The sequence below is a fragment of the Mesorhizobium qingshengii genome (assembly GCF_027563465.1).
Classification (GTDB): domain Bacteria; phylum Pseudomonadota; class Alphaproteobacteria; order Rhizobiales; family Rhizobiaceae; genus Mesorhizobium; species Mesorhizobium qingshengii_A.
In genome coordinates, this window is record NZ_JAPFQA010000012.1 from 111,542 (window position 1) to 166,381 (window position 54,840).

58 protein-coding genes (1 of these 58 running past the window's edge) are annotated in these 54,840 nt (G+C 63.8%); 29 read left to right on the top strand and 29 right to left on the bottom strand.

All coding sequences use genetic code 11. The features are described from left to right. Together OOJ09_RS23110 and OOJ09_RS23115 are read left to right on the top strand one after the other, a co-directional pair. Positions 1-286, top strand: the 3' portion of a protein-coding gene (locus tag OOJ09_RS23110) for a transglycosylase domain-containing protein (RefSeq protein WP_269907425.1). The gene continues 1,982 nt to the left of window position 1, outside the view; only the last 286 of its 2,268 coding nucleotides appear in the window; the start codon falls outside the window, past its left edge; its stop codon occupies positions 284-286. Positions 287-343: 57 nt separating this feature from the next. Beyond that, the gene (locus OOJ09_RS23115; protein ID WP_269907426.1) at positions 344-1,096 is read left to right on the top strand and encodes an SDR family NAD(P)-dependent oxidoreductase; all 753 of its coding nucleotides are present in this window, start codon (positions 344-346) and stop codon (positions 1,094-1,096) included. Between the two features lie 47 nt (positions 1,097-1,143). On the opposite strand, the gene OOJ09_RS23120 is transcribed toward OOJ09_RS23115, so the two are convergent. After that, positions 1,144-2,127 (bottom strand): zinc-binding dehydrogenase, encoded by a 984-nt coding sequence (locus OOJ09_RS23120; RefSeq protein ID WP_269907427.1) that lies wholly within the window; start codon positions 2,125-2,127, stop codon positions 1,144-1,146. A gap of 104 nt (positions 2,128-2,231) precedes the next feature. Here OOJ09_RS23120 and OOJ09_RS23125 point away from each other — a divergent pair, with 104 nt between their 5' ends. After that, positions 2,232-3,038 carry an AraC family transcriptional regulator gene (locus OOJ09_RS23125; RefSeq protein WP_269907428.1) on the top strand — a complete coding sequence of 269 codons (807 nt, stop codon included), beginning with the start codon at positions 2,232-2,234 and terminating at the stop codon, positions 3,036-3,038. Here OOJ09_RS23125 and OOJ09_RS23130 read toward each other — a convergent pair whose 3' ends face one another. Next, on the bottom strand, positions 3,039-4,823 hold the full coding sequence (locus OOJ09_RS23130) for a cation:proton antiporter (protein ID WP_269907429.1): 1,785 nt from the start codon (positions 4,821-4,823) through the stop codon (positions 3,039-3,041). Between the two features lie 487 nt (positions 4,824-5,310). Between OOJ09_RS23130 and cysG the strand changes: the two genes are divergently transcribed. The 7 genes from cysG to OOJ09_RS23165 all read left to right on the top strand — a co-directional run bounded on the left by cysG (position 5,311) and on the right by OOJ09_RS23165 (position 12,748). Then, positions 5,311-6,762, top strand: a complete 1,452-nt coding sequence (cysG, locus tag OOJ09_RS23135; protein WP_269907430.1) for a siroheme synthase CysG — start codon at positions 5,311-5,313, stop codon at positions 6,760-6,762. Further along, positions 6,759-7,043, top strand: a complete 285-nt coding sequence (locus OOJ09_RS23140; protein WP_269907431.1) for a DUF2849 domain-containing protein — start codon at positions 6,759-6,761, stop codon at positions 7,041-7,043. Before cysG ends, OOJ09_RS23140 begins: the two co-directional genes overlap by 4 nt. A gap of 51 nt (positions 7,044-7,094) precedes the next feature. Continuing rightward, positions 7,095-8,765, top strand: a complete 1,671-nt coding sequence (locus OOJ09_RS23145) for a nitrite/sulfite reductase (RefSeq protein WP_269907432.1) — start codon at positions 7,095-7,097, stop codon at positions 8,763-8,765. Further along, positions 8,740-9,504 carry a phosphoadenylyl-sulfate reductase gene (locus OOJ09_RS23150; RefSeq protein ID WP_269907433.1) on the top strand — a complete coding sequence of 255 codons (765 nt, stop codon included), beginning with the start codon at positions 8,740-8,742 and terminating at the stop codon, positions 9,502-9,504. The genes OOJ09_RS23145 and OOJ09_RS23150 overlap by 26 nt, the downstream gene beginning before the upstream one ends. Positions 9,505-9,677: 173 nt before the next feature. Continuing rightward, positions 9,678-10,214: a DUF934 domain-containing protein gene (locus OOJ09_RS23155; RefSeq protein WP_269907434.1), complete on the top strand. Its 537-nt coding sequence runs from the start codon at positions 9,678-9,680 to the stop codon at positions 10,212-10,214. 117 nt (positions 10,215-10,331) lie between these two features. Further along, on the top strand, positions 10,332-11,939 hold the full coding sequence (locus OOJ09_RS23160) for a GMC family oxidoreductase (RefSeq protein WP_269907435.1): 1,608 nt from the start codon (positions 10,332-10,334) through the stop codon (positions 11,937-11,939). A gap of 188 nt (positions 11,940-12,127) precedes the next feature. Continuing rightward, positions 12,128-12,748 carry a DJ-1/PfpI family protein gene (locus OOJ09_RS23165; protein ID WP_013892983.1) on the top strand — a complete coding sequence of 207 codons (621 nt, stop codon included), beginning with the start codon at positions 12,128-12,130 and terminating at the stop codon, positions 12,746-12,748. A 104-nt stretch (positions 12,749-12,852) separates the two neighbouring features. On the opposite strand, the gene OOJ09_RS23170 is transcribed toward OOJ09_RS23165, so the two are convergent. Both OOJ09_RS23170 and OOJ09_RS23175 read right to left on the bottom strand, forming a co-directional pair. After that, positions 12,853-13,803 carry a phosphoribosylaminoimidazolesuccinocarboxamide synthase gene (locus tag OOJ09_RS23170; protein ID WP_269907436.1) on the bottom strand — a complete coding sequence of 317 codons (951 nt, stop codon included), beginning with the start codon at positions 13,801-13,803 and terminating at the stop codon, positions 12,853-12,855. Positions 13,804-13,871: 68 nt separating this feature from the next. Then, the gene (locus OOJ09_RS23175) at positions 13,872-14,894 is read right to left on the bottom strand and encodes a fatty acid desaturase (protein ID WP_269907437.1); all 1,023 of its coding nucleotides are present in this window, start codon (positions 14,892-14,894) and stop codon (positions 13,872-13,874) included. Positions 14,895-15,011: 117 nt separating this feature from the next. On the opposite strand from OOJ09_RS23175, the gene OOJ09_RS32075 reads away from it, so the two are divergent. The 3 genes from OOJ09_RS32075 (at position 15,012) to OOJ09_RS23190 (ending at position 16,842) form a co-directional block, all read left to right on the top strand. Next, positions 15,012-15,329, top strand: coding sequence for a hypothetical protein (locus OOJ09_RS32075; RefSeq protein WP_420107537.1), 318 nt, complete (start codon positions 15,012-15,014; stop codon positions 15,327-15,329). 138 nt (positions 15,330-15,467) lie between these two features. Next, positions 15,468-16,103, top strand: a complete 636-nt coding sequence (grpE, locus tag OOJ09_RS23185; protein ID WP_269907439.1) for a nucleotide exchange factor GrpE — start codon at positions 15,468-15,470, stop codon at positions 16,101-16,103. Between the two features lie 106 nt (positions 16,104-16,209). After that, positions 16,210-16,842: a trimeric intracellular cation channel family protein gene (locus OOJ09_RS23190; protein WP_269907440.1), complete on the top strand. Its 633-nt coding sequence runs from the start codon at positions 16,210-16,212 to the stop codon at positions 16,840-16,842. A 72-nt stretch (positions 16,843-16,914) separates the two neighbouring features. Here the strand turns inward: OOJ09_RS23190 and OOJ09_RS23195 are convergent, their stop codons facing one another. The 6 genes from OOJ09_RS23195 to OOJ09_RS23220 all read right to left on the bottom strand — a co-directional run bounded on the left by OOJ09_RS23195 (position 16,915) and on the right by OOJ09_RS23220 (position 23,904). Next, positions 16,915-17,790, bottom strand: coding sequence for a GNAT family N-acetyltransferase (locus OOJ09_RS23195; protein WP_167365238.1), 876 nt, complete (start codon positions 17,788-17,790; stop codon positions 16,915-16,917). A gap of 184 nt (positions 17,791-17,974) precedes the next feature. After that, entirely contained in the window at positions 17,975-20,263 is a 2,289-nt protein-coding gene (locus OOJ09_RS23200) for a hybrid sensor histidine kinase/response regulator (RefSeq protein ID WP_269907441.1), read from the bottom strand. 143 nt (positions 20,264-20,406) lie between these two features. Further along, a complete protein-coding gene (locus tag OOJ09_RS23205; RefSeq protein WP_269907442.1) occupies positions 20,407-21,396 on the bottom strand; it encodes an MDR family oxidoreductase in 990 nt (329 codons plus the stop codon). A 56-nt stretch (positions 21,397-21,452) separates the two neighbouring features. Beyond that, complete coding sequence (gene lspA / locus OOJ09_RS23210; RefSeq protein ID WP_269907443.1) at positions 21,453-21,950, bottom strand: signal peptidase II; 498 nt, start codon at positions 21,948-21,950, stop codon at positions 21,453-21,455. Between the two features lie 13 nt (positions 21,951-21,963). After that, positions 21,964-22,821: a TrmH family RNA methyltransferase gene (locus OOJ09_RS23215; RefSeq protein ID WP_269907444.1), complete on the bottom strand. Its 858-nt coding sequence runs from the start codon at positions 22,819-22,821 to the stop codon at positions 21,964-21,966. Then, positions 22,822-23,904 (bottom strand): class I SAM-dependent rRNA methyltransferase, encoded by a 1,083-nt coding sequence (locus OOJ09_RS23220; protein WP_269907445.1) that lies wholly within the window; start codon positions 23,902-23,904, stop codon positions 22,822-22,824. Positions 23,905-24,040: 136 nt separating this feature from the next. Here OOJ09_RS23220 and OOJ09_RS23225 point away from each other — a divergent pair, with 136 nt between their 5' ends. The 3 genes from OOJ09_RS23225 (at position 24,041) to OOJ09_RS23235 (ending at position 25,635) form a co-directional block, all read left to right on the top strand. Then, a complete protein-coding gene (locus OOJ09_RS23225; protein ID WP_269907446.1) occupies positions 24,041-24,730 on the top strand; it encodes a helix-turn-helix transcriptional regulator in 690 nt (229 codons plus the stop codon). A gap of 75 nt (positions 24,731-24,805) precedes the next feature. Further along, on the top strand, positions 24,806-25,201 hold the full coding sequence (locus OOJ09_RS23230) for a VOC family protein (RefSeq protein WP_269907447.1): 396 nt from the start codon (positions 24,806-24,808) through the stop codon (positions 25,199-25,201). Next, positions 25,198-25,635, top strand: coding sequence for an EVE domain-containing protein (locus tag OOJ09_RS23235; protein ID WP_269907448.1), 438 nt, complete (start codon positions 25,198-25,200; stop codon positions 25,633-25,635). Before OOJ09_RS23230 ends, OOJ09_RS23235 begins: the two co-directional genes overlap by 4 nt. Here the strand turns inward: OOJ09_RS23235 and OOJ09_RS23240 are convergent. The 4 genes from OOJ09_RS23240 to sppA form a co-directional block, all read right to left on the bottom strand. Continuing rightward, a complete protein-coding gene (locus OOJ09_RS23240) occupies positions 25,632-26,597 on the bottom strand; it encodes an ornithine cyclodeaminase family protein (protein ID WP_269907449.1) in 966 nt (321 codons plus the stop codon). The genes OOJ09_RS23235 and OOJ09_RS23240 overlap by 4 nt on opposite strands. A gap of 37 nt (positions 26,598-26,634) precedes the next feature. Beyond that, entirely contained in the window at positions 26,635-27,003 is a 369-nt protein-coding gene (locus OOJ09_RS23245; RefSeq protein WP_269907450.1) for a LapA family protein, read from the bottom strand. Between the two features lie 58 nt (positions 27,004-27,061). Next, positions 27,062-27,346 (bottom strand): integration host factor subunit beta, encoded by a 285-nt coding sequence (locus tag OOJ09_RS23250; RefSeq protein ID WP_006200394.1) that lies wholly within the window; start codon positions 27,344-27,346, stop codon positions 27,062-27,064. 82 nt (positions 27,347-27,428) lie between these two features. Continuing rightward, positions 27,429-28,385, bottom strand: a complete 957-nt coding sequence (sppA, locus tag OOJ09_RS23255) for a signal peptide peptidase SppA (protein WP_269907451.1) — start codon at positions 28,383-28,385, stop codon at positions 27,429-27,431. A gap of 400 nt (positions 28,386-28,785) precedes the next feature. On the opposite strand from sppA, the gene lptC reads away from it, so the two are divergent. The 6 genes from lptC (at position 28,786) to ptsN (ending at position 34,089) form a co-directional block, all read left to right on the top strand. Then, positions 28,786-29,499, top strand: a complete 714-nt coding sequence (lptC, locus tag OOJ09_RS23260) for an LPS export ABC transporter periplasmic protein LptC (protein WP_269907452.1) — start codon at positions 28,786-28,788, stop codon at positions 29,497-29,499. Beyond that, entirely contained in the window at positions 29,486-30,067 is a 582-nt protein-coding gene (locus OOJ09_RS23265; protein ID WP_091583230.1) for an LptA/OstA family protein, read from the top strand. The genes lptC and OOJ09_RS23265 overlap by 14 nt, the downstream gene beginning before the upstream one ends. Continuing rightward, complete coding sequence (gene lptB, locus OOJ09_RS23270; protein ID WP_091583228.1) at positions 30,067-30,885, top strand: LPS export ABC transporter ATP-binding protein; 819 nt, start codon at positions 30,067-30,069, stop codon at positions 30,883-30,885. Before OOJ09_RS23265 ends, lptB begins: the two co-directional genes overlap by 1 nt. Before the next feature lie 299 nt (positions 30,886-31,184). Beyond that, positions 31,185-32,711 carry an RNA polymerase factor sigma-54 gene (gene rpoN, locus OOJ09_RS23275; protein ID WP_269907453.1) on the top strand — a complete coding sequence of 509 codons (1,527 nt, stop codon included), beginning with the start codon at positions 31,185-31,187 and terminating at the stop codon, positions 32,709-32,711. Positions 32,712-32,979: 268 nt separating this feature from the next. Beyond that, entirely contained in the window at positions 32,980-33,564 is a 585-nt protein-coding gene (gene hpf, locus OOJ09_RS23280; RefSeq protein ID WP_269907454.1) for a ribosome hibernation-promoting factor, HPF/YfiA family, read from the top strand. Between the two features lie 60 nt (positions 33,565-33,624). After that, on the top strand, positions 33,625-34,089 hold the full coding sequence (gene ptsN, locus OOJ09_RS23285) for a PTS IIA-like nitrogen regulatory protein PtsN (RefSeq protein WP_091583220.1): 465 nt from the start codon (positions 33,625-33,627) through the stop codon (positions 34,087-34,089). Between the two features lie 65 nt (positions 34,090-34,154). On the opposite strand, the gene OOJ09_RS23290 is transcribed toward ptsN, so the two are convergent. Continuing rightward, the gene (locus OOJ09_RS23290; RefSeq protein ID WP_023760740.1) at positions 34,155-34,409 is read right to left on the bottom strand and encodes a DUF1150 family protein; all 255 of its coding nucleotides are present in this window, start codon (positions 34,407-34,409) and stop codon (positions 34,155-34,157) included. A gap of 63 nt (positions 34,410-34,472) precedes the next feature. After that, positions 34,473-34,898 carry an Hsp20 family protein gene (locus OOJ09_RS23295; RefSeq protein ID WP_269907455.1) on the bottom strand — a complete coding sequence of 142 codons (426 nt, stop codon included), beginning with the start codon at positions 34,896-34,898 and terminating at the stop codon, positions 34,473-34,475. A 314-nt stretch (positions 34,899-35,212) separates the two neighbouring features. Here OOJ09_RS23295 and OOJ09_RS23300 point away from each other — a divergent pair, with 314 nt between their 5' ends. Next, positions 35,213-36,154, top strand: a complete 942-nt coding sequence (locus OOJ09_RS23300) for a nucleoside hydrolase (protein ID WP_269907456.1) — start codon at positions 35,213-35,215, stop codon at positions 36,152-36,154. 9 nt (positions 36,155-36,163) lie between these two features. On the opposite strand, the gene OOJ09_RS23305 is transcribed toward OOJ09_RS23300, so the two are convergent. From OOJ09_RS23305 to OOJ09_RS23330, 6 genes are all read right to left on the bottom strand, one after another. Further along, a complete protein-coding gene (locus OOJ09_RS23305; RefSeq protein WP_269907457.1) occupies positions 36,164-36,550 on the bottom strand; it encodes a hypothetical protein in 387 nt (128 codons plus the stop codon). Positions 36,551-36,609: 59 nt separating this feature from the next. Next, the gene (locus OOJ09_RS23310; protein ID WP_269907458.1) at positions 36,610-36,885 is read right to left on the bottom strand and encodes a hypothetical protein; all 276 of its coding nucleotides are present in this window, start codon (positions 36,883-36,885) and stop codon (positions 36,610-36,612) included. 159 nt (positions 36,886-37,044) lie between these two features. Next, the gene (locus OOJ09_RS23315; RefSeq protein ID WP_269907459.1) at positions 37,045-37,659 is read right to left on the bottom strand and encodes a LysE family translocator; all 615 of its coding nucleotides are present in this window, start codon (positions 37,657-37,659) and stop codon (positions 37,045-37,047) included. Between the two features lie 112 nt (positions 37,660-37,771). Beyond that, complete coding sequence (locus tag OOJ09_RS23320; protein ID WP_269907460.1) at positions 37,772-39,226, bottom strand: amidase; 1,455 nt, start codon at positions 39,224-39,226, stop codon at positions 37,772-37,774. A 1-nt stretch (position 39,227) separates the two neighbouring features. Further along, complete coding sequence (locus OOJ09_RS23325; RefSeq protein WP_269907461.1) at positions 39,228-40,133, bottom strand: ribokinase; 906 nt, start codon at positions 40,131-40,133, stop codon at positions 39,228-39,230. Positions 40,134-40,318: 185 nt separating this feature from the next. Then, positions 40,319-41,197, bottom strand: coding sequence for a bifunctional helix-turn-helix domain-containing protein/methylated-DNA--[protein]-cysteine S-methyltransferase (locus OOJ09_RS23330; RefSeq protein WP_269907462.1), 879 nt, complete (start codon positions 41,195-41,197; stop codon positions 40,319-40,321). Positions 41,198-41,314: 117 nt separating this feature from the next. Here OOJ09_RS23330 and OOJ09_RS23335 point away from each other — a divergent pair, with 117 nt between their 5' ends. Further along, on the top strand, positions 41,315-42,130 hold the full coding sequence (locus tag OOJ09_RS23335) for a class I SAM-dependent methyltransferase (protein WP_269907463.1): 816 nt from the start codon (positions 41,315-41,317) through the stop codon (positions 42,128-42,130). A 59-nt stretch (positions 42,131-42,189) separates the two neighbouring features. Here the strand turns inward: OOJ09_RS23335 and OOJ09_RS23340 are convergent, their stop codons facing one another. Next, positions 42,190-42,684, bottom strand: coding sequence for a DUF2244 domain-containing protein (locus OOJ09_RS23340; protein WP_269907464.1), 495 nt, complete (start codon positions 42,682-42,684; stop codon positions 42,190-42,192). A gap of 22 nt (positions 42,685-42,706) precedes the next feature. On the opposite strand from OOJ09_RS23340, the gene nth reads away from it, so the two are divergent. Next, a complete protein-coding gene (gene nth, locus OOJ09_RS23345) occupies positions 42,707-43,513 on the top strand; it encodes an endonuclease III (protein ID WP_269907465.1) in 807 nt (268 codons plus the stop codon). Here nth and OOJ09_RS23350 read toward each other — a convergent pair. Beyond that, positions 43,507-43,962: a DUF2214 family protein gene (locus tag OOJ09_RS23350; RefSeq protein WP_269907466.1), complete on the bottom strand. Its 456-nt coding sequence runs from the start codon at positions 43,960-43,962 to the stop codon at positions 43,507-43,509. The two genes, nth and OOJ09_RS23350, sit on opposite strands and share 7 nt — an antisense overlap. 405 nt (positions 43,963-44,367) lie before the next feature. On the opposite strand from OOJ09_RS23350, the gene OOJ09_RS23355 reads away from it, so the two are divergent. Beyond that, a complete protein-coding gene (locus tag OOJ09_RS23355; protein ID WP_269907467.1) occupies positions 44,368-44,940 on the top strand; it encodes a GNAT family N-acetyltransferase in 573 nt (190 codons plus the stop codon). Here the strand turns inward: OOJ09_RS23355 and OOJ09_RS23360 are convergent. After that, positions 44,937-47,429 carry an EAL domain-containing protein gene (locus OOJ09_RS23360; RefSeq protein WP_269907468.1) on the bottom strand — a complete coding sequence of 831 codons (2,493 nt, stop codon included), beginning with the start codon at positions 47,427-47,429 and terminating at the stop codon, positions 44,937-44,939. The genes OOJ09_RS23355 and OOJ09_RS23360 overlap by 4 nt on opposite strands. Before the next feature lie 363 nt (positions 47,430-47,792). Beyond that, positions 47,793-48,269, bottom strand: coding sequence for an NUDIX hydrolase (locus tag OOJ09_RS23365; protein ID WP_269907469.1), 477 nt, complete (start codon positions 48,267-48,269; stop codon positions 47,793-47,795). Between the two features lie 112 nt (positions 48,270-48,381). Between OOJ09_RS23365 and OOJ09_RS32000 the strand changes: the two genes are divergently transcribed. Both OOJ09_RS32000 and OOJ09_RS23375 read left to right on the top strand, forming a co-directional pair. Further along, a complete protein-coding gene (locus OOJ09_RS32000) occupies positions 48,382-48,729 on the top strand; it encodes a hypothetical protein (RefSeq protein WP_333474479.1) in 348 nt (115 codons plus the stop codon). Positions 48,730-48,855: 126 nt separating this feature from the next. After that, a complete protein-coding gene (locus OOJ09_RS23375; RefSeq protein WP_269907471.1) occupies positions 48,856-49,617 on the top strand; it encodes an invasion associated locus B family protein in 762 nt (253 codons plus the stop codon). A 72-nt stretch (positions 49,618-49,689) separates the two neighbouring features. On the opposite strand, the gene coaBC is transcribed toward OOJ09_RS23375, so the two are convergent. From coaBC to ubiE, 3 genes are all read right to left on the bottom strand, one after another. Then, the gene (coaBC, locus tag OOJ09_RS23380) at positions 49,690-51,162 is read right to left on the bottom strand and encodes a bifunctional phosphopantothenoylcysteine decarboxylase/phosphopantothenate--cysteine ligase CoaBC (protein WP_269907472.1); all 1,473 of its coding nucleotides are present in this window, start codon (positions 51,160-51,162) and stop codon (positions 49,690-49,692) included. An 88-nt stretch (positions 51,163-51,250) separates the two neighbouring features. Continuing rightward, positions 51,251-52,825 (bottom strand): 2-polyprenylphenol 6-hydroxylase, encoded by a 1,575-nt coding sequence (gene ubiB / locus OOJ09_RS23385; protein ID WP_269907473.1) that lies wholly within the window; start codon positions 52,823-52,825, stop codon positions 51,251-51,253. Between the two features lie 70 nt (positions 52,826-52,895). Further along, complete coding sequence (gene ubiE, locus OOJ09_RS23390) at positions 52,896-53,672, bottom strand: bifunctional demethylmenaquinone methyltransferase/2-methoxy-6-polyprenyl-1,4-benzoquinol methylase UbiE (protein WP_269907474.1); 777 nt, start codon at positions 53,670-53,672, stop codon at positions 52,896-52,898. A 134-nt stretch (positions 53,673-53,806) separates the two neighbouring features. Between ubiE and OOJ09_RS23395 the strand changes: the two genes are divergently transcribed. After that, positions 53,807-54,781, top strand: coding sequence for an adenosine deaminase (locus OOJ09_RS23395; protein ID WP_269907475.1), 975 nt, complete (start codon positions 53,807-53,809; stop codon positions 54,779-54,781). The last annotated feature ends 59 nt before the right edge of the window (positions 54,782-54,840 follow it).

Below are 54,840 nucleotides of genomic sequence, written 5' to 3' on the forward strand. Positions count from 1 at the left end.
GGCCGACACCATCGTGCCAGACGAGATACCGTCGGCAGACAATTCGCAGCCGGCACCGGTGCCGTCCGCGTCCGTCGGCCAGCAGGCGCCCGCGGTTTCCGCGGCGCCGCCACCCGCCCCAGTCCGCGTGGCGCGCCCGGCCCAGACCGTCGATGCCGAGGGCCTCGGCATGCCGGAGGACGGCGGCGCTACCGCATCGATCAAGCACCCGGTGCCACCGGGCAGCGTGGGTGGTCCGCTCAAGAAGCGGCAGACCTCGATCCTGGATATCCTCGGCGGCGGTTGATCCGCCTCTCGCCAGCGCGGCGTCATTCGGCTACACCTCCGGCCCGGAGACCGCGACATGCCTGAACTCGACACCAGAAAGACCATCGTGCTGACCGGCGCCAGCCGGGGCATCGGCCACGCCACCGTCAAGCGCTTTTCGCGTGATGGCTGGCGCGTCATCACCTGTTCGCGCCAGGCCTTCGCCGAGGACTGCCCGTGGCCGGCCGGCCCCGAGGACCACATCAAGGTCGATCTCGCCGACCAGGAAGATGTCGGCATCGCCGTCTCGGAAATCCGCCATCGGCTCGAGGCGCATGGCGGCCAGCTGCATGCGCTGGTCAACAATGCCGGCATCTCGCCGAAGCTCAAGGACGGCAACAGCCGCATGGACTCGATCAACACGCCGATGCATGTCTGGCGCGATGTCTTCCAGGTCAATTTCTTCGCGCCGATCATGCTGGCGCGCGGGCTGTTCAAGGAACTGGCGGCGGCCAAGGGTTCGATCGTCAATGTCACCTCGATCGCCGGCACCCGCGTGCATCCCTTCGCCGGCACCGCCTATGCCACATCGAAGGCCGCACTTGGCTCGCTGACACGCGAAATGGCGCATGACTTTGGTCCGCACGGCATTCGCGTCAATGCCATCGCGCCGGGCGAGATCGACACGGCGATCCTGTCGCCGGGCACGGACAAGATCGTCGAGACAATCCCGCTCAGGCGCCTCGGCACCACGGCGGAGGTCGCCGACATCATCTTCTTCCTGTGCTCGCAGCAGGCATCCTACGTGACGGGCTCGGAAATCCACATCAACGGCGGCCAGCACGTGTGAGCCGGTCGATGTTTGTCAATCGTTGACGCTGCCTCCTGCGAGCCCGTCTAAAGGGACAATACTCGCTCTGAGATCGCACGATCAGATCGCTCTCGCCCGTCCGGCAAGGCCGCCGAGCCCATGGTGAGAACGGCCTTGCCGCTGAAGCTGCGCTCTCGCAGTGCGTGCAGGGCCTGGGCGATGTCTGTCCACGGTGCGGTCAAGGCCACACGGGTTTCCAGCCGGCCAGCGGCGACCAGAGCGAGCAGCGAGGCGATGTCCGCGCCTATGCCTGAGCCGGAAGTGTAGTAGGCGAAAGTCTGAAGCCTCGCGCCTTCGTGGCCCGGAACGAACTGGCGGAACCCGATGGGCGTGAGTTCGCCGCTGCTCGAACCGAACATGACGATGGTGCCGCCCGGTGCGACGCGTTCGATCGCGTGGGCGAGGCTTTGGCCGCCGACCGACTCGGTGATCAGTGAGAACGCCCCCTCGGCCAGCTCGATCGACTCGACAACCTGCCCGGCTCCAAGGCGGCGGAGGTCCTCGGCATGCCGGGTGGCAGCGATCGCGGTCACCGAGGCGCCCTGCTCGCGGGCGATCTGGACCTGGAAACGGCCGACCGCACCGCTTGCGCCGGTGATCAGGACCTGCTGGCCGGCCAGGTCACCGCCATGGCGCAATGTCCTTAGCGCCGTCGTGCCGGCGACCGGAAGCGTAGCGGCGGAGATGAAACTGACGCGGTCCGGCAGGACGGCGAGACGGTCGGTCGGAACGGCGACACGTTCGGCCCAGCCGGCTTCGCCGACCAGGGCCACGACCCTTGTGCCCACGGCCGGCCCGGAACCATCGGCTGCCGCCCGCTCCACGATCCCAACGACGTCCTGGCCAGGCATCCAGCCGTTCGGGCGTATGGTCAGCAGGCGCAGTTCGCCGCGGTTCAACGAGGTTGCGTGGACGGAGATCAGCGCTTCGTTCGCGCAAGGGCGTGGTTCGTCCACCTCGGCGAGTTTCAATCTGGCTGCGTTGTCGGAACAGACGGTGAGCGCGAGCATGGGTACACCTTTGCCAATTGTGGCGAAAACGACCCCGAGCCTACCGATTTGCGCGATCGAATAATCTAGATATAAAATCAATCAATCGCTAAAAGTAGGCAATCATGAGACAACCTCTCCGCTATCCATGGCTAGATTTCGATGTTGATGACGTCCTTGCTCCGGCCATCGCCGTGCGCGTCGACGTCACCGAGACCAGGGCCGAGGTGTCGCAGCATTGGCACCGCAAGGGGCAACTCGTCTTCGCGCTCGGCGGCGGCGTCACCTGCCGCGTTCCCAGTGGCCTCTGGATGGTGCCGCCACATTGCGGCGTGTGGGTGCCAAGCCGCATGCAGCACAGCAACATCGCGACGGCCAATGCGCGGATTTTCTTCGTTTACATCGAGCCGGGCGCGGCCGAACTGCCGGATCGGTGCTGTACGCTTTCGATCTCGCCGCTGCTGCGCGAACTCATCATCGAACTGTCGGACTGCGCACCTGACGACGCGAGGTGCGCTTTCCTGGGAAGCGTCCTGCTCGCCGAACTGCCTGATATGCCGGTCCAGCAATTGCACCTGCCTCTATCTTCCGAGCCGCACTTGCGGCGGATCGCCGAAGCGTTGGCGAACGATCCGGCTGATCGCAGCACGCTGGCGGAGTGGGCCAGCCGCGTCGCACTCAGCCAGAGCAGTCTCGCTCGTCTCGTCGTAAAGGAGACTGGCTTGAGCTTCGGCCGCTGGCGCCAGCAATTGCACTTGATCGTTGCGATAAGGGAGCTGGCTTCCGGGGCAAGCGTTCAGCGGGTTTCGGGCGATCTAGGCTATGAGTCCGTCACCGCCTTCATCACCATGTTCAAAAAGGCGCTCGGCAAGCCTCCCGCACAGTATCTCAGCAGCATCGCACGGAATGGCGGCTCTGCGTTCGTGGCGTGATCAGGCGGCGGACGGTTCAGTCGCAGATGGCTTTTGCCCGAGCACCTCTTCCACAATGCCCCGCGCGATCTCGCGCTCGCCCATGATGACGGTGTCGGCGCCGAGGCCCTTGAGATGCTCGACCTCGGCGTCGGAATGCGCACGGGCGATGACGTTGATGCCGGGATTGGCGGCGCGCGCGCGCATCACGATCTGTCCGGCCTCGAAGGCATTGGGAATGGCAAGGATCAGGCGCTTGGCTCCTTCAGGATTGGCGGCGGCGAACACTTCGGCGTTGGCCGCATTGCCTGACACGGTCTCGATGCCGTCGGCCTTCAGCCTGGCCAATGTCTTGTCGGCGTCCTCGATGACGAGGAAGGGCAGGGTTGCCTCCTTCAGCGATGCACCGACGAGGCTGCCGACACGACCATAGCCGATCAGGATGGCGTGGTTGGTGAGGCTTGTCCTCGGCGGCGGCCCATCCTCCCCGTTGGCTGTTGCCACGACCGAGGCGACCTGGCCCGGCTCGGTCGCCGGACCGACCGGCTTTGCCTCGACCGGCGGCGCCGTCCTGGCGGCGCGGGCTTCAAGCCACGGCTTCATCCAGTCGATGGCCAGGAACATCAACGGGTTGAGGACGATCGACAGGATGGCGCCGGCCAGGATGAGGTCGCGGCCCTGTTCGGGTAGAAGCTTCAGCCCGACGCCGAGTTCGGCCAGGATGAAAGAGAATTCGCCGATCTGGGCAAGGCTCGCCGAAATCATCAGGGCCGTGGCCAGAGGATAGCCGAAGGCAATGACGATGACGAACGCCGCCAACGATTTGCCGATGACGATAATGGCGAGCGTCGCCAGGATCGGCCAGCCATTGCTGATCAGGCTGAACGGATCGAACAGCATGCCGACCGAGACGAAGAACAGCACCGAGAAAGCATCGCGCAGCGGCAGCGATTCTTCCGCCGCGCGATGGCTGAGCTCGGACTCGCTCATGATCATGCCGGCGAAGAAGGCGCCCAGCGCCAGCGAGACCCCGAACAATTTTGCCGCGCCGAAGGCAACGCCGAGCGCGATGGCCAGCACGGCCAGCCGGAACAGTTCGCGCGAGCCGGTATGGGCGACATAGTGCAGGATCCAGGGAATGACCCGGCGGCCGACGACCAGCATGACGGCGACGAAGGCGGCGACCTTGGCCAGCGTGATGCCGACAACGCCCCAGATGCCGTAGCTGGCCGGCAGCGAAAGCAAGCCGCTGGCGTGGGCGTCGGTCTGTTCCTGGCCGCCGAGCACGCCGGCAAGTGCCGGCAAAAGCACCAGCGCCATCACCATGGCCAGATCCTCGACGATCAGCCAGCCGACGGCGATGCGGCCGCGCCCCGTCTCGATCAGGCGGCGCTCCTGCAAGGCGCGCAGCAGCACCACGGTCGAGGCGACCGAAAGTGCCAGGCCAAAGACCAGTCCCGCTCCCATCGACCAGCCGAGCATCCAGGCAAGCCCGGCGCCGAGCGCGGTGGCAAAGCCGATCTGGACGATGGCGCCGGGCACGGCGATGGCGCGCACCGACAGCAGATCCTTCAGCGAGAAATGCAGGCCGACGCCGAACATCAGCAGGATGACGCCAATTTCGGCCAGCTCGTTGGCAAGCCCGGCATCGGCGACGAAGCCCGGCGTGTTCGGTCCGACGAGCACGCCGGCTACGAGATAGCCGACCAGCGGTGGAATGCGGAAGCGGTTGGCAAGGGCGCCGAAGACGAAAGCCAGCCCCAGACCGGCGACGATGGTGGCGATAAGGGGCGTGTCATGCGGCATTGTCTATGGAGCGCCTTTCAAATCTGAGATGTCGGGTGTGCGCCGCCCAAAGCCGCCGCCTGTTCGCAATATGGTGGATGGGGCGATGGCGATGCAACCCGCAAAGGCGCGAAACTGACCACGACGGGTGCAAAAAAACGAAGGGCCGCCAAAATTCGTGCGGACCATTTCATCGCAAGGCCGACAAAGGGCAGCGATTTTGCTGTTCCTTGCCATTTTTGGCAGTGGCGACTTTAATCTACTAAATTGGTAGAATTTAGAAAAAACTGTTTTGCGAGATCGGACGCTGGCGGCTAAAAAGCACCGAAATCAAGGCACGCTCCAGCGACTTGATTCCGTCCAGCGCGTGAATGTGGAATATTTTTCTCCTGCCTTTCGCAGTTGCGAAAAAGCGATTGCCTGCCATCACCGGATGCGCGAGTGCTTTGCTTCTGGTTTTTCGCCCCCAGGCGTAAAACTGCGAAACTGTTCCCGGATTGCTCCCGTCATGCCGCAGGCCAACGCCAAGCTCAATGCCTTTCCCGTCTTCATGCGGGTCGAGGGCGAAGCCGTGGCCATCGTCGGCTGCGGCGAAGAGGCGCTGGCCAAGGCGCGGCTGATCGGACAGTCGAGCGCGGTCCTGCGCATCATCGCCGAAGACGCCGAGCCGGATCTGTTGGCCTTCATCGCTCAGAACAATGTGACGCGCGTCGCCGCATCCTATGATGCCAGCCATCTTGAAGGCGCGGTCCTGGTTTTTGCCGCCAGCGGCGATGAGGCGCTCGACCGTCGCGTGGCCTCGGATGCGCGCCGGCTGGGCATTCCGGTCAATGCCGTCGACCGGCCGGAACTCTGCGATTTCTTCACCCCGGCGCTGGTCAACCGCGCACCGGTCGCCATCGCCATCGGCACCGAAGGGGCAGGCCCCGTGCTTGCCCAGATGCTGCGCAGCCGCATCGACCAGATGCTGTCGCCGTCGCTTGGATCGCTGGCAGCGCTTGCGGCCTCGTTGCGCGGCGCCGCCGAGAAACTGCTGCCGAAGGGCAATGCCCGCCGCCGCTTCTGGAACAGCTTCTTCCAGGGTGCTCCGGCGCACGCTATCGAAGCCGGCGAGCTGTCGCGCGCGCATGACGTCGCCGTCGATCTGTTGCTGTCCAATGCACCCATTTCGGGCCACATCGCCCTGGTGGGCGCCGGTCCGGGCGCCGAGGATCTTTTGACCCTGCGCGCGCACCGTCTGCTGATGGAAGCCGATGTCATCGTGCATGACGCGCTGGTGCCGGAGGCGGTCGTTGCCATGGGCCGCCGCGATGCGGAGCGCCTGCCGGTGGGCAAACGCAAGGGCTGCCACACCAAGAGCCAGGCCGAAATCAATGCGCTGCTGGTCGAACTCGGCCGCGAAGGCAAACGCGTCGTGCGGTTGAAGTCGGGCGACCCGCTGGTGTTCGGCCGGGCCGGCGAGGAGATGGCCGCACTGCGCGATGCCGGCATCGCCTATGAGGTTGTTCCAGGCGTCACGGCGGCCTTTGCCGCCGCCGCCGATTTCGAACTGCCGCTGACGCTGCGCGGCGTGTCCTCGTCGATGGTGTTCACCACCGGCCACGACCTCAAGGGCAATTCGTTGCCGGACTGGGCCAGGCTCGCCATTTCCGGCGCCACCGTCGCCGTCTATATGGGCCGTTCGGTGGCGGCCGAGGTTGCCGGCCGGTTGATCGAAGCGGGCCTGTCGCCGGATACGGCGGTGGCCGTGGTCGAGAATGCCAGCCTTGCCAATCGCCGTCGCTTCCACGGCACGCTTGCCGACCTGCCGTCGCTCGAGGCGCGTGCCGATCTGACCGGCCCGGTCATGACCATCATTGGCGACGCGGTCGCCGGCGCCAATTTTGAACGTTCCGAGCCGCTCGCGGCACACAGGCATGAAAGTGCGGCAACTGCCGTTGCCGAAGGAGTTGAACAATGAAGATACTGACCGCCAACCGCCTGACCGACGGTATCGCCGTCTGGTACGCCGACGGCGGCTGGGCCGAGACGGTGGACCGTGCCGACCTCGCCCATGACAAGGCGGCCGAGGATCGCCTGGAGGTGATCGGCGCCAAGGCCTATGCCGACAATGAAGTGGTCGACGTCAATCTGATCGACGCGGATGTTGTCAACGGCGCTGTCGAGCCGGTGCGGCTGCGCGAGAAGATCCGCGCCGCCGGCCCCACCATCCGCAGCGATCTCGGCAAGCAGGCTGCCTGAGCGGCCTTACAAGACACCGGACACGGGCGGACGCGCCCGGAAAGACGAAGCATGTACCGTTACGATGAGTTCGACCACGATTTTGTCCAAGCCCGCGTCGCCGAGTTCAGCGACCAGGTCCAGCGCCGGCTTGCCGGCGAGATCACCGAGGACCAGTTCCGGCCGCTCCGGCTGATGAACGGCGTCTATCTTCAGCTGCACGCCTACATGCTACGCATCGCGGTGCCCTATGGCACGCTGAACGGCAAGCAGTTGCGTATGCTCGGTCACATCGCCCGCAAATACGACAAGGGCTACGGACACTTCACCACGCGCCAGAACATCCAGTTCAACTGGCCGGCGCTGTCGGACATTCCGGCGATCCTGGCCGATCTGGCAAGCGTCGAGATGCACGCCATCCAGACCAGCGGCAATTGCATCCGCAACGTCACCGCCGATCATTTCGCCGGTGCGGCCGCCGACGAAGTCGCCGATCCACGCCCCTATGCGGAGATCCTGCGCCAATGGTCGTCGGTGCATCCGGAATTCTCGTTCCTGCCGCGCAAGTTCAAGATCGCGGTGACCGGTGCCGAGCGCGACCGTGCCGCCATCCAGACGCACGACATCGGCCTGCACCTGAAGAAGAACGCCGCCGGCGAGTTGGGCTTTGCCGTCTATATCGGCGGCGGCCAGGGCCGCACGCCGATGGTGGCCAGGAAGATCCGCGACTTCCTGCCGGAAGCCGACCTTCTGTCCTACTGCACGGCGATCCTGCGCGTTTACAACCTCTATGGCCGCCGCGACAACAAGTACAAGGCGCGCATCAAGATCCTGGTCCACGAAACCGGCGTCGACGAAATCACCCGCCAGGTCGAGGCCGAGTGGCAGGAGTTGAAGGACGCCGAGCTGAAGCTGCCGGAGGCCGATATCCGCGCCATCGAGGCCTATTTCGCGCCACCGGCGCTGACCGACCGGCCGGAAGGCGACCAGGCGGTCAAGCTTGCACGCCTGGATTCGAAGGGCTTCTCGCAGTGGCTCGACCAGAACGTGGTGACGCACCGCCATCCCGACTACGCGGCGGTGACCATCTCGCTGAAGGGCATCGGCGAGGTTCCGGGCGACGCCTCGGACAGCCAGATGGAAGCTGTCGCCGACATCGCCGAGACATACGCCTTCGATGAACTTCGCGTCAGCCATGAGCAGAACCTGATCCTGCCGCACGTGGCGCGCGCCGACCTCAAGGCGGTCTATGATGCGCTGGTCGACATCGGGTTGGCGACGGCCAATTCCAACCTGATATCGGACATCATCGCGTGCCCGGGCCTCGATTATTGCGCGCTGGCGACGGCGCGCTCGATCCCGATCGCGCAGGAAATCTCGCGCCGCTTCGCCTCGCTGGAGCGGCAGCGCGAGATCGGCGAACTAAAGCTGAAGATCTCCGGCTGCATCAATGCCTGCGGCCATCACCATGTCGGCCATATCGGCATATTGGGTGTCGAGAAGAAGGGCTCCGAGCTCTATCAGGTGACGCTTGGCGGCTCGGCCGACGAGAACACGTCGGTCGGCGAGATCATCGGCCGCGGCTTCTCGTCGGAAGAGATCACCGACGCCATCGAGCAGATCGTCGAGACCTATCTCGGCCTTCGGCTCAACCCCCAAGAGAAATTCATCGACGCCTACCGCCGTGTCGGTCCCGCGCCGTTCAAGGAGGCGCTCTATGCTGGCGAAGCCAAGGCCGCTTGACCATATCGTCGACGTCGATGACGGCATCGCCGCCAAGGCGGCGGGACTCGATGCGCTTTACGGTCATCTGAATCCGCTCGAGATCATCGAACGGTCGGCCCGTGAATTGTTCCACGACGAGATCGCCGCGGTGTCGTCCTTCGGGGCGGACTCCGCGGTGCTGCTGCACATGATCGCCAAGATCGACCGCACGCTGCCGGTCATCTTCCTCGACACCGGCAAGCATTTCGAGGAGACGCTCGGCTATCGCGACGCGCTTGTCGCCGATTTCGGGCTGACCAATATTAGGGTGATCAAGCCCGAGGAGGCGGCGCTCGAACGGATCGATCCGGCGGGCAATCTGCACCAGAGCGACACCGACGCCTGCTGCGACGTGCGCAAGGTCGAGCCGCTGGCGCGTGGTGTCGCGCCGTTTCGTGCCTGGCTCACCGGCCGCAAGCGCTTCCAGGCCGCGACGCGGGCAGCGCTTCCGGTGTTCGAGGCGGTCGGCCCGCGCATCCGCGTCAACCCGCTGGCGCACTGGACGACATCGGACCAGGCCGACTATATGCGCGCGCATGCGCTGCGCGAAAATCCGCTGGTCGCCTATGGCTATCTGTCGATCGGCTGCTTCCCTTGCACGCAGCCGGTGCAACCCGGCGAGGACGCGCGCAGCGGCCGGTGGGCCGGCCATGCCAAGACCGAGTGCGGCATTCATCTGTCGGGGCTGGAGAAGTCGCTGACCGACGCATCGCTTTAGGCTATGTTGATATTCAGCCGGCCTGCAAAGGGCGGCTTCCTGCGCTTCCGGTGCTCATGTACCCCAAAGTACGTTCAGCTCCGGTTCTTGGAAGCCACCATCTTCGGCTCGGCCTGACCTGAATCTCGACACACCCCAAGATCCAGGATTGTTTTGGACTTTAGGAATTTTCGATGACCGAATTGACACCGGGAACCGCGACCCGACTTTGGACCCCGACGGGTTTCCGTGAGGATGAGTGGGCTCATGCCGAAAGCACCGAGGCGCTTGCCGGCAATGGCCGCTTCATCCTGCCGCTGCAGGCTTTCGTCGACCTTGAACCGCAGGCGCGCCGCTCGGCCAAGGAGCGGCTCGGCGTCGTGCTGCAGCCGGGCGATCCGCTCGAGAAGATAGCCGACCTGCTCGACCAGCTGTCGCTGGTGGCGCTGGCCTTCCCGGCCTTCAGCGACGGGCGCTCGTTCTCCAAGGCCGAACTGCTGCGCGGGCGCTATCATTTCGAAGGCGCGGTGCGGGCCACCGGTCAGGTTCTCGTCGACCAGTTGCCGCATATGCTGCGGCTTGGCTTCGACGAGTTCGAGATTTCGAATCCGGTGCTGTTGAAGCGCCTGGAAGAGGGACGCACGGGCGGGTTGGGGCTCTACTACCAGCCGGCCGCCGTGCCGGAGCCCAAGGGACCAAAATATTCCTGGCGGCGGGTGCGGGCCGGCTGAATCTCAATGCTCCCTGGGTTGACGCTGCGGTAATTCCGAGCGTCTTTACATCAGCCGTGATCCGGCCTTCTCTTGGTCGTCCGGACGGAAACATCCGCCGGGTGCCAGGAGGAGATCATGGATTTCGACTATGTGATCGCCGGCGGCGGGTCCGCCGGCTGCACGCTTGCCGCGCGGCTCTCCGAAGATCCATCGAAAACGGTTTGCCTGATCGAAGCCGGCGGCGAGGGCAGGAACCTGCTCATCCGTGCGCCGGCAGGCATCATCGCGTTGTTGCCGGGCCGGCCGAGGATCAACAACTGGGCATTCGAGACGGTGCCGCAGCAAGGGCTTGGCGGCCGCAAGGGCTACCAGCCGCGCGGCAAGGCGCTGGGCGGCTCCAGTGCCATCAATGCCATGCTCTACACACGCGGGCACCGTGGCGACTATGACGAATGGGCCGATCTCGGCTGCGACGGCTGGTCATGGGACGAGGTATTGCCCTATTTCCGGCGCGCGGAAGGCAACCAGCGCGGTGGCGACGCCCTGCATGGCGGCGATGGGCCGTTGCGGGTCGCCGAGCAGCAGGAGCCGCGTGCGCTCTCCAGGGCCTTTGTCGAGGCCTGCGGCGAAAACCAGATCCGTAGCAACGACGATTTCAATGGACCAGAGCAGGAAGGGGCGGGGCTTTACCAGGTCACGCAATTCTGGGGCGAACGCCGCAACGGCGAGCGCTGCTCGGCGGCCGCCGCCTATCTGCATCCGGCGATGGACCGGCCGAACCTGACCGTCATCACCGGAGCGCATGCCACGGGCATCGTCCTTGACGGCAAGCGGGCCACCGGCGTGCGCTACCGCGCGGGCAAGGACGAAGCCGTTGTGAAGGCCAGGCGCGAGGTCATCGTCTGCGGTGGTGCCTTCGGCTCACCGCAGCTCTTGTTGCTTTCCGGGATCGGCCCGGCTGTCGAGCTTGCGGCGCACGGAATTCCGATCGTTCATGAACTGCCCGGCGTCGGCAAGAACCTGCAGGATCATCTCGATTTCATCATGGGCTGGACGTCAAGGGATGCCGACATGATGGGCATCGGCCTGCGCGGCCTGCCTGGCCTGCTGCGGCATCTGCGGCGCTGGCGCAAGGACGGCGGCGGCATGATCGCGACGCCTTACGCGGAGGGTGGCGCCTTTCTCAAATCCGACCCGGCGATAGACCGGCCCGACCTGCAATTGCACTTCTGTATCGCCATCGTCGATGATCATGGCCGAAAGCTGCATATGGGTTATGGCTTTTCCTGCCATGTTTGCGTGCTTCGGCCGCATTCGCGCGGCGAGGTCGGTCTGTCGACGCCAAATCCACTGGCGCCGCCCCGCATCGATCCGCGTTTCCTGTCCGACGAACGCGACGCCGATCTGTTGCTCAAGGGTGTCAGAATGATGCGCGGCATATTGGAGGCGCCAGCGCTGGCCAAATACCGCGACAAGGAGATCTACACCGCCGGGGTTTCGAGCGACGCCGAGCTGATGGCGCATATCCGGGCCCGTGCCGATACGATCTATCACCCGGCGGGCACCTGCAAGATGGGCACCGACGATATGGCGGTGGTCGATCCGCAACTGCGTGTACGCGGCATCAAGGCTTTGCGGGTCGTCGATGCTTCGGTGATGCCGACGCTGATCGGCGGCAACACCAATGCACCGACGATCATGATCGCTGAAAAGGCAGCGGACATGATCAAGACGGCCGCCTGAGTTCTGGTCGAACCAGTGGGACAAATTGTTTTTGTTGTGACGTGGCTTTTGGCGATGTCGATCCTAATTTGTCCAAACTGGTCTTACCAAACATGCGATTTGCACTTTCCCTTTCGCCATCCTGCCCTTAGGATAGGGCTATTATTTCGCGATCCGAAATAAATATGGCCACAAGGGAGGAACCGGGAATGGCTGGCAAGAAGATATTGATGCTCGTTGGCGAGTTCAGCGAGGAGTACGAGATTTTCGTCTTTGAACAGGCCATGCATGCCGTCGGCCACACGGTGCATGTCGTCTGTCCGGACAAGAAGGCGGGCGATGTATTGAAGACGTCGCTGCACGATTTCGAAGGCCACCAGACCTATACGGAAAAGCTAGGCCACGACTACATCCTCAACAAGACGTTTTCCGAAGTGGACCCGGCCAAATACGACGCCGTCTATGCGGCGGGCGGGCGCGGGCCGGAATACATCCGCATCGACAAGCGCGTACAGGCGCTGGTGCGGCATTTCCACGAGGCCGGCAAGCCGATCTTCACCATCTGCCATGGCGTGCAGATCCTGATTGCCGTCGACGGCGTGGTGCGGGGAAGGGAAGTCGCGGCGCTGCATTATTGCGAGCCGGAAGTGACGCTCGCCGGCGGCATCTATATCGACGTCGCGCCGACCGGCGCGCATGTCGACGGCAATCTCGTTTCGGCCAAGGGCTGGCCCGGCCTATCCAACTTCATCCGTGAATGCCTGAAGGTGCTGGGCACGGAGATCCGCCATGGCGAGATCCTGATGCGCGATGAGCGCCAGGCGGCTTGATCCAGGAGTTTGCCAATCCCGCCGCGCCGTATGGTGCGGCGGCACCCGTTTGTTTCTACGCAATTCCGGACGGAAAACCGCCGCACACTTTTCCTGGAATTGTTCTAGAAGTAACGCTTGAGATTGCCGCGGATGCGATCCAGTACGGTATCTCCAGAGAGGTCGGGCAAGAACTTCTTGCCTGTGATCGCTTCATAAGCCTGCGCATAAACCCGTGAGGCCTGATTGACGATCTCGTCAGGAATCTTCGGGATCGGCTCCTTGTACGGGTCGCATCGGGCCGAGACCCACGACCGGATGAAATCCTTGTCGAAACTGTCCGGCCGCGTGCCGTTTTCGAGCGCCTGTTCATACGTCGATGCGATCCAGTACCGGCTGCTGTCAGGCGTGTGGATCTCGTCGGCGAGCACGATCGTCCCGTCCTTGTCGACGCCGAACTCGTATTTCGTGTCGGCGAGGATCAGGCCGCGTTCGGCAGCGCGCGTCTGGCCTCGGGCAAACAACCGCAAGGCGTAGCTTGACACGGTGTGCCACTGCGCCGGCGTGAGAAGACCTTGTTTGATTATCTCGGCTTCGGACAGAGGTTCATCGTGACCGCCATCAAAAGCCTTGCTCGTCGGGGTGATGATCGCTTCGCGAAGCTTTTCGTTTGCACGCAGCCCGTCCGGCAGGACGGTTCCATACATATCCCGCTCGCCATTCCTGTATTTGGTCAGGATTGACGTGCTGGTGGTTCCCGCCAGATAGCCGCGAACGACAATTTCGACCGGCAGGATTTCGAGCCGGGTGCCCACGACAACGTTCGGGTCGGGATATTCAAGAACATGGTTCGGGCAGATATCGGCAGTCTCTTCGAACCAGTACCTGGCGATCTGAGTCAGGATCTCTCCCTTGAACGGGATTGAGGTCAGGATGGTGTCGAAGGCACTGACACGGTCGGTGGCGATAATGATGCGCCGCCCGTCCGGCAGGTCGTAATTTTCCCGTACCTTGCCGCTGTAGCGGGTCGGAAGTTCGGGGATGAAAGCATCGGAAAGAACGCGCGGATCGCTCATGGGTATGTCGGTTGCCGATGGTCGCTGCACGGTGAAGCTCGATGCCCGATCCATAGTGTCGATTGGTTCTAGATCGCCGCCCGTGCCTCGCGGAACGACACCAGCTTCCGGCGGTTCTCGTCCCACAGGGCCAGTTTGACGCAGCGCAGGCTGTCGAGCAGCGTGACGCGACCGATGCCGCGCAACTCCGGATAGTCCCTCAGCACTTCCTGCAGCCGGTAGCACGGTACCTTGGCGGAGAGGTGGTGGACGTGGTGGACGCCGATGTTGCCGGTGAACCAGTTCAGCACCGGTGGCAGGTCGTAGTAGGAGGATCCGTGCAGGGCGGCATGCTGGAATTCCCATTCGGAATCCTTTGCCCATTCGGTCTCCTCGAACTGGTGCTGGACGTAGAACAGCCAGATGCCGGCCGAGCCGGCGAGGACGACGATCGGCAGATGGACGACCAGGAACGCGCCGGGGCCGACGAACCAGATGAGAACGGCTGCCGCAAGCGCGATCGCGAGATTGGTGGTCATTGACGACACCCAGGGTGTCAGGCCGCCCCGCATCATGCCGATGGGCAGCCTTTGCTCGAAGATGAACAGCCAGATCGGTCCCAGCCCGAACATCACCAGCGGGTGGCGATAGAGACGATAGGCAAGGCGGCCGCGCCATGACAGTTGCCGGTATTCGGCAACGGTCAGCGTCCTGATGTCGCCCATGCCGCGTTCGTCCAGATTGCCGGCGCTGGCGTGATGCGTCGCGTGGGCGCGCCGCCAGCAGTCGTAGGGCGTCAGCGTCAGGACGCCGAGCGCCCGGCCGATCCAGTCGTCGGCATAGCGATTGGCGAAGAAGGAGCCATGGCCGCAATCGTGCTGGATCATGAAGATGCGCACAAGAAACCCGGCGGCGGGAAGGATAAGGATCAGCCCCCACCAATGGCCGTAGGAATAGGCTGCCGAGGACAGCGCCCAGAGTGTGACAAAAGGAATGAGGGTGATGGCGAGTTCGATGGCACTGCGCCGCCTGTCAGGCTTCTTGTAGCGCGCCAGAATCTTCAACCAGGCGCGCTTGCTGTTGGCCGCCGTCTCAGGGGAAATCATGTTCATCAGGAAGTATAGGCGCCGGAAGATGGCGCCGCAAGGCGATGTTCACGTGAAATTACTGCGCGTAATTGTCGCGCGATAGGCCATGTGAGGCCGGTCTTCTGGTGCTGGTACGCTGGAATGCCGGCGGGTTTCCGGCTATTGGCGCCTGCCGCCGGCGGCACTGCTTTCCGCGCCGTCCAGGCGGTCAAGCAATTTCCTGAAGCGATCGGGAATGTCGGCTTCGGTGCGGAAGGCCGGCAAGGTTCGCAGAAAGCGCGTCGTCGACTCGGCGCCGAATTGGCGTTTGACTTCGGCGGCCAATCCTTCTGTCTTTTCACCCTTCTTGCGGGTCATCTCTCAAAATCCTGTGTCGGCTTCGAAACTCCTCCAGCAAGGGAATGGTTCCCCCATCACGCCTTTGTGGCAAGCAAAGCTGGCGGTTACGGTAAAGTTTGAATTAAAATTGAAATGACTTGCCGTTCCCCGCCCAGCCCTGCCGACAGCCTCCACTCTTGCTTACCCCTTGATTTTTGGCCGCCAAACCTCGATATCGGGCACAAAATCCACACCATTCGAGATTGACGGGAAACGGCGATGAGCGACCAGGCAAAAGACGAACGCGCGCCCGACGAAGCCGAGGCGACCGAGGCCAATGCCGAGCGCGCGGAAGGCAGCATCGACGGCGACTATGAAGCGCTTGTGCGGCTGCTGAAGGAAAATGAAGAGCTGAAGGACCGCGCGCTGCGCGTCGCGGCCGAGATGGAGAACCTGCGCCGCCGCACCGCGCGCGACGTGCATGACGCGCGCACCTATGCGGTCGCCAATTTCGCCCGCGACATGCTGTCGGTGTCGGACAATCTGCGCCGCGCGCTGGACGCGATTCCGGCCGAGGCCAAGGCATCCGGCGACGCCGGCTTCAAGGCGCTGATCGAAGGCGTAGACCTCACCGAGCGCGCCATGCTGTCGGCGCTGGAACGGCACGGGGTCAAGAAACTCACGCCAGAAGGCGAGAGGTTCGATCCCAATTTCCACCAGGCGATGTTCGAAGTGCCGAATCCGGATGTCCCGGCCAATACCGTGGTCCAGGTTGTGCAGCCGGGTTATTCTATCGGCGAGCGGGTGTTGCGCCCGGCCATGGTCGGCGTCGCCAAGGGCGGTCCAAAGCTTGCCGCCGGCGAAGCGCAGGTCGAGCCGGGTCCGGTCAACGACGAGGCCGAGAAGGACGCTTGATTAGGTGAGGAGGCAGTAGGCAGTAGGGAAATAAGGCAGTCGTATTAATCGCGCGGCTTCGTGCTATTCATATGCCCTAATTTCCAATCCCTATTGCCTCATGCCCATGAACCCCATCGCGCTTCTCGACTATGCCGGTGTCGCCGTCTTTGCCGCGACGGGGGCGCTTGCCGCTTCACGCAAGCAGCTCGACGTTATCGGTTTCCTGTTCCTGGCCAGCGTCACCGGCATCGGTGGTGGCACATTCCGCGATCTCATCCTCAATGTGCCCGTCTTCTGGGTGGGAAACCGTGACTACGTGCTGATCTGCGCGGTGGTGGCGGTGGTGGTGTTCTTCACCGCACATCGCGTCGAATCCCGTTACAGGCTGCTGCTGTGGCTCGACGCCATCGGCCTTGCCGCGTTTTCAGTGATGGGCGCGGCCAAGGGACTTGGCATCACCGGCTCGCCGGCAGTGTCGGTGATCACTGGAATGCTGACCGCCACATTCGGTGGCATCCTGCGTGATCTCCTGGCCGGGGAGCCTTCGGTGCTGCTGAGGCCGGAAATCTATGTGACGGCCGCTCTGGTGGGGGCCGCTATCTTCACGCTCGGCGATGTTGCCGGATTGCCGCAGATTGTTTCAGGACTGGCCGGCTTCGCCGCGGCGTTTGCCGTGCGCGGCGGCGCCCTCCGTTTCGGCTGGGCGTTTCCGTCCTACAAGAGCCGGCCCGGCCGGCGGCCGGAAGATATTCCGTGAAGATGAAAGTGAGCAGCGAATAGGGGATAGCAGTCTGCACGATAGCGGCGTAGCTCTCGCTATTCGCCAGCGTCAGGCAGCGAAGCGCTGGGCTTCCCCGCCATAGTAGTTGACGTAGCGGGCGCCGATTTCCTTGACCGGCATCACCACGAACACGTCGACCGTCGAGAATTCGCGGTCGATGACGCAGCCGTCGCCGATGCGCGCGCCGACGCGCAGATAGCCCTTGACCAACGGCGGCATTGCCGCGATCGCCGCCTTGGCGTTGACCGCCTCGATCGGCATCAAATCCATCGAGCAGTAGCGCCCGGAGACCGCGCGCACGTCCCAGGCCGAGTTCGTCCGACAGTGATGGGCGAGGTAAGTGAACGCTTCGGCATGGGCCGCAGGCACCGTGCCGTGGAAAGAAGCGCAGCCGGTCATTACGCCGATTTCGTAATGGTTGATGTAAGCCCAGATGCCTTGCCACAGCGCCTCGATGGTGCGCTTCGAGCGGTATTCAGGCAAGACGCAGGAACGGCCGAGCTCGAGGAAACGCTGGCCGGGGTGACGGGCGATGAGCTGGGTCAGCTCGAATTCGCCTTCGGAATAGAACCCGCCGGCCGCGGCCGCGATTTCTTGCCGCAGCAGGCGATAGGTGCCGACGATGCGGCGATGTTCGGGGCCCGAAAGCGAGGTATCGAAGACAAGCAGATGGTCGCAGAGCGGATCGAACCGGTCGGCGTCGCGGCGGTCATGCGCCTGGAACAGTTCCTTCCTGGCGCCAAGCTCGTCGTAGAACACCCGGTAACGCACTTCCTGCGCGGCCGCGATCTCGGCCTCGTTGCGAGCGAGCCGCACTTCGAGATTGCCGATACGGCCGAGTGCCGCGCCTTTTATGACGGAATCGACGTTGCGGCCGGCAAGCAATGCGCTGCTGGCGTTCGGCCGAGTGTCACATTCCGGCATAACTGTATGCACGAGTGATTCTCCTTCGAGCCATCCCTCTTGGCACGGGGATACGGTGTAGGTGCAACAGGATTGTGACAGTACCGTGATACGAGGTCGCGGGCAATACTTCGTCGGCTGGCGAAGACGGTCAACCGGCTACGCAGGTGAGGATACGGGTCGACGCCGGGAAAGGAAAAGAGGCTCAGGCGGCGACCTGTCCCTCGACGGCGGTGACCAGCGCATCGGGGTCGAGCGGCTTGGTGACGAAGCCGCTGGCGCCATGGGCGAGCACCGCATGGCGCGTCTTTTCCTGGCTGTCGGCCGACAAAACCATGATCGGCACAGGCGGCGCGGCGGTCTCCTCCTCATGGCGGCGGATGGCGGCAATCGCGTCCAGCCCGTCCATGACCGGCATGTGCAGATCCATCAGCACGACGTCGAAGCGGTGCTTGCGTCCGGCGCCGGTGACTGCCTCCACGGCGGCCTTGCCGTTGCCGACAACCTTGACGCGATGCCCGGCCTTCAGCAGCGTGGCGCGGGCCAGCATGGCGTTGATGTCATTGTCCTCGGCAATCAGCACCGACAGGCCCTGCTGGCGGCGGCCGACGGCACGAAGCGCCGGCGCGCGGTGCGTTTCCGGCTGCGGCTGGGCGAGGGCGGCGGCATTGCTGCTCAACAGCACACGCAGAAGTGTTCCGCCACGCACTGGCCTGGCGAGAAAGGTTGCGTAGCCGCTGGCGCGGAACTCGCCAAGCATGCCGCGGTCGGTCGGCGCGATCAGCGTGATGGCCTCGCAGTCGGCGAAGCCGCTCTGGCGCAGGCGCTTGAGCAGTCTCCCATCGCTCTCCTCCATCGCGGCATCGACCAGAAGCACGTCGCAGCCGGCGGCGAAGGGCGCGGCCTGTGCCGCGGTGGTGGCGACATCGACCGCGCCGCCGTTGGCGCGGATGGTGCGGGCGATGGCGTCGGCCTCGACGGCGTTTTTCGACAGGATCACCGCGCGCCTGCCCGAGAGCGCGTTCTGCCGGTTCTGCGGCGCCTCGGTGGCTGATATCGCCGGAATTTCGAAGACGAATTCGGACCCCTGGCCAAGCCGGCTGGATACCGAGATCGCACCGCCCATGGCGATCACCAGACGTTTGGAGATGGCAAGACCGAGTCCGGCTCCGCCATGTGCGCGCGTCGACGTGCCGTCGGCCTGCTCGAACTCCTCGAAAATCCGCTCCATGTCCTCCTCGCGCAGACCCGGGCCGGTGTCCGCGATGGTGAAGCAGATGCGATCGGTGGTCTCGGTGCGGGCGCGCGCGACGCTCACCAATACGCCGCCATTGTCGGTGAACTTGATGGCGTTGCCGATGAGGTTGAGCAGCACCTGCCTGACCTTGCCCGGATCGGCGGTGATCAATTGCGGCACGTCGGGTTCGACATGGCAGCCGAGGCCGATATTCTTGGCGAAGGCTCGCGCGGCCAGCAACTCGATGATGTTGTCGGCGATCTCGCGCACCGACATCGGCTGCGGCTCGGGGTCGAAGCGCCCCGCCTCGATCTTGGAGTAGTCGAGCAGATCCTCGATCAGGGCGAGCAAGGCGCTGGCCGATGTCGAGATGGCACCGACATAGGTCTGCTGCTCCGGCGACAGGCTGGTGTCGGCCAGCAACCTCGCCATGCCCATGATGCCGTTCATCGGCGTACGGATTTCATGGCTGACGGTGGCGAGGAAGCGCGATTTGGCCTGGCTGGCGTATTCGGCCCGTTCACGAGCGGTGATCAGCGAGGATTCGGCACGTTTGCGGGCGGTGATGTCGCGCGCGATGGCGCGATGCGAAACGGCGCCGCTGTCCTTGTCGCGCACCGACAGTTCGATCCATGAAAACCAGCGCGGACCGCTCGGCGTGCGGATCACGACATCCGTGGAACTCAGGCATTCATGATCGGAAAAGGCTGCATCGGGAACGATGCCGACATCGATGCCGAGTTCCGCCAGGGTCTTGCCGGCAAGGTGGCGCTGATCGGTTTCGACGAGATCCGCGAAGACCTTGTTGGCATAGACGATGTAACCGTCGCGATCGCGATGAATGACGAGGTCGCCAAGTGCGTCGATCAGGCCGCGAAAGCGCTCCTCGCTCTCCTGCATTTCCCACATGCGGTCGGCCAGAGTCTCGATCTCGGCCCGGCTGCGGGCGGTGGTTTCGTCGAGAAGTGCCGCGGTGCGGTGTTCACTGCGCCTGGTGCGCAGGTGCATGGCAAGCCCGGCAAGGCCGGTTGCCAGCAATGCGACACTGATGAAGACCGGCGCCCCGGTCAGATGCGTCAGGCCGCCCAGCACGACGATGGCGACGAAGGTCATGAACGGCAGGCCTTCGCGCCTTTCGGGCTCCGGCTCGGGCACCAGCGGCGGTGCGGCGACAAAGCGCCGCGTCGGCGCCGGCGGGGTCGCCGCGTCGACGTCTTCGCCAGTGTCCGCCTGTTGGCTGCCGGATTCCGCGATCATGCGAAACCCTTGCCAGACAGAGATTATGGAAGATTGTGGCGGATCGTTCGAATTTTAGCGGATGAGCGTTTTCTGCCGCGGCGGCCGCGAATTTGCCGTCGGCGTGGCGGCTCCATCCGCGTTCCGCGGGCCGTCGAACGGCTTCACATATCGACGACGACGCGGCCGCGGATCTTGCCGTCGACGATGTCGCGCGCGGCATCGATGATGCCGTCGAAACCGATGGTCGTCGACAGGCTGGCGAGCTTGCGCAGATCGAGGTCGGTGCCGATGCGCCGCCAGGCTTCGAGGCGTACCGCCTTCGGCGCCATCACCGAATCGATACCCAGCAGTGAGACGCCACGCAGGATGAAAGGAGCGACGCTCGTCGGCAGGTCCATGCCGCCGGCCAGGCCGCAGGCGGCAACCGCGCCGCCATAGGAGGTCATCGACAGCACATTGGCCAGCGTGTGGCTGCCGACCGCGTCGACGCCGCCGGCCCAACGCTCCTTGGCCAGCGGCTTGGCCGGCTGGGCAAGTTCGTCGCGCGATATCACTTCGGCGGCGCCAAGGTTGATCAGATAGGGGCTTTCGGCATTGCGGCCGGTGGCGGCAATGACGTGGTAGCCGAGGCTGGACAGGATCGAGACCGCGACCGAGCCGACGCCGCCAGCCGCCCCCGTCACCACCACCGGGCCACGATCGGGCAGGATGCCGTGCCGCTCCAGCGCCATGACGCAGAGCATGGCGGTATAGCCCGCGGTGCCGACCGCCATCGCATCGTGCGGGCTCATGCCTTGCGGCAGCGGCACCAGCCAGTCGCCCTTGACGCGAGCGCGCCCGGCATAGGCGCCGAAATGGGTTTCGCCGACGCCCCAGCCATTCAGGATCACCTTGTCGCCCTTGCTCCAGCCGGGATTGGAAGACGAGATGACTGTGCCGGAAAAGTCGATGCCCGGCACCAGCGGCCAGCGGCGGATCACCGGCGCCTTGCCGGTGATCGCCAGGCCATCCTTGTAGTTCACCGTCGTCGCCTCGACCGCGACGGTGACGTCGCCTTCCATCAGGTCGGCTTCGGTGAGCTCCGTCACCGCTACCGACTGCTTTTTCTCGGCGTCACGCGAAACGAGGATGGCTTTGAAGGTTTCGGACACTTTTTTCTCCGCGATCTTGGCTGACGACATGACTGTGCGGCGATGGCAGCGCGGGGTCAATCTTTGGAAGGCTTGGCGTTCGAAGGCTTGGGCTCGCGCCGCCAGCCGAAGAGTTCGTCGAAGACGACCAGCGCCGCACCCACCGAGATGAAGGCGTCAGCGAGGTTGAAGACGGCGAAGGACCAGACCGGCGTGTGGAAAAGGATGTAGTCGATGACGTGGCCGTAGATGGCGCGGTCAATCAGATTGCCGAGCGCGCCGCCGACGATCAGTGCAAAGCCGGTGCGGGCAAGGATCTGGGACGGCGCTATCCGCGTCGCCAGGAACAGCACGAAGGCAACGACCGCAAGCGAGATGACAATCAGCCCGATGTCGCCGAAGGAGGAGAACATCGAGAAGGCGATGCCGGTGTTGTAGGTACGAAACAGTGCCAGGAATGGCACGAGATCGAGCTTTTCCTGAAAGGGCAGGCCCGTCTCGACCAGGTGTTTTACCCACTGGTCGAGCGTTATGGCCGCGACGACGAGCAGCGCGTAGGGGGACCAAGATTTCACGGGCGGGTAACCTTCATTGCTGGTCCACGATCGGTTCGAGCTTCAGCGCGGCGCGCCGGATCTCGAACAGCATGATGCCGGTGGCGACCGCAAGATTGAGCGAATCGGCGCGGCCCGCTTGCGGAATCCGCAGCAGCCTGTCGCAACTTGCCGCCAGGCTTTCGGGCAGTCCCTGCTGCTCGTTGCCCATCATCAGCAGCACCGGGCCGCGGGAAAAATCGACCGAGCGGTAGTCGACGGCGCCTTTGAGGTGGGTGCCGGCGACGAGGCCTGAAAACCCGCCTCGCCAGGCAAGGAAAGCCTCGGTCGTCGCCTTGACCACCGGCACGGCAAAGATCGAACCCATGGTGGCGCGCACCGTCTCCACGGAGAAAGGATCGGTGGTGTCGCCGACCAGGATGACGCCCCTGGCGCCGACGGCATCGACGGTGCGGATGACGGTGCCGAGATTGCCAGGATCGCGCACCCGGTCGAGCGCCACCCAGACATCGTCGCTCTGGGCACGGATGTCCTTCAGCGGCAGGAACTTTTGCGAGAAGACGCCGACCACCATTTGCGGATTGTCGCGGCGCGTGATGGCGACAAGCACCTTTTCCGACACTTCGAGCACCGTGCCGCCGGCGGCAACGGTGCGCGCCGCGACCTTCTCCACCGCCGCGTTGCCGCGTCCGGCCTTGGCGAAAACCAATGTCCTGATCTGCCAGCCGAGATCGAGCGCATCGATGACCAGCTTCAGTCCCTCGGCCATGAAGGCGTTCTGCTGGTCGCGGAATTTCTTCAGCGCCAGCGCCTTGATGTCCTTGACCAGGGGGTTGGCGAGGCTGGTGACTTCCTTGACCTGGCCGGGTGCGCCTGCGTGCCGCTCGTTCATTCAGGCCACCCAGCGCGAGAAAAGCGACGTGGAAAGCGCGCGGCCGGCGGATTTCTCGCGAATGATCAACTCTCCCGATTCGACCTTGCCGCCCATGCCGGCAAAGGTGTCGCGCATCAAGGCATGGATGGCGAAGAACGAGGCGCGGATCGAATAGGCGGTCAGCACCACCGCAAGCGGCTTCGGCGTCAGGATCGAGCGGCAAAGGTCGGTCAGATCAGGCAGGTCCTCGAACAGTTGCCAGACCTCGCCCCTGGGACCGCGGCCATAGGCCGGCGGATCGAACAGGATAATATCATAGCGGCTGCCGCGGCGTTCCTCGCGCTCGGCGAATTTCACCGCGTCGTCGACGATCCAGCGGATCGGCTTGCTGCCGAGCCCGGCCATCTCCTGGTTTTCACGGGCCCAGCCGATGGCCTTCTTCGAGGCATCGACATGGGTGACCTCGGCGCCGGCGCGGGCCGCCACCAGCGAGGCAAGACCGGTGTAACCGAACAGGTTCAGCACCTTGACCGGCCGCTTGGCCGCCGCGATCAGCCCGGCCATGTGGTCCCAGTGCGAGGCCTGCTCGGGGAAGACGCCGACATGGCGAAACGAGGTGAAACGGCCGAGATAGTCGATGCCGTCATGCTTCATCGGCCAGGTCTCGCCCAGCGGCGTCCTGGGGAAACGCCAGCGGCCGATGCCTTCCTCGTCGGTGTCGCCGGTGAAGATCGCGTCGGCGCGCTCCCAGTCCTTTGCCGGCAACGCCTTTTGCCAGATCGCCTGGCCCTCGGGCCGCACGATGCGGTAAGGGCCATATTGTTCGAGCTTCTGCCCGGCGCCGCTGTCGAGCAGCGCATAGTCGGCATTCGGCGCCACTTCGAGGATCACAGGAAGATGCTCGGTGGGCAGAGCGCCGTCGCGGCGGGCAAGGACGCGCGGCGCTGGTTTCGGCTCGGAGCGGTCATCGGCTCTGGCTTCCCGTTCGCGCGGCCTGGTGTCCGGCTGTGCCGTCGCGCGCCCCTCATGCGGGCGCGCCTCTCCGGCTCCGCCCTTGGCGGGCGGGCGGTTGTCGCGGCGTTTGTCGCGAAAAGACTTCAAGCAGGAGCATCTCCGAGCGGCGTGGCCGCTTTTGGCATAGGGCAACCGGCTTCGCAACCAAGTCCGGCGCGCCAGCCTCTCCAGTTCATGTCGTCTGGTGATGGACCAATGTCAAAGAAACAGGCAAATCTACCAGATGTCCCGCTCAGAACGCCTGCTCGACCTGATCCAGTGCCTGCGCCGGCACCGCCGGCCAGTGAGCGGGCAGGCGCTGGCCGATGAGCTCGGGATTTCGATCCGCACGCTCTACCGCGACATCGCCACGCTGCAGGGGCAGGGCGCACCCATCGAGGGTGAGGCGGGGCTGGGCTATGTGCTCAAGCCCGGCTTCATGCTGCCGCCGCTGATGTTCAGCGACGAGGAGATCGAAGCCATCGTGCTTGGCTCGCGCTGGGTCGCCAAGCAGCCGGACCAGCGTCTTTCGGCCGCCGCCACCAACGCGCTGGCCAAGATCGCCGCCGTGCTGCCGGACGATCTGCGCGAGGACCTCGATGCATCGACGCTGCTGGTCGGTCCGCCCGCCAAGGCTGTCGAAGGCATCGATCTCGGCCTGGTGCGGCAGGCTATCCGCAATGAACGCAAGCTTGGCTTTCTCTACCGCGATGCCGGCGGCGCCGCCTCCGAACGGGTGGTCTGGCCGTTTGCACTGGGCTTCTTCGACAAGGTGCGGGTGGTGGTGGCGTGGTGCGAGATGCGGCAGGATTTCCGCCATTTTCGCGCCGACCGCATCGCGCAACTCGAAGCCACCGACATGCGCTATCCGCGCCGTCGCCAGGCGCTGCTCAAGGAATGGCGGGCAACGCTCGACAAGCCGCGCGGCTCATGATGGCTACTGCCAGAATCTGACAGCAGGCTGTCCTACGTTCGCCAAGTCGAAACGCTGAACCTTGGAGAGCAATTCATGACACCCCCGAATTTCGTCATCCTCTATGTCGACCAGCCGCAGCGGAGCGGCGCCTTCTACGGCGCGCTGCTCGGCCGTGAGCCGGTCGAAAGCTCAGCCACTTTCGTCCTGTTCGTGCTCGACAACGGCTTCAAGCTCGGCCTCTGGTCGCGCCATACGGTGGAGCCGGCGGCGTCGGCCGCGGGTGGCGGCGCCGAGATCGTCTTTGCGCTGGATACGCCTGACGCGGTCGATGCCGCCCATGCGGATTGGGCAGGGCGCGGGCTGAAGATCCTGCAGGCTCCGACCAACCTCGATTTCGGCCGCACTTTCGTTGCGCTCGATCCCGACAGCCACCGCCTGCGCGTCTACTGGCTGTCCGATGGGGAACAGGCCAATGGGGGGCAGAAATGAGCGCCTACTGGATCGCGGTGGCGTCGGCCGAGCATGTCCGGCGCGGCCGCGCCGCCGGCTTCATGCAGGTCAATCACGGCAAGGCGGCACCCCTGCGCCGCGTCAAGCCCGGCGATGGCATCATCTATTATTCGCCGACCACCATCTTGGGCGAGAAAGATGGCCTGCAGGCTTTCACGGCGATCGGCACCGTGCGGGAAGGCGAGCCCTATCAGGGCGAGATGGGCGGCGGCTTCACGCCGTTCCGCCGCGATGTCGAGTGGGCGAGGGCTGAGGAAACATCGATCAAGCCGCTGCTCGACAGGCTGGAATTTACCGCCGGCAGGTCGAACTGGGGGTATCAGCTTCGCTTTGGCCTGTTTTCGATCAGCGCGGCTGATTTCGCCCTGATCGCAGAGGCGATGGGCGCCCAAAAGATCGCGGCGGTGAACTAGGCCTTGAGCGCCTTGTAGACGGCGATGCCGGCGGCAAGATCCTCAAGCGCCGCGCCGACCGACTTGAACAGCGTGATCTCACCGGCGTTTTCGCGCCCCTTTTTCTGGCCGCGCGCGAGTTCATGCAGGTCGGCGACGATGGCTTCCGGCTTCAGCACGCCTGAGGCCAGCGGCTGGACGATGTCGCCGGCTTCCTTGGTGGCGCCGGCGCGGGTGTCGACATAGACGCGCGCGAGCCTGATCGCGTCGTCATCGCTTTCGCGCATCATCGGAGTAAACCCGCCGACCAGGTCAACATGGGTTCCCGGCCGCAACAGCGCGCCCTTGATCAATGGCGTCGTCGTGATCGTCGCCGAGGAGACGATGTCGGCCTGCCCAAGTTCGGCATCGAGGTCACTCGCGGCGCTGGCCGCGAAGCCTTCGGCGCGCAGGTCGGCCGCGACCTTCTCGGCATTGGCCTGCGTGCGGTTCCAGATGCGGATGGTCTTGACCGGCCGCACGGCGCAATGCGCCTTGGCAAGGAACGGCGACAGCGCGCCGGCGCCGACCACAAGCAGCCGCGAGGCATCGTCGCGGGCGAGATAGGAGGCCGCGAGCGCCGAGGCACAGGCCGTGCGCCACTGTGTCAGCCGTTGGCCGTCGATCAAGGCTTCGGGTTCGCCGGTGGCGCCATTGAGCAAGAGATAGAGCCCCATCACCGCTGGCTTGCCGATGGCGTTGTTGTCGGGCGAGACGGTGACGATCTTGACGCCGACGTGACCACCGGCCGAGCTGCCGGCCGCGTGGAAATCGGTCCAGGCCGGCATCAGGAGCAAGGTCGAGGCGGCGCCGTCGGGCCGCTCGACCGTATGATGATGCCTGATCGGCTGCACCGCACCCTCGCGAAACGCCGTGCGCAGCGTCTCGACCAGTCCGGGAAAGGTCAGCGCACGATCGACCTCGGCGGCCGAAATGGTCAGCATGGAAAACTCCGTGGAAAGAAAACCGCCGTCCGGCGGTTCAAGTGGTCGGCTTCGGCAATGCCGGTCCCTGGGCCGGTCCGTGGGCCGAGCTCGGGGCCGGGCCTTGCGGTGCCGAGGGCGTGCGGCCGACCGCCTGACGCAGGTTTTCGGCTTCGACGCCGCGCTGGCGCGCCAGCTTGCGGTAGCGGCCCTGTTTGATCCAGGTCGCCAGGCTGCCGACGATCATGCCGATGGCGAGGGCCAGGAACAGGAAGATGAACAGCGGCAGGGTCAGCGTCAGCTTAGGATTGCCGGGATTGAACGGGTCCAGGGTGAAGGCGACCAGTTCGCGGTTGGCGACGGCGAGCGCGATCAGGATGATCGCCAGGGGCACGAAGACCACGATGAGCATGAAGCGATTGAACATGATGTTTTCCGTCGGAAGCAGGCCTGTCTGAAAAGGCCGTCTGGCGCTGACGCCGCGCCTACTTGCCGCCGTTCAGCCTTTCACGCAACTCCTTGCCGGTCTTGAAGAACGGCACCCATTTCTCCTCGACCTCGACGGATTCGCCGGTGCGCGGATTGCGGCCGGTGCGGGCGGGGCGGTTTTTCACCGAAAAAGCGCCGAAGCCACGCAACTCGACCCGGTTGCCTTCGGCAAGAGCGTCGGTGATCTCATCGAAGATCGCGCCGACGATGTTTTCGACGTCGCGCAGGAAAAGATGCGGATTGCGCGTGGCAATGATCTGCACAAGTTCGGACTTGATCATGAGACGTGTCCCCGTGAAAGCAGTACGGTCAAAATTATGAGGATGATTTTATTTGCTTTTTTCACTCGCCCCAAACGGCATCTCAAGGGTGCCAGACGGAAACGAGACCGTCAAGAAACAAGCGGTCGGCACCGAGTTCGCGAATGACGTCGCCACTGAAGGCCGGCAGACCGAGTGCGCTGCCGATCGTTTGCGCCATCGCCTTCGAGAACAGGAAACCACCACGCCGTTCCGTATTCTTCCATTCGACCACCTTGAGCTTGGCATCGACGCCCTTGGTCGCCAGCCAGTCGACCGCCTCGGTCTCGCCGCCGACAGCGTCGATCAGCCCGTTGGCGACGCCCTGGCGGCCGGTGAAGATCGAACCGTCGGCAAGCGCCAGCGCCTGCTCGCGGGTCATCTTGCGGCGCTCGGCGACGATGCCGACAAACCAGTCATAGCTGTCGAGGATGAGCTTGCGGACCATGGCGCGCTCGTCGTCATTGGTCGGCTTGAAAGGCGAGGGCGAGGCTTTCAGCGGCGAGGATTTCACTTCCTCCAGCTTGACGCCGAGCTTGTCCATCAGGCCGCTGACGTCGGGATACTGGATCAGCACGCCGATCGAGCCGACAATCGAGGTCTTGCGGGCAACGATGTGATCGGCGGCACTCGCGATCATGTAGCCCGCCGATGCGGCGAGCGTGCCGACTTCCGCCACCACCGGCTTGTCGGCGGCCAGCTTGCGCACCTCTTCATAGATCGATTCACCGCCGACCGTGGTGCCGCCAGGCGAATCGATAGACAGGATCACGCCTTTCACCTTCGACGACAGGCGGATGGTCTCCAGCCGCTTGATCAGTTCCTCGTCCTCGGTGATGGTGCCTTCGATCCTGACCTTGGCGATATGGTTGACGGCCGAGCCGCTGAAATCGTCGCCATAGAACCAGGACGAAAGCGCAATCACCCCGAGCGCTACGATGCCGATGGCGACGATGCGCCAGAATGTCAGCTTGCGCCGCAAGCGGCGGCGGTCGATGAGGTCGTCGGCTCTCAGTGCCATGGTCAGCCTTTCAGTCGGCGGGAGGAGACGCTTTTAGACCATGATGCTCCCATCTGGAAGCAATTCTCTTTTCTGTTCGACGAGGCAACCCACGCCGAGGACCAATATATAGCGATTACATCGCCATCCAGATCCCGGATCGATCGGGGTCCGGCCATCTCTCCTCACGAATTTGTGCGATAAATACGAGCTCGGGTGGCGAGACCGACAGCCGATAAATTTTACGCTGTGCATCCGTTTCTGCTATGAAGCACGGGCAGTTGTGCTGATCTGGTTTTCGTCTGTACAACTGCGGCTGTCACATTTTTGCAGTTTTCGTCGGCTTGTGCTTGCTTGAAGGCGCCGGAGTCCCACCTATAGGCGGTGCTGCCCGGCGGGCAGGGTTTAGAAGAAAGCAGTCATGTTAGCGCGACCGATTGAACCGACCAGCGCCGAGACGGAGTTGGCTCCCCCGGCGGACGGCCGGACGCGGGGCGATGCGTTCGACCTCGCGCAGCGTCATTCGCGCCGCGTCCGCGTTCTCAAGTTCGCCGTGCCGCTGGCAGCGGCATTGATCGCCGTCGCTTTCCCGATCTATTCCTATCTCGCCGCGCCCGTCTCCGTCGCGGTCCAGGCGGAAGGCACTGCTTTTTCCAACGGCAAGCTGGTGATGGCCAACCCCAAGCTCAACGGGTTCACCAAGCAGAAGCAGCCCTATTCGATGACGGCGCTCCGCGCCATCCAGGACGTCAGCACGCAAGGCATCATCGAACTCGAGGGCATCGACGCCAAGGTGCCGATCGCGCCTGACAATGTGGCCGCGGTCAAGGCCTCGCACGGCACCTATGATCGCGACGGCAATACGATGAACCTGACCAGCGACGTCACCATCACCACAACCGACGGCATGCAGGCCAAGTTCAAATCGGTCTTCCTCGACATGGGCAAAGGCACTATGAAGACCGGAGATCCGGTCGATGTCAGCCGTGGCGGATCGCGGATCACGGCGGATTCGATGTCGGTCCGGGACAATGGCAGGGTTCTGGTGTTCGAGAACAAAGTGCGCGTCAACATCGATTCCGCCGCCTTGAAGACGGCAGAGGGAAACAGCGGAGAAACCAATGCGGCTCAGTAGTTCGACGCGGCTTGCGGCTGCAACTTCGGCGTTGCTGCTGCTCGGGCTGGTGCCGTCATCGGCGCAGTCCACCAGCCAGTCAGGTCTCAAACTGTCCGGCGACAAGCCCATACAGATCGAGAGCGACAAGCTCGAGGTCCGGCAGGCGGAGAGTGTCGCCGTGTTCACGGGCAATGTCAGCGTCGTCCAGGGGCCGACCCTGCTCAAGGCCGGCAAGATGACGGTGTATTACGTCAAGGATCCCAACGCCGCGGCCAAGGGCACGGAAGCCACCGGAGCGGCGATGACGGGCTCGGCCAACATCGATCACCTTGAGATTTCCGACAAGGTTTACATCAAGTCCGATGCGCAGATCGCGACCGGCGATCAAGGCAGCTTCGACATGAAGAGCCAGGTGCTGGTGCTGTCGGGCAAAAAGGTCGTTCTGTCGCAAAACGACAACGTGCTGGTGGGCTGCAAGCTCACCGTGCAGATGAAAAGCGGGCTGGCCCAGGTTGATCCATGCGCCGGCCAGCGCGTCCAGATGTCGATCACCCCGCCGCCGAAATCGGGAGCGACGAACCCCTGATGGCCAGCCTGTCGTCGCTGACGGCGCGTCTTCCGGGGCGGGCCGCTGGCAAGATTTCGGCGCCGTCCACGGTGACCGTCGATGCGGGAAAGTTCAAGGGAACCCTGATCGCCAAGGGTCTGACCAAGAGCTACAAGGGCCGCAAGGTCGTCAGCGGCGTCACCATCGGCGTGCGCGCCGGCGAGGCGGTCGGATTGCTCGGCCCCAACGGCGCCGGCAAGACGACCTGCTTCTACATGGTCACCGGCCTGGTGCCGGTGGATGAAGGGACGATCGAAATCGACGGCTTCGACGTCACCTCGATGCCGATGTATCGTCGTGCGCGCCTCGGCATCGGCTATCTGCCGCAGGAGGCCTCGATCTTTCGCGGCTTGAGCGTCGAGCAGAACATCCGCGCGGTGCTGGAAGTGGTCGAAAAGAGCCGCAAGGAACGTGACCGCATTCTCGACGAATTGCTCGAGGAATTCCACATCAGCCATCTGCGCAAGGCGCCGTCCATGTCGCTTTCCGGCGGCGAGCGGCGGCGCCTGGAAATCGCGCGCGCGCTGGCGACGCGCCCGGCCTACATGCTGCTCGACGAGCCCTTTGCCGGCATCGATCCGATTGCTGTCGCCGATATCCAGCAACTGGTGCGCCACCTGACGGCGCGCGGCATCGGCGTCCTCATCACCGATCACAATGTGCGCGAAACGCTCGGGCTGATCGACCGCGCCTACATCATCCATGCCGGCCAGGTGCTGACCCATGGCAGGGCCGACGAAGTGGTGGCAAACCCTGATGTGCGGCGGCTTTATCTCGGCGAGGGTTTCACGCTCTGAGCGGTTCACCGTTTCACGGAAACGCCAAACCGCTCTATCTTTGTCTTCACGCAATTCCGGACGTAAAACCGTCTCACGCTTTTCCTGGAATTGCTCTTAGGCGTGAAATTTGTTTCCTGACACGATTTTTTGTGCCTCGCGGGGCCTTTTTCTTCGATTTTGCGTCGGAATAACGCTCCGGTAAGCGAGTTTTGCTAGCCTTTGCCTTGACAAGCAAAAGCCGGGCCAGTTTCTATGGTCGGCTGCAGAAATTTCTTCCGGAAGTCCGGATGCGTAGACGAGGCGTTTGAACCCGAACCATGGCGTTGGCGGCGAAACTACAGCTACGACAATCGCAGTCGCTGGTGATGACGCCGCAGCTGATGCAGTCGATTCGGCTGCTGCAGTTCACCCATGTCGAGCTCGAGCACTTCATCGACGAGGAAATCGAGCGCAACCCGCTGCTGGAGCGCGCCGAACCGCAGGACGACGCGACCGGCGACCAGGTGCAGAAGATCGAGGCCGTGCCCGAAGCGGCCGCCGATGGCGACTGGTTCGAGAACGAGACGCAGTGGAGCGCCGAGGCGATCTCGGAAAAGCTCGATACGTCGCTGGAAAACCTGTTTCCCGACGATCCAGGGACAAGCGAGCGGCTCGGCCCCGACCTGACGGCGCAATGGAAGTCGGCTTCGGGCAACGGCGGCGGCTCCTCGTCCGAGGGTTTTGACGCCGGCGATATGGCCGCCGCGGCGATTACGCTGCGCGACCATGTCGGCGAGCAGATTGCGCTCGCCTTCGCCGACCCGGTGGAGCGGCTGATCGCTGGCGACCTGGCCGATGGCCTCGACGAAACCGGCTACCTGCGCGCCGACATGGCCGAGATCGCCGCGCGCCTCGGCACGGACGCCGCCACGGTGGGCAAGGTGCTGACGGTGTGCCAGACCTTCGAGCCGACCGGCCTTTTTGCACGCGACCTTGCCGAATGCCTGTCGCTGCAACTGGCCGCGCGCGACCGGCTCGATCCGGCGATGACGGCCCTGGTCGCCAATCTCGAACTCCTGGCACGGCGCGATTTCCATACGCTGAAGCGGATCTGCGGCGTCGACGACGAGGACCTGCTCGACATGCTGGCCGAGATCCGGGCACTCGATCCTCGACCGGGCATGGCATTTTCGGGTGGCGCCAGCGACGCCATCGTTGCCGATGTCGAGGTGCGCGCCGCCAATGATGGCAGCTGGACGGTCGAACTCAATGCCGAGACGCTGCCGCGCGTTCTGGTCGACCATGTCTATTTCGCCCAGGTCTCGCCGCACGCGAAAAACCAGGCGGAAAAGGATTTCCTGGCCGAATGCCTGCAAAACGCCAACTGGCTGACGCGAAGCCTCGACCAGCGGGCAAAGACCATCCTCAAGGTCGCCTCGGAGATCGTTCGCCAGCAGGACGCCTTCCTGGTCCATGGCGTGCGCCAGCTGAGGCCGCTCAACCTGCGCACGGTCGCCGACGCCATCGGCATGCACGAATCGACGGTCAGCCGGGTCACCGCGAACAAGTACATGCTGACGCCGCGCGGCGTGTTCGAGCTGCGGTACTTTTTCACGGCCTCGATCGCCGCGTCGGGCGGCGGCGATGCACATTCCTCGGAAGCGGTGCGTGACCGCATCAAGCAACTGATCGATGAGGAAAAACCTGTCGACGTGCTTTCCGACGACGCGATCGTCGACATGCTGCGCGAGAACGGTGTCGATATTGCCAGGCGCACGGTCGCCAAGTACCGGGAGGGTATGAATATTCCTTCGTCGGTGCAGCGCCGGCGTGAAAAACGCGCACTCGCCAGCGCCGGGCGTTAGGGCCGCACGATTTTCCACAGCTTTTGAGCTTCATTGACAAGCCGCGGCGAAGTGGCTAGAAGCCCGCCCGCATGAGACGGGCTAGATGCCCGCATGCGGATGGTCCGTCACGACGTTGGCCTCGGGACGGCCCAAAAGGGCGGCTCGTGATCAATCGGAAAGTTCGGATTTAAAATCGGCGCGAGTGACGCCGCAAAGCTTGTGCGCGCGGACCACGAGTATAAACTCGGGCCAGTTTGAAGCCTGAGCAAGGAAGGTCAGTTTTCAGATGAATCTGCGCATTTCGGGAAAACATATGGATATCGGCGATGCGTTCCGGACACGCATCAACGATCGCGTCGGCGAGGCGATCGGAAAATATTTCGATCGCGGCTTTGCCGGACACGTCACAGTCATCAAATCGGGCTCGCGCTATTCGGCGGATTGCATGATCCGGCTGGATTCCGGCGCTTCGCTGCAGGCCACGGGCGATGCCCAGGACCCGACGCTCGCCTTCGAGGCGGCGGCGGATCGTCTGGAAACCCGTCTGCGGCGCTACAAGCGCCGGCTGAAATCGCACAATTCGGGCGCCGCCAACGGCGAACCGACCGACATTGCCTACACGGTGATGGCGCCGCTTGCCGATGACGACGAGGACATCCCGGAGAATTTCGCGCCGGCCATCGTCGCCGAATCGACCATGACGCTGAAGACCATGTCGGTGGCGTCGGCGGTCATCGAACTCGATACCAAGGACAGCCCGGTCTTCGTCTTCCGCAACGCCGGAAACGACCATCTCAACATCGTCTATCGCCGGCCCGATGGAAACATCGGCTGGATCGACCCGTCCACGACCAAGGTCGCACAGGAATAAAAAGCCGGCCGCACGAGGGGTGGGGACTGGTGACGGCAGGCGAACAAGGGATTTTCAAGCATGGGTCTGAGCGATCTTATCAACGTTCCGGCGATAATGCCGGCGTTGAAGGCGAACTCCAAGAAGCAGCTTCTGCAGTTGCTATCCGAACGGGCAGCGGCGATTTCGGGCATTCCGGAGCGGGAAGTGTTCGACACCATCCTGCAGCGTGAGCGGCTGGGCTCGACCGGAGTCGGCAACGGCATCGCCATTCCGCACGGCAAGCTGGCCGGCGTGAAGCGCATCGCCGGGGTTTTCGCGCGGCTGGAGACCCCGGTCGATTTCGAGGCGCTGGACGATCAGCCCGTCGATCTGGTGTTTCTGCTGCTGGCGCCTGAAGGCGCGGGCGCCGATCATCTCAAGGCGCTGTCGCGCATCGCGCGGGTGCTGCGCGACGCCGACACGGTGGCCAAGATCAGAGGCACGCGCGACGCCGTTGCGATCCACGCGCTGCTGTCGGACACCCAGGCGTCCCACGCGGCCTGAACTTTCTGGAAGAGACCGCCACACGGGCCGCCATGGGCGGCCCTGTCCGTTTCAGCGGGTTGCTTTCAGTGAATGGCGACCGTGGTCAGGTCGTTTTCCATGGCGCCGGCCAGAGCGCGGTCACGCGCATCCGAAAGCAGGATCGGCTGGCCATTGGCGGCAAACAGCGCCCACAATTCCATGCCGGGTGCGATTTCGCCGAGATTCGGGAAGCGGCCGAGCAATTCGTCGCTCGAGACCTTGCGCAGATAAGCGACCGAGCCCTCGCCGAGATGGGCGAATTCGCCATTGGTCATGGTGATATTTTCAGTTCTGGTCATTTCAAGCCTCCTTGGCGCGAGACGCCGCTCAAGGCCATCCCGCATGAGAGCCATCGGTAAAGATCAGTCTTTCACCGATATGTTTATTTTCCGTACCAGCCGTTCGGACTCCGGCCGATCGAGATCGATCGACAAAAGGCCGTTCTTCAGCTCCGCCGCGATCACCCGCATGCCGTCGGCCAGCACGAAACAGCGCTGGAACTGGCGCGCGGCGATGCCGCGATGAAGGAATTCGCGCTCGGTGTCGTCGGTCTGACGGCCGCGCACGACCAGCTGGTTTTCCTCCGTTGTGACATCGAGATCGCTTTCGGCGAAACCGGCGACGGCCAATGTGATGCGCAACCTTTCGGTCTTGCCGTCGGTGCCGCTGAGGCGTTCGATGTTGTAGGGAGGGTAGCTGTCACCGGTTTTCGCCAGGCGTTCCAGCGTCTTTTCCATGGCGTCGAAGCCAAGGAGAAGCGGACTGGAAAAAGGCGTCATTCGGCTCATGTTACACTGTCCTCTCAAGAGCGACATAAAGTGGAAAAACCCGGATGGCATTTTTCCCGATGGTCTTGATATGGTCCGCCCCGGGGCCAAGTTCAAGCCATCAAAATGCCCGCCCAAAAGACCACGTCGTGGACTCACAAGAATGATCGACATGGCGCTTGAAACGGCAAGCAGATGCAACGAGAAGCGCGACGGTCGGGATTGTCTTCCCCGGTCGAGCGGTTCGACGTGGCAGCTCGCGGTCGCCGCGGCGCCGTTCGGATGTTTCGACCGGATTCATTCAAGTGCATGGCCTAGCCAAACAAGGAATTGAAATGCCCCAGTCACGCAAGATCATCATCGACACGGATCCCGGCCAGGATGATGCCGTCGCCATTCTGCTGGCGCTCGGCAGTTCCGAGCTGGAGATCGTCGGCATCACCGCCGTTGCCGGCAACGTGCCGCTGAAGCTTACCGAAAAGAATGCCCGCAAGATCTGCGAGCTGGCTGGCCGGCCGGAAATCAAGGTCTATGCCGGTGCCATCCGGCCGTTGCTGCGCGAACTGGTCACCGCCGAGGAAGTGCATGGCAAGACCGGTCTCAACGGGCCACAATTGCCCGAGCCGACGATGAAGTTGCAAGACCAATACGCGGTCGATTTCATCGTCGAGACGCTGATGAGGGAAGAGAGCGGCACCATCACGCTTTGCCCGCTCGGCCCGCTGACCAACATTGCGCTGGCGCTCATCCGCGAACCGCGCATCGCGCCGCGCATCAAGGAAATCGTGCTGATGGGCGGCGGCTTCTTTGAAGGCGGCAATGTGACGCCGGCGGCCGAATTCAACATCTATGTCGATCCGCATGCCGCCGATGTCGTGTTCAAATCCGGCATTCCGATCGTGATGATGCCGCTGGATGTCACCCACAAGGCGCTGACAACCGCCAAGCGCACGCAGGCCTTCCGCAAGCTTGGCACCAAGGTCGGTATCGCGACCGCCGAGATGCTGGAGTTCTTCGAGCGTTTCGACGAAGAGAAGTACGGCACCGACGGCGGGCCGCTGCACGACCCCTGCGTCATCGCCTATCTGTTGAAGCCGAAACTGTTCAAGGGCCGCACCTGCAACGTCAGCGTGGAAACCGCCTCGGAACTCACCATGGGCATGACCGTGATCGACTGGTGGGGCGTGACCAAGCGGCCGAAGAACGCCATGGTGATGCGCGACATCGACCATGATGGCTTCTTCGCGCTGCTGGTGGAGAGGCTGGGGCGGCTTTAAGCCCCATCCTCATCCATTGGGCAGTCGGTAGGTGTCGGCGCCGTTCTTGTGACGTTGCCGCTCCACTCGGACTTGCGAACCGATCATGTGCGGCGTCTCCACCTCACCGTCGACAAACACCAGTTCGGCGGTGTCCTCGAGACGGATTTCATATCTATAGTGAAACCCCTGACCGACGGCACTTTTTGGATTGAGAGGCATCGTCGTAACGTATTCGATTTTGCCTCCCACCGATTGTGTGCCGACAATGGGGTCAACTTGCCTCATCATGACAGGGACCAGAGGCCCAAGGGCGAGAGCACAAAACATAGCTACGCCAACAGCTGCTTCACCGAATTCTTCCTGAAGCAAAAGCAGGCGATTTTTAAAAGAAAACCCGGATGTGCCCATATCCAATAGGTAAGTAGGCTATCGATTTTACTTCAAGGGAGCTTTTTAAAATTAGTCCCGATGGTTCAATTCGCAAACCGGTAGGAGACGGAACCATTGTCGCGGGTAACACGCTCAATCCTGGCGTTTGAGCCGATGAGGTGCGGTTGCTCATCGTCGACAAGTACCAACGAGTTGTCGTTGAGTGACAGGGCGTAAGTGGGGCCGTTATTCTTGCCCCAGTAGACGCTCCTGATAGTTACATCGATCGCGTCAACCGACTGAATCGGGCTCGCGTCATTCGCCGATCTGTTCAGAGCCAGCGCAACCATCACTGCAAACAAACCGCTGACGAGGACCACGCTAGGCGCGTTCCTCTTCAAACCCGCGTAAGTCCATGACACAGACATGAATCCCTCAACGCCGATTCATGTGGTGCCAGGAGAGCTGACTTTCAATCAGCCATCATCCTGCTCCAGGCAATAGTACTTCGTCCGTCGCCGGGCTCGCCGCTCCTGCCGTTACTTCGAGCGCGAAAACGCCAGCCACAGGCCGCCGCCGACCAGGAAGCTGCCGCTGATCCTGGACATGAGCTTGATGCGGCTGGCCGACAGCAGGCGCCCGGCGCGGCCGGCGGCCAACGCATAGGTCGAATCCGAGACGGCGGCGAAGATCATGGCGGTGAGACCCATCACGACGATCTGCAGCGAGTAATTACCCTGCGGCGCGATGAACTGCGGAAAGAAGGCGCCGAAGAACACCAGCGTCTTGGGGTTGCTGAGCGCCACCAGCAGGCCCTGCAGGAAGAAGCCGCCGCGCGGTTTCCTCGCCGTTCCATCGGCGTTCAACGTGCCCCTGGAACGGAACATCTGCACGCCCATCCAGATCAGATAGGCGGCGCCGATCAGCCGCACCCACTCGAACCAATGGCCCATGCCCGCGATCAGCGTGTTGAGGCCGATGCCGACAATGGCGATCATGACGGCCAGCCCGGCCTGCGTGCCGGCGACATTGGCGAGGCCGGCACGGGATCCATGGCGGATGCTGTTGGCGATGATCAGCGTGACTGTCGGGCCGGGAACCAGGATGATGACGATGCAGGCGAGGACATAGGCGGCGTAGAGTTCCAGCGACATGATCTTCCCTCGCAATGCCGCCGATGCGGCGCGGCTGGCGACAATCAATGCATGACAGTGGTGCTCGCGCAAGCCTGCCCGCGAGGCACTGTAATCCGCCAGTGCACCCGGGTCAGGCGGCGCCGGCGGGCCAGGGCAGCATCGCCTCATAGGCCGCCGCTGCCTTCAGCACGGCGAGGTCGCCGCGCGGGCGCCCGATCAACTGCATGCCCATCGGCCGGCCTCTGTCGTCGAAGCCAACCGGCACGTTGACCGCCGGGCAGCCGCCCAGGGTGGCAAAGGCGGAAACCTGCATCCAGCGATGGTAGCTGTCCATCGCTCGTCCGGCGACTTCGCGTGGCCAGTGCGTGCCGACATCGAAGGGGAAGACCTGCGCGGTCGGCAGCGCGATGAGATCGAAGCGGTCGAAGATCGACAGCAGCGTTCGATGCCAGGACGTGCGGATGACCGAGGCGGCGCGGATCTGCGGCGCCGTCAGCCGCGTCGCGTTCTCGACTTCCCAGATGGCTTCCGGCTTCAGCAGACCGCGCTTCGAGGGATCGTCGTAGTGGGTCTTGAGAGCACAGCCGCTGCTGGCCTGGCGCAGCGTGACGAAAGCCTGCCACAGCGCTTCGAAATCGAAATCCGGCAGCAAGGGTTCGCCAGGGAAGGATGCATCCGCGAACCGGTCCAGCGCGGCCTCGCACAGATCGAGGATGCCTGGTTCGACCGGCAGGTGACCGCCGAGATCACGGAGCCAGGCGATGCGGCCGCCAGTCGCTGCTGTTGCAAGCCCTTCGAGGAAGGAGCCAGGTTTCTCGTAGGACAATGGCGCGTGCGGATGATAACCCGCCTGCACGTCGAGCAGCAGCGCCATGTCGCTGATATTGCGGCCCATCGGCCCGTCGACGCCCATCTGCGCGTGGAAGACCTCGAGGTCTGGCCCGCCGGGGACGAGCCCTTGCGATGGCCGGAAGCCGTAGACATTGTTCCAGCCCGCCGGATTGCGCAGCGAACCGCCGAAGTCGCTGCCATCGGCGACAGGCACCATGTCGAGCGCCAGCGCCACCGCCGCGCCGCCGCTCGAGCCGCCGGCGGTAAGGGCCGGATCGAAGGCGTTCAGCGTCGGCCCGAACACGGTGTTGTAGGTGTTGGAGCCAAGGCCGAATTCGGGGACATTGGTCTTGCCGATGATGATGGCGCCGGCATCGCGGATACGCTCGACGAAGAAATCGTCTTCCTGCGGCACGAAATCGGCAAAGATCGGCGAGCCGAACGAAGTCCTGAGACCGATCGTCGAGGCGAGGTCCTTGATGGCGATCGGCAGGCCGAAGAGCGGGCCGGTTTCGACACCCGCCCGCCGCCGGGCATCGGCCATGTCGGCCTCGCGCAGGATATCGCCACGGTCGCGCAGCGAGACGATGGCGTTGACCAGCGGGTTGACCGCCTCGATCCGGTCGAGGAAGGCCGTCACCACCTCGCGCACGGAAAGCTTCTTGTGCCGGATCGCAGCGGCAAGCGCGACAGCGGGCAGGCGGCAGATGTCGCCGGCCGGCGTCACGGCATGCTTCGTCCGAGGGCGCATCATCTCAACGGGTTTCCTGCAGCGCCTGGTCGACATCCTTGCCCAGCGGAATCGCCGGCTGGGCGCCCGGCTTGAGGCAAGCCAGCGAACCAGCCGCGCCGGCGCGCGCCAGCGCCTGTTCGAGCGTGAGGCCGGACGACAGGCCAGCGGCGAAATAGCCGCAGAACGTGTCACCGGCGCCGACCGTGTCGACGGGCGTGATCTTCATGGCCGGGATGGTCAGGAAATCGGTCGGCGTCGCCGCCAGCACGCCGTCGCCGCCAAGCGTGACGACGATGGTGCGGCCGGTTTTCCCGGCAAAGTCGCGCATGCGCGCCGCCCGGTCGCGGCCGCTCAACTTAAGCGTCTCGCCGTAGAGGTCGAACTCGGTCTCGTTGGCCACGACATAGTCGGCCTTGCCGAGGAAGGTGGCTGCTTCGCCGTGGAAGGGTGCCGTGTTGAGCACGGTGATGGCGCCAGCCGCTCTTGCCTGGTCGAGGGCGGCATCGACGGTCGCGAGCGGAATCTCATGCTGCAGCAGCACGACATCGCCTTTCTTCAGGAAGGCCTTGGAGAGGTCGCCGGGCACGACGGAAGCGTTGGCGCCCGGCACCACGGCGATGATGTTCTGGCCGTCGTCGCCGACCATGATCAGGGCCGTACCCGTCGAGGCAAATGTCTCGGCGACACCGGACAGGTCGACCTTGCCGTCGCGCAGCAACGCCAGCGCCTCGGCGGCGAAGCTGTCCTTGCCAACGGCGCCCACCATGCGCACCGCGGCACCCGCGCGGGCGGCAGCCAGCGCCTGGTTGGCGCCCTTGCCGCCGGGCGCAGTGGTGAAGCTCGAGCCGCCCACTGTCTCGCCAGGGCTCGGCAAGCGGTCGACTTTGGCGATAAGATCGAGGTTGATCGAGCCGATGACGATAATCAAGGAATGCCTCCTGCTGAATGCGCGGGAAGCTACCCTGTAAGACCGCTGGTTTCCAGAGCTTGCTGATGTCGAAGGCGCCATGGTGTTGGGCCATTCGCGCAGGTCAGCGACGTCATGTCATTTTCCGCGAGACATAAAACGCCGGCGAAAGAATTTTTTGCCTGCGTTGCAGTATCCGGGCCATTTCAAGACGTGACTTGCCCCGCTTCCCAGCCCAGGATGGCGCGCTTGCGGGTCAGGCCCCAGTGATAGCCGGTGAGGTCGCCGGATTTGCCGATGGCGCGATGGCAGGGCACCACGAAGGAGAGCGGGTTGGCGCCGTTGGCGGCACCCACGGCACGGCTGGCGCTCGGCGCGCCGATGCTGGCGGCGATCGAGGAATAGGTGCGAGCCCTGCCCATCGGGATATTGAGCAGCGCCTCCCAGACACGAACCTGGAAGTCGGTGCCGATCATGACGACATGCAGCGGCTGGTCGGGGCGCCACAGTGTCGGGTCGAAGATGCGGGCGGCATAGGGTCCCGTGGCGGCCATGTCCTCGACATAGATAGCGTTCGGCCAACGGCTGGACATGTCGGCGAAGGAGGCGCGCTCCTCGCCCGGGTCACTGAAAGCGAGGCCGGCAAGCCCGCGGTCGGTGGCCATGATCAGGGCAGTGCCGAACGGCGAGGGATGGTAGCCGTAGCGCATGGTCAACCCGGCGCCGCGCGTCTTGTAGTCGCCCGGCGACATCGCCTCATGGGTGACGAAGAGGTCATGCAGCCGGCCGGGGCCGGACATGCCCAATTCGAACGAGGTTTCGAGCAGCGGCATGCCGGAATCGAGCAGCCTGCGGGCATGGTCGAGCGTCACCGCCTGTAGGAAGGCCTTGGGCGATAGGCCGGCCCAGCGGGTGAAAAGCTTCTGCAGGCCGGTCGGCGTCTCGCCAACCTCCTCGGCCAGTTCTTCGAGCGACGGCTGGTCGCGATAGTCGAGGCTGATTTTCTCGATGGCGCGGCGCACGATTTCGTAGTCGCTGCCTTCGGGCGTGATGTCCTTTTTGAGGACTGCTGTCTGTGTGCTCATGGAACTATCTCCTCGGTCAGGAATATCGCCCCTTGGGGCGGCAATCGCCACCCGAAACTTGCCTTCCTGCAATGCATGCCCAGATAGACTCGGGGATTTCGAGCCCGGGAGGCGCCGATGGCTGGCGAGAAAGTGCATCTGACAAGGGAAAAGGAAACCTTGCTGATGACGCTCTACGGCAAGGCGCTGGAGAGCAGGTTGCCCAATTCGCTGCTCGGGGATCATTTCGCCGACGAGGCGGTGCGCAAGATCGACTATGATTTCTCCAGGCTCAAGGTCGACGACAATCTCGGCGTTGGCCTGGCCATCAGGGCAAAGACACTGGACACGCGCGTCGAGGATTTCCTGGCCAGAAATCCCGGCGCCGTCGTGCTTCATCTAGGCTGTGGGCTCGATACGCGCATCTTCCGCGTCGATCCGCCAAAAGGGGTGGGCTGGTTCGATGTCGACTATCCCGAGGTCATCGAGCTCCGGCGCAAGCTCTACCCGTCCCGTGAAGGTTACCACCTCATCGCTTCTTCGGTGACGGAACCCGGCTGGCTGACCGACGTGCCCCGCAACCGTCCGGCCATCGTGGTGGCGGAGGGGCTGACGCCCTATCTGCCTGCCGACGAGGGGCTACGCCTGCTTTCGCGGCTTGTCTTGCATCTCGCCAGCGGCGAATTGATGTTCGACGCCTACAGCCGTTTTGGCCTGACGCTGCTTCGTCTCAATCCCACCATCAAGGCGACAGGTGCTGAAGTTCACTGGGCGATCGACGATCCGCACGAGCTGGAGCTGGCGGTTCCGAAGCTGCGGTTTGTCGAGGATATTTCGGCCTACAAGCCTGAACACGCCGCCCGCATGGGCTGGTCGGCGAAGCTGTTCGTCCGCCTTTGGAGACACGTCCCGGCGCTGCGCAAGGTCGGCAGGCTCTTGCGCTATCGGTTCTGAAGCGCGTCGCGTCGAAACGGGTTCACGCGACGCGCTTCTAGTCTTTGTTTTCATGCATGTCAGCGCGCCTTGGCGGTCGCCAGCGCCCGCGAAAAGGCCGTGGCAAAACTCTCGCGGTCGTCGGGATTGAGGAAGCCACCGATCGGCACGTTCTGGCCCTGTCCTTCAACCGTCATCCGGGTGATGCCGATCTCGGCGTGACGGGCGACCGAGAACCGTGCCCAGAAGGGGTTGAAGCGGTGTGCTTCCGATTTTCCCGAGGGCGCGGTCTTGCGGATGTCGAGGCTGGTGCGGGAAACCGACACCTCCTCGCGGGCGCGGGCGGCCCGATAGTTGGCACGAAAGGCAATGTAGACGGCGACCACGTCGAGGCCGAAGAAGCCGAACACCGGCCAGGCGCCGCGCGACAGGAAAAACGCGCCGGTCACCAGCCAGCCAAACAGCAGCGCGCCCATGAGGACGGAGAAGCCTGTCCTGCCCAGCGACCGGTGCGGGGTCAGCAGTGCCTGGAAGAATGGTTCGTCGGCCTGAAATGAGGCGTTTGTGTCGCTCATGACTGGACATTATAGGAAGAGAATGGCGAGCCCCAAGTCCAAAGAGTCTTCGATGCCCAAAAAAGAGCTGCCGGCCGGACGGCGCGACGGTTCGAACGCCAAACCGCGACCCCGGCCGGTGCGGCGCTCGTCGCGCTACAGCGCGGCTGAAGTGCATGAGATCTTCCGGCGCTTCTCCGTCCAGCGGCCGGAGCCAAAGGGCGAGCTCGAGCATGTCAACGCCTTCACGCTGCTGGTGGCGGTGGTGCTTTCGGCGCAAGCGACCGACGCCGGCGTCAACAAGGCGACGCGGGCGCTGTTCAAGGCCGCCGACACGCCGCAAAAGATGCTGGCGCTCGGTGAAGCCAAGGTCGGCGAGTATATCCGCACCATCGGGCTCTGGCGCAACAAGGCCAGGAACGTCATCGCGCTGTCGCAGGCGCTGATCCGCGACCATGGCGGAGAGGTGCCCGATGATCGCGACCAGCTGGTCGAGCTGCCAGGGGTCGGGCGCAAGACCGCCAACGTTGTGCTCAACATGGCCTTCGGCCAGCACACGATGGCAGTCGATACGCACATTTTCCGCATCGGCAACCGGCTCGGGCTGGCGCCCGGCAAGACGCCGGAACAGGTCGAGCAGGGGCTGTTGACGATCATTCCGGACGAGTACATGCGCCACGCGCATCACTGGTTGATCCTGCACGGCCGCTATGTCTGCAAGGCGCGCAAGCCGGATTGCCCGGCCTGCGTCATCGCCGACATCTGCAAGGCGCAGGAGAAGACCACCAGCATTCCGGCGCCATTGGTGCCGATCGCTCCTCTTGAAACGGTTGCCGCTGAAGATCAGTAACCGTAGCCGCGCGCCATCGCCGCGGCGAAGATGGGGATCAGCAGGAAGATGAACGCCTCGGCGCGGATGTAGGTCTTCACCAAAGCAAGCTCGGCTGCCGGCACCATGAACGAGGGACTGGCGCTCGCTTGCCTGTTCCAGGAAATGAAGCGGACAGTCGGGATGGTCGACAGCAGCCCCATGACCGCAAACGCCGCCATCTTGGCCCAGAACACCCAGTTATGGACGTAGAATTCCCAACCCTTGAGGCCGTAGAAGACGCGGCCGATGCCGACGACGATGATCAGCGCGGCGATGATGCCATAGTGACGGTCGATGCCGGCGAGCCGCTTGAGCGTGGTGGCGGGCAGGTCGCCGCGGACCAGCACGAATTCGGCGCCGATGATCCCCGCCAGGGAAAACACCAGCAGATGATGGACGATGGCAAGCACAAGATCGGTGGTGTCCATGTCTTTTCCCTCGAACAAACAGGTCGGCACGCGGATCGCTGCGTGCTGAATCACGCTTTGGCTAAAAGTAGCATCATTGACGGGAAATCCCATCCCGAGGCTCGAGCAGAAGAGGGCCTGTCATTGTCGCCGAATGTCGGTCGCGCCTCGCCATCAGCAGCGTTGACGCTGGGTTTCGGCACGGTAGGTTTGGTCGCATGACTGAATTGAAACGCTCCCTGAACCTGACGATGCCAGCGCCGCCCTGACGGAGCGCGGCACGAGTTGCAGCGCGGCGGCGTCTGCATGAACATGGCCTGGCGGGGCTGAGAGAGAGTCCCGCCTGGAAGATGATATATCCTGCCTTGGCCCTTGCTTGACCCTGGCCATTTGCTACGCGCCGGGTAGACAAGCGAGGCAGAGTCCATGAGCAGCCCAAAAGCAACCGGCGTCCCTGTCATCGAGACGGAGCGAACCATCCTGCGGTCGCACCGAATGGAGGATTTCGACGCCTATGCCGCCATGTGGGTCGATCCGGTCGTTACCCGTTTCATCGGCGGCAAGCCGCGCACGCGCGAGGAAAGCTGGATGCGCTTCCTGCGTCATGCCGGCCTGTGGTCGCTGCTCGGCTACGGTTTCTGGGCGATCGAGGAAAAGGCGACAGGCCGCTTCATCGGCGAGGCCGGGTTTCACGATCTGAAGCGCGATATGGAGCCGTCGATCGAGGGCATTCCCGAGGCCGGGTGGGCGCTCGTTCCGGCCGTGCACGGCGCCGGTCTTGCCACCGAGATCGTCAGCCGGGTGCATGGCTGGGGCGACGAGACGTTCGGACGTGCGAGAACCGTCTGCATCATCGATCCGGAAAACACGGCTTCGCTGAATGTCGCGGCCAAATGCGGTTACCGGGAAGTGACGCGGACCCTTTATCACGATGCCCCGACCATCCTGCTTGAGCGGCAGCCGCAAGGCGTCCTGTCAGCGGGAGCCCAAGACGCCTAGCTGGCGTTGCGGCGCAGCTTCCGCGCCAGATCGGCCCACGGATCGGCGGTGTCGCCCGCGACCGGCGTGACGCCCCAGCCGCGCAGCACCGTCGAGGCATCGAAAGGCCGCGGCCTGGCGATCGCATAGCCCTGGGCATAGTCGACGCCGATCTTCTTCAGCGCGGCAATGATGCCGTCGCTTTCGACGAACTCGGCGATCGTGCGCTTGCCCATCACCTTGCCGATGTGATGGATCATCTCGACCATGGCGCGGTCGATGCGGTCCTCGAGCATGTCCTTGACGAAGCTGCCGTCGATCTTGAGGTAGTCGACCGGCAGGTGCTTCAGGTAGGCAAAGGACGACATGCCCGAGCCGAAATCGTCGAGTGCGAAACGGCACCCCAGCCCGCGCAGATCCGCAATGAAGCGCATGGCAATGGTGAGATTGGCTATGGCGCTGGTCTCGGTGATCTCCAGGCAGATCATGGCGGGCGAAATGCCATGGACGAGGAACTGCTCGCGCAGGAAGCCGAGAAATGTCTCGTCGCCGAAAGTCGCTCCGGAAAGATTGATGGCGCATGTGGCGATCGGCGCCATGCGCGGATCTGCCTGCCGCGCCGCCAGGACGCCGAAGGTGTTGCGCACCACCCAGCGATCGATCGACGGCATCAGGCCGTAGCGCTCGGCCGCGGGAATGAAGCTTTGCGGACTGACGACGCCGCCGTCTTCATCGGTCAGCCGCAACAGGATCTCGATATGCGCGCCTGCCTCGGCGACGTCGTCGCCGAGCGGCGAGATTTCCTGGGCGTGGAGCCTGAAGCGGTTTTCCTCGAGCGCGGTGTGCAGGCGCTGCACCCAGGCCATCTCGCCGAAGCGCTCCCGCAAGGCCATGTCGCCATCGTTGTGGATCTGGACGCGGTTGCGGCCTCTTTCCTTGGCCATGTAGCAGGCAACGTCGGCGGCGCGCAGCGTCTCCTCGATCGTCACGTCGGCATTGGCAATCTGCACCATGCCGATGCTGACGCTGGTGTTGAAGGGCCTGCCATCCCAGGCGAAATGCAGGTCCTGAACGGCCGCGCGCAGCCGTTCGGCGGTTTCGGCGGCGGTTTCGCAATCGCTATCCACGAGCAGCACGCCGAATTCGTCGCCGCCCAGACGGGCGAGCACATCGCCTGATCGCAATTCGTGGGTCAGCAGTGCGGAAATCTGGCGCAGCAACTGGTCGCCCGCGGCATGGCCGCAGGTATCGTTGACCAGCTTGAACTGGTCGAGGTCGAGATACATCAGCGCGTGCTGGAGGGGCTGGTCCCGCAGATCCGAGATCGTTCTTTCCAGCCGGCTTTCGAAATCGCGCCGGTTGGCCAGCCCCGTCAACGCATCATGCGATGCCTGCCATGAGAGCCGTTCGATATAGTCTTCCTCGCGCGTCATGTCGTGGAAGGCCAGGACCGCGCCGACGACGTGGCCGGCGACAAGCAGCGGCGCACCGGTCAGCGCGACCGGAACAATGGATCCGTCCGTTCGCCGCAGCAATTGCGGACGAACGCTGGATCGGCGCGGTTCGCCGGCCAGCAGGCGGTCGATCAGCCCAGTGTCCTCAACGCCGGTGTCCTTGTCCACAAGGCGAAACAGCGATGCGACCGGCTTGCCCCTGGCGGCACTGAGCGGACATGCCAGCAGTCTTTCCGCGACGGCGTTCATATAGTCCAGCCGGCCACCGGCGCCGGTACTGATGACCGCCTGGCCGATGGAAGCCAAGGTGATCTGGGCGCGCTCACGCTCTGCATTGAGCGCCATCTGGAAAGCCTGGCGCTGCCTCAGGAGTTTGCGCGTGCGCCACACCGCAAGCAGGATCAGCAAGGCAGCGGTGACGAGATTGGCAAAGGTGAGCAACGTCTTGATGAAGCGCGATCCCTCGCCGAGGCTATCCGAGAAGGCCCTGGAGAGGGGACCGATCTGACGATCTAACTGATGGATCTCCGCCTTCCAGACGCTGACCTGAGCCGCCGATGCAGGTCCCTCGCTCAGCTTCTCATGTATGGCGCCGCCAAGCCGCTGGATGGCGAGGATCATGGTGTCGGCGGCGGTCCAGTGCCGAATGGCGGTATCGAGATAGCTGAAGCCACGGAAATTCTGGAACAGCCAGATCAGACCGGTCACATCGTCAGTGTGAATTCCGCCTTGCAGGAAGCCGGCGCGCGCCGCTTTGGTGTCGGGCTCGGACTGCTCGAGCGCAAGGCGAGCTGTACGATCGGCCAGCGGAACGGCGATTGCTCCGCCGTACTCGCTGAAGAATTCCTCGTTACCGGTGTCGGCGTAGAGGCTGAGGAAATAGATGGCGTGTTTTTGCCCCTTGGACCACTGGCTTTCGCCGCCGACATAGGCGCGAACCGACGACAATGTGTAGAGGCTGAGGCTGGCCACCAGCGCCTGGACGAGGACGACCGCGACGAAAGGCCATACGAGCCCGAGAAGGCGGGGGCTCGCGTCCATCGATGACAGCTTCATCGAATTTCCATGGACTTGCCAAGATCCTGTCAGTGCGTCTGTCCGACTGTTTCATCCGTCGGTTGAAGACGCTGTTCTTCCCTCATGTCGCGCGGTTGGCGACAACAATCCGGCTATCACGTGCGGGCTTAACAGCGAATAAATAGCTCAACTATTTGTGCGTCCGCTTCTCGCTTCCAGCGGGCTAATATTGCGCGGCGTCACATAACTGCTTCAAGTTGAATTAGATTGTATTTAAGGCTCCTGGGAAACAGTCGCGGCAACGGACCGCAACACGTGTCCGCCGCCGCGCGAGTGGTTGTGGGCCAATACCGGCACGCCGGTACGGCCGTTTCCTGAAGGGGACGATACCGGCGAGAGGTCTTACGCCGGATCAGCCGGCACGGGCTGGACAATCGTCAAGGTCTTCATCAGCGTCGAAAGGTCCGGTTCATCGATGAGCATCGCCGCGTCGGCCGGCGTCAGCCAGGCCCGATGCCGCCTCTTGGCTTCCTGCCAGTCAGCCAGTTCCTCCGTCACTTTCAGCAGATAGACGATGACGTCGACGCGGACAAAGCGGTTGGCCAGCCGCTTCCAGTAGGAATAGGTGCCCGCCGGTTCCTTCAGCGTCTTGCCGAGCACGCCGGCTTCCTCCTGCGCCTCGATGGTGGCGGCCTTGCGCCCGCTCTTGCCCTTCATCGGCCAACCCTTGGGCACGATGAAGCGCCTGGTCGTTCGCGACGTGACCAGCATCACTTCGATATCGCCGCCGGCGTTAAGGCGAAAGGGGATAGCCGCCACCTGGCGGATCCTCTCGCCCTTCCTTGCCTTGCGCGCGGCCTTTTTCTTGATGGCTGCCATTCGTAAACGATCCAGTCGAAGCAATGCCGCATAGCGCTACGGGGACACCGTTGCAAAACCAAAATGTCCGCCGGCGCCCCGCGGCATCCGAATACATAAGTCGGCTAAATAAATGAAAAACGCCGGCTTGTCAGCGGCAATTGGTTACAGCGGTGTTGCCGATTATCTGCGTCTGGCAGCTTGGCTGGAGCTGCGGAACGACCGGACGCGGCTGCGGCACGATCTGGCGGTCCTGGGCACGATACTGCTGCTGCTGCTGCTGGTATTCCTGCCGCTGTATCCTGTTCTGCAATATCTGCAGGTCGTTCTGCTGGATCAGTGCGTTGCCGGTAGGGTCGACGACCTGCGCGGAAGCCGGCAAGCCAACCCCTGCCAGCAGTGCCGCTATGAAAACAATCGATGGCCGAAGCGCCGACATCCGCTCATTCCCGCGCCAAACAGATACTCAACCGTAATATAGGTCGTCCGTGCGGTTCTGCCATATACGGCCGTCGATCGAAACGAAATCGGTTTGTCGTCGTGATCTCGGAATGGAAGGGCACCCTTCGCGGCTGCGGAGAATCTACCTGGGAACCCGGCATTGCACTTGACGGAAGCTGTCGATTCGCCGCTCTATCGGGCCGGCGCCGGCCTTGAACTCAATAGCGTCGGCATGTCCGTCAGGCACAATGGCGCCTTCGGCGGTAAAACAGAATGCGATCAGCGGGTCTCTCAAGGTCAGCTTCCAGGCTGGCTCGAGGCGAGCCGGACGGGAGGGGGCTTGATGAGGAAGTACGGGTATTTGGCGGCGATGCTGGGTGCGGCCTCTGTCGCGGGTCTGCCGGCCGCGGGACTGGCGGCGCAAACCAAGGGCGACAAGGTTGCGCCGGCCGCCAGCGACGCCAATGTGCCGCAACTGCCCGGCGGTGCATCGGCTTTGTCCGAAACCCATGGCGACTGGACGGTCAATTGCCAAATAGCCGGCACGACCAAGACATGCAGCCTGTCGCATCAGCAGTTCAACAAGCAGAGCAACCAGCGCCTGCTGGCGATTGAATTGTCGAGCAGGACCGGTGACGATGCGACCGGAACGCTCGCTCTGCCGTTCGGCCTGGCGCTGGCCAAGGGGATCAGCCTGACGATCGACGACCAGAAGCTCGATGGCAGCCTGCAATTCAAAACTTGCCAGGTCGTCGGTTGTCTGGTGCCGGTGGCGTTCGATGCCAATGTCACCCCTCTGCTCAAGGCAGGCACTACCCTAAAGGTCGACGCCTTCGCGGCCGACACCGGACAAGCTGTGAACTTTTCCATTCCGCTCAACGGCTTCGGCGGGGCGCTTGCCCGAACTGCCGAGCTTTTGGCCGACTGACGGTTGAGATCACCCGTAGTCCGAAGTGAAATAGCAGGACGTTAACGGCAGGCGTCTCCGCGCCGGCACGGCTTACACGACGATCGTCTTCAGCCGTTCGGCGATCAGGGCGGCCAGCCGCTCGGCCACTTCGGCCTTGCTCATCTCCGGCCATTCCTCGACCCCAGCCCTCGACACGATCCGCACCCGATTGCGATCGCCGCCCATCACGCCCGAAGGACCGATGCCGCTGGTCTGCGACACGTCGTTGGCGACGATGAAATCGGCGCCCTTCTTCCTGAGCTTGGCCTCGGCGTTGTGCAAAAGGTCCTGTGTCTCGGCGGCGAAGCCGACGACCAGCGTCGGGCGCTGCCTGTGATGGCCGACCCCGGCGAGGATGTCGGGGTTTTCGACCATGCGCAGCACCGGCGGCCCTTCGCCCGCGACCTTCTTGATCTTCTCACCAGCCGAATTCTCGGTTCGCCAGTCGGCAACGGCGGCAACGAACACCGCCGCGTCGGCGGGCAGGAGCTGTTCCACCGCATCGCGCATCTCCTGCGCACGTTCGACATGGATGGTCTTCACGCCGGTGGGGTCGGCGATGCCGACGGGGCCTGAGACGAGGCGCACATCGGCGCCGAGCCTCGCCAGTGCCGCCGCGATGGCGTGGCCCTGCTTGCCGGACGAACGGTTGGCGATATAGCGCACGGGATCGATCGGTTCATGCGTCGGGCCGGAGGTGACGATGATCTTGCGGCCCGACAATGGTTTCGGGCTCACATCGAGCAGCGCCTCGATCGCGGCGACGATCTCCAGCGGCTCGGCCATGCGGCCTTCGCCCGCTTCGTTGCTCTCGGCCATCTCGCCTTTGGCCGGCCCAACGAAGGTGATGCCGTCCTTCCGCAACGTCGCGCGATTGCGGCGTGTCGCAGGATGCGCCCACATCCTGGGGTTCATGGCCGGCGCCATCAGCACCGGCTTGTCGGTGGCGATGAGCACGGTTGAGGCAAGATCGTTGGCGTGGCCATTGGCAAGCTTGGCCATCAGGTCGGCCGTGGCCGGCGCAACCACCAGCAGGTCTGCCTCGCGCGACAGCCTGATATGGCCGACATCGTGCTCGTCATTGCGGTCGAACAGTTCGGTGAAGACATGGCCGGCGGAGAGGGCGCCGACCGACAGCGTGGTGACGAATTCCTGTGCCGCGGCGGTCATGACCACCCGCACCGCCGCGCCGCGCTCGCGCAGCCGGCGGATCAGATCCAGCGCCTTGTACGCTGCGATGCCACCGCCGATGATGAGCAGGATGCGTTTGCCGGAAAGCGTGCCTCGCGGAAAGATCTTGCCTGCCGGGACGGCAGCCGGGGTCACCGCGCCATGCACGCCGGTCAGTTCGTGGAGCGTTTTCTCGATTTGATCGAGGCGGCCCACTGGACCGACCTGGCCGTCGACAGCGGCCCGGATCATGACCCGCGCCTGCTCTTCCATGGAACGGTCGTTTTCCGCCGCCAGTCGGCGCAGCAATTCCTTGACCTCATTGTCAAGGTTGCGGATGGTGATGCTGGCCATTTGATTGCACTCTGCCGCGACTACCGATAGCAATGATAGCAATGCAATCAAATCACTGCAAGTTGCGGAGCAGGATTCGGCTTTGGCGTTAGATGATCTTCCAGGCGATATAGACCAGCGTCAGCGCGATCACCCACAAGGCCAGGCGGCCGGAGCGGCTGTAGCGCGCCTCGGCCTTGCCGATGGCGCGGGCGGTGGTCTCGTCGAAGCGCAGCCCGTGCTCGGCCATCAGGTCGATCTCGCGTGACAGCCGATCGGTGCGCGCGGCCAGCTCCGGCGCCTGGCGGGCCAGCGTCAGCAGCGCCTTGGCGCCCTCGCGTGCATCGATCATCATGCCGCGCGGGCCAAGGTTTCCGGCGATCCAGCCGCCGACCACCGGCTCCGACGTCTTCCACATGTTGAAGGCCGGGTCGAGCGTGCGCGCCACACCCTCGACCACCACCATGGTCTTCTGCAACAGGATCAGTTCCGGCCGCGTCGCCATGTCGAAGAGTTCGGTCACTTCGAACAGCAACGTCAAAAGCTTGGCCATCGAAATGGTCTCGGCCGGCTGGCCGTGGATCGGCTCGCCGATGGCGCGGATCGCCTGCGCGAAAGCCGCGACATTGTGCTGGCGCGGCACGTAGCCGGCTTCGAAATGCACTTCGGCGACACGCAGGTAGTCGCGCGTGATGAAGCCGTAGAGGATCTCGGCGAGGAAGCGGCGTTCCTTCTTGCCGAGCCTGCCGGCGATGCCGAGATCGACGGCGACGATGGTCCCGTTCGCCTCGACGAACAGGTTGCCCGGATGCATGTCGGCGTGGAAGAAGCCGTCGCGCAAAGTGTGGCGCAGGAACGACTGGATGAGGTTGGCGGCGATCGCCTTCAGATCGTGCCCGGCGGCCTCCAGGCCGGCAATATCGTTCATCTTGATGCCGTCGACCCATTCCATGGTCAACACGTCGCGCCCGGTGCGTTCCCAGTCGACGGATGGCACACGGAAGCCGGGATCATCCCTGGTGTTCTCGCCGAGTTCCGAAAGAGCGGCCGCCTCGAGGCGAAGATCCATTTCGATCCTGGTGGTCTGCGCCAGCGTCTCGGTCACCTCGACCGGCCGCAACCGGCGTGACGACGGTACGTATTTCTCCTGCAGGCGAGCGGCGAGGAAATAGCTTTCGAGATCCTGGAAGAAGCGGCGGCGCACGCCCGGCCGGATGACCTTGACCGCCACCCTGGTGGCAGCGCCGTCATGGATGGCGTCGGCGGCGTGGACCTGGGCGATGGAGGCGGCGGCGACCGGATCGCCGAATTGCGCATAGAGATCGCCGATCTTGCGCCCGAGCGAGGCTTCGATCGCCGCGATCGCCTCGGCCCTGGGGAAGGTGTGCATCTTGTCCTGCAGCATGGCGAGATCGAGCGCCATGTCATTGCCGACGACGTCGGGCCGTGTCGCCAGGAACTGGCCGAGCTTGACGTAGGACGGCCCGAGCCGGACCACCGCCTTGGCCAGCCGGTCGCTACGCTGATAGGCGAGCGCGCGGCGGCGGGTGAACAGCCGCGCCAGCCGCCAGCCGAATTTGGGCAGGCCGTTCAGTTCCTCGCCCGGCAAGGCGGCGACGACGCCCTCGCGGACCAGCACCCAGCCGGCCCGCACCAGCCGAAATCCTGCGCTGACAGTGCTCATGGCTGCGCCCGTCCCGCCGGTCTCTTCAACCGGCGCGGGGCACATCGATCATGGGAAATGCCGGACGGCGTCAAAGCTTCCAGCCCGAATGCAGGGCCGCGATGCCGCCGGAATAGTTGCGGAAAGAGACGCGGTCGAACCCAGCGCGCGAGATCATCGTCGCGAAATTCGCCTGGTTGGGAAACCTGGCGATCGATTCGACCAGATAGGAGTAGGGCTCGCCGTCGCCGGTGACCATCTTGCCGATCCTTGGGATGGCGTTGAACGACCAGGCTTCGTAGGCCTTGTCGAGCAGCGGCATCTCGACTTCGGAAAATTCGAGGCACAGGAACCGCCCGCCCGGCTTCAGCACGCGGAAGGCTTCACCGAGCGCGACATCGATGCGCGGCACGTTGCGAATACCGAAAGCGATGGTGTAGGCGTCGAAGGTGGCGTCAGCGAAGGGCAGTTCCTCAGCGTTGGCCTCGACGAAATCAGTGTTGCCGGACAGGCCTTTCTTTTCGGCCCGGTCGCGGCCGACGGCAAGCATCGAGCCATTGATGTCGAGCACCGTGGCATGGGCCTGACCGTGGCTGGCCTCGACGATGCGGAAGGCGATGTCGCCGGTGCCGCCGGCAACGTCGAGCACGCGCCAGCCCGCCCGCTTTGGCGGATTAAGCCAGGTGACCATGGCATCCTTCCACAGCCGATGCAGGCCAGCCGACATCAGATCGTTCATCAGGTCGTAGCGGTTGGCGACCTTGTGGAAAACATCGTTGACCAGGGACTGCTTGTCGCCAGCCCCTACACGCTTGAAACCATAGGAGGTTTCCATGCCGCCCGCGGCCGTGGTTCTCTCAACTGACATTTTTTTGATCCGTCATAAAACCGGCGGGACCATAGCCGATCGATGGTGCGGGCGCTATTGTTTAAGGCGCGGTGTTCGGCCGCGCTTCCAGGTGGTGGGTTTTCAAGACCTGGGCTGACCGACGGGATGATTGAATGCCTTTGAAAGCGGAATTGCACTGCCACATTGAAGGGGCAGCGGCGCCCGAACTCGTCATCCGCCAGGCGCAGAAATATGGCAAGGATACCTCTCCCTATATCCAGAACGGTTCATTCGTCTGGCACGATTTCACGTCCTTCCTCGCGGCTTACGATTTTTCCTCCGATCTGTTTCGGACGGAGGAGGACTATGCGCGGCTGGCCGATCATTATCTGACCAGCCTCGCCCGCGACGGGGCGATCTATTCCGAGGTTTTCACCTCGCCTGATCATGCCAGGAAGGCCGGGTTGTCACCCAAGGCCTATACCGACGCGCTCGGCGAAGGCATGGCGCGGGCCAAGGCCAAGACCGGCATCGAGGGCCGCATGATCGTCACCGGCGTGCGTCATGTCGGCGTCGAGTCGATCGAACAGGCGGCACGCTTCGCCGCGCGCTGCGGGCATCCGCTGGTCACCGGCTTCGGTGTCGCCGGCGACGAGCGGGTAGGCGAGATGGAGGACTATGTCAGAGCTTTCGAGATCGCCCGTGAAGCCGGGCTCGGCATTACTGTCCATGCCGGCGAACTGACGGGCTGGGAGACTGTCCAAGCGGCGCTCGATCACATCCGCCCGTCCCGCATCGGCCATGGCGTGCGCGCCATCGAGAACCCGGACCTTGTCCGGCGCATTGCCGACGAGGGCGTCGTGCTGGAATGCTGTCCCGGCTCCAACATCGCGCTCAAGGTGTTCGACAGTTTTGCCGATCATCCCTTTCCGGCCCTGCGGGCCGCTGGCTGCAAGGTGACACTGAATTCCGACGATCCGCCCTATTTCTGGACCTCGCTGAAGCGCGAATACGACATCGCCGCCGAGCATTTCTCGATGAACGAAAAGGCGCTCACCGCCGTTACCCGCACCGCCATCGAAGCCGCCTTCGTCGACAGGAAGACCAAGACCGCGCTTCTTGCCCGCCTGAACGGCGCCTCTCGCTGATTTCTTCCGACAAAGCTGTGGTCGGTGCAGGCCAAGCGGTTCCTTGGCCGGCGCATTGC

What these genes read in the sequence shown, in the direction of transcription:
- OOJ09_RS23155 (WP_269907434.1), top strand. Translation starts at nt 9,678, where the DNA reads ATGACCGAATTGACACCGGGAACCGCGACCCGACTTTGGACCCCGACG.
- OOJ09_RS23175 (WP_269907437.1), bottom strand. Translation starts at nt 14,894, where the DNA reads ATGAACATGATTTCCCCTGAGACGGCGGCCAACAGCAAGCGCGCCTGG.
- lptC (WP_269907452.1), top strand. Translation starts at nt 28,786, where the DNA reads ATGTTAGCGCGACCGATTGAACCGACCAGCGCCGAGACGGAGTTGGCT.
- OOJ09_RS23145 (WP_269907432.1), top strand. Translation starts at nt 7,095, where the DNA reads ATGTACCGTTACGATGAGTTCGACCACGATTTTGTCCAAGCCCGCGTC.
- OOJ09_RS23335 (WP_269907463.1), top strand. Translation starts at nt 41,315, where the DNA reads ATGGCTGGCGAGAAAGTGCATCTGACAAGGGAAAAGGAAACCTTGCTG.
- OOJ09_RS23195 (WP_167365238.1), bottom strand. Translation starts at nt 17,790, where the DNA reads ATGCCGGAATGTGACACTCGGCCGAACGCCAGCAGCGCATTGCTTGCC.
- OOJ09_RS23230 (WP_269907447.1), top strand. Translation starts at nt 24,806, where the DNA reads ATGACACCCCCGAATTTCGTCATCCTCTATGTCGACCAGCCGCAGCGG.
- sppA (WP_269907451.1), bottom strand. Translation starts at nt 28,385, where the DNA reads ATGGCACTGAGAGCCGACGACCTCATCGACCGCCGCCGCTTGCGGCGC.
- OOJ09_RS23295 (WP_269907455.1), bottom strand. Translation starts at nt 34,898, where the DNA reads ATGAGCCGAATGACGCCTTTTTCCAGTCCGCTTCTCCTTGGCTTCGAC.
- OOJ09_RS23125 (WP_269907428.1), top strand. Translation starts at nt 2,232, where the DNA reads ATGAGACAACCTCTCCGCTATCCATGGCTAGATTTCGATGTTGATGAC.
- OOJ09_RS32000 (WP_333474479.1), top strand. Translation starts at nt 48,382, where the DNA reads ATGAAAAACGCCGGCTTGTCAGCGGCAATTGGTTACAGCGGTGTTGCC.
- OOJ09_RS23200 (WP_269907441.1), bottom strand. Translation starts at nt 20,263, where the DNA reads ATGATCGCGGAATCCGGCAGCCAACAGGCGGACACTGGCGAAGACGTC.
- coaBC (WP_269907472.1), bottom strand. Translation starts at nt 51,162, where the DNA reads ATGGCCAGCATCACCATCCGCAACCTTGACAATGAGGTCAAGGAATTG.
- OOJ09_RS23395 (WP_269907475.1), top strand. Translation starts at nt 53,807, where the DNA reads ATGCCTTTGAAAGCGGAATTGCACTGCCACATTGAAGGGGCAGCGGCG.
- ubiB (WP_269907473.1), bottom strand. Translation starts at nt 52,825, where the DNA reads ATGAGCACTGTCAGCGCAGGATTTCGGCTGGTGCGGGCCGGCTGGGTG.
- OOJ09_RS23300 (WP_269907456.1), top strand. Translation starts at nt 35,213, where the DNA reads ATGCCCCAGTCACGCAAGATCATCATCGACACGGATCCCGGCCAGGAT.
- OOJ09_RS23245 (WP_269907450.1), bottom strand. Translation starts at nt 27,003, where the DNA reads ATGTTCAATCGCTTCATGCTCATCGTGGTCTTCGTGCCCCTGGCGATC.
- OOJ09_RS23365 (WP_269907469.1), bottom strand. Translation starts at nt 48,269, where the DNA reads ATGGCAGCCATCAAGAAAAAGGCCGCGCGCAAGGCAAGGAAGGGCGAG.
- OOJ09_RS23165 (WP_013892983.1), top strand. Translation starts at nt 12,128, where the DNA reads ATGGCTGGCAAGAAGATATTGATGCTCGTTGGCGAGTTCAGCGAGGAG.
- cysG (WP_269907430.1), top strand. Translation starts at nt 5,311, where the DNA reads ATGCCGCAGGCCAACGCCAAGCTCAATGCCTTTCCCGTCTTCATGCGG.
- OOJ09_RS23250 (WP_006200394.1), bottom strand. Translation starts at nt 27,346, where the DNA reads ATGATCAAGTCCGAACTTGTGCAGATCATTGCCACGCGCAATCCGCAT.
- ubiE (WP_269907474.1), bottom strand. Translation starts at nt 53,672, where the DNA reads ATGTCAGTTGAGAGAACCACGGCCGCGGGCGGCATGGAAACCTCCTAT.
- OOJ09_RS23115 (WP_269907426.1), top strand. Translation starts at nt 344, where the DNA reads ATGCCTGAACTCGACACCAGAAAGACCATCGTGCTGACCGGCGCCAGC.
- OOJ09_RS23320 (WP_269907460.1), bottom strand. Translation starts at nt 39,226, where the DNA reads ATGATGCGCCCTCGGACGAAGCATGCCGTGACGCCGGCCGGCGACATC.
- OOJ09_RS23290 (WP_023760740.1), bottom strand. Translation starts at nt 34,409, where the DNA reads ATGACCAGAACTGAAAATATCACCATGACCAATGGCGAATTCGCCCAT.
- OOJ09_RS23215 (WP_269907444.1), bottom strand. Translation starts at nt 22,821, where the DNA reads ATGAACGAGCGGCACGCAGGCGCACCCGGCCAGGTCAAGGAAGTCACC.
- OOJ09_RS23170 (WP_269907436.1), bottom strand. Translation starts at nt 13,803, where the DNA reads ATGAGCGATCCGCGCGTTCTTTCCGATGCTTTCATCCCCGAACTTCCG.
- OOJ09_RS23265 (WP_091583230.1), top strand. Translation starts at nt 29,486, where the DNA reads ATGCGGCTCAGTAGTTCGACGCGGCTTGCGGCTGCAACTTCGGCGTTG.
- hpf (WP_269907454.1), top strand. Translation starts at nt 32,980, where the DNA reads ATGAATCTGCGCATTTCGGGAAAACATATGGATATCGGCGATGCGTTC.
- OOJ09_RS23225 (WP_269907446.1), top strand. Translation starts at nt 24,041, where the DNA reads ATGTCCCGCTCAGAACGCCTGCTCGACCTGATCCAGTGCCTGCGCCGG.
- OOJ09_RS23330 (WP_269907462.1), bottom strand. Translation starts at nt 41,197, where the DNA reads ATGAGCACACAGACAGCAGTCCTCAAAAAGGACATCACGCCCGAAGGC.
- OOJ09_RS23190 (WP_269907440.1), top strand. Translation starts at nt 16,210, where the DNA reads ATGAACCCCATCGCGCTTCTCGACTATGCCGGTGTCGCCGTCTTTGCC.
- OOJ09_RS23315 (WP_269907459.1), bottom strand. Translation starts at nt 37,659, where the DNA reads ATGTCGCTGGAACTCTACGCCGCCTATGTCCTCGCCTGCATCGTCATC.
- grpE (WP_269907439.1), top strand. Translation starts at nt 15,468, where the DNA reads ATGAGCGACCAGGCAAAAGACGAACGCGCGCCCGACGAAGCCGAGGCG.
- OOJ09_RS23355 (WP_269907467.1), top strand. Translation starts at nt 44,368, where the DNA reads ATGAGCAGCCCAAAAGCAACCGGCGTCCCTGTCATCGAGACGGAGCGA.
- rpoN (WP_269907453.1), top strand. Translation starts at nt 31,185, where the DNA reads ATGGCGTTGGCGGCGAAACTACAGCTACGACAATCGCAGTCGCTGGTG.
- OOJ09_RS23130 (WP_269907429.1), bottom strand. Translation starts at nt 4,823, where the DNA reads ATGCCGCATGACACGCCCCTTATCGCCACCATCGTCGCCGGTCTGGGG.
- lptB (WP_091583228.1), top strand. Translation starts at nt 30,067, where the DNA reads ATGGCCAGCCTGTCGTCGCTGACGGCGCGTCTTCCGGGGCGGGCCGCT.
- OOJ09_RS23140 (WP_269907431.1), top strand. Translation starts at nt 6,759, where the DNA reads ATGAAGATACTGACCGCCAACCGCCTGACCGACGGTATCGCCGTCTGG.
- OOJ09_RS23235 (WP_269907448.1), top strand. Translation starts at nt 25,198, where the DNA reads ATGAGCGCCTACTGGATCGCGGTGGCGTCGGCCGAGCATGTCCGGCGC.
- ptsN (WP_091583220.1), top strand. Translation starts at nt 33,625, where the DNA reads ATGGGTCTGAGCGATCTTATCAACGTTCCGGCGATAATGCCGGCGTTG.
- OOJ09_RS23120 (WP_269907427.1), bottom strand. Translation starts at nt 2,127, where the DNA reads ATGCTCGCGCTCACCGTCTGTTCCGACAACGCAGCCAGATTGAAACTC.
- OOJ09_RS23150 (WP_269907433.1), top strand. Translation starts at nt 8,740, where the DNA reads ATGCTGGCGAAGCCAAGGCCGCTTGACCATATCGTCGACGTCGATGAC.
- OOJ09_RS32075 (WP_420107537.1), top strand. Translation starts at nt 15,012, where the DNA reads ATGCCGGCGGGTTTCCGGCTATTGGCGCCTGCCGCCGGCGGCACTGCT.
- OOJ09_RS23350 (WP_269907466.1), bottom strand. Translation starts at nt 43,962, where the DNA reads ATGGACACCACCGATCTTGTGCTTGCCATCGTCCATCATCTGCTGGTG.
- OOJ09_RS23340 (WP_269907464.1), bottom strand. Translation starts at nt 42,684, where the DNA reads ATGAGCGACACAAACGCCTCATTTCAGGCCGACGAACCATTCTTCCAG.
- nth (WP_269907465.1), top strand. Translation starts at nt 42,707, where the DNA reads ATGGCGAGCCCCAAGTCCAAAGAGTCTTCGATGCCCAAAAAAGAGCTG.
- OOJ09_RS23240 (WP_269907449.1), bottom strand. Translation starts at nt 26,597, where the DNA reads ATGCTGACCATTTCGGCCGCCGAGGTCGATCGTGCGCTGACCTTTCCC.
- OOJ09_RS23360 (WP_269907468.1), bottom strand. Translation starts at nt 47,429, where the DNA reads ATGAAGCTGTCATCGATGGACGCGAGCCCCCGCCTTCTCGGGCTCGTA.
- OOJ09_RS23160 (WP_269907435.1), top strand. Translation starts at nt 10,332, where the DNA reads ATGGATTTCGACTATGTGATCGCCGGCGGCGGGTCCGCCGGCTGCACG.